Here is a 57671-nt window from a genome sequence, read left to right as displayed (position 1 = left end):
TCCGGTCGTGAGGGGGAGGTGAGGACGGGGGGCTGTGACGTCATGTACGGGATTTGACCGGTTAGAAGTGGGGGGAACTGCTAGTGAAAACAGGGTGGCCTCACGCGCTGGTCCCTGCGAATGCGCCCTGACTTCTCGTAGCACCCCTCGCGCGATCAGGTTGGATCTGATTGCGGCAGCACGGTCGATATGGACGTTGAGCCACATCGCCAGGCACCGGACGCTTATCGGGCGATTCTCGAGGCCGTGGCCGTCTGTGAACCGGTGTTTGAGTACAGCGAGTACGCCTACGGCGAGGTCCGGGGAGTCAGACCACGTTGCGATCTCTTCGCGCACCTGGGTAACGACGTCCTGCTCAGCAACGGTCAACACGGGGCGGTGGGATCGCGCTCTGGCCACGAGAGACTGCCAGTGTTTCTGGCACTCACTAGGGCCTGGTTGGTCGGACGGGCGGCGAATATCGCGTGCGGCGAACTTCGTGAAGACAGGGCAGTTCGTGTACCACCATTTGGCCTGTGCCCAGGAACGGACGCCGTTGCGCCACAGCACCCACCCAGCCTTTAGAGCCTGGTCAGAACGGTGTGGCGCGACTGGCGTAGACATCATTAATCGCCACTCTTGGTCTGACAGCCGTTTGCGCCGACGCCATGCGCGCGGCGCTTCCTCGGCTGGCTCAAACGATTCGGTCAGCGTGGGGTCTACGACAACGCGGCCAGAAGCCGGAGCTGCAACGGGTTGAGCTACTGGTTGCGGTGACACGGCCGATGGTGTGGTCGACAGGGCGAGTGCCGCTCGACGCACTGCCTCCACGGCTGTGATCTGCCGACCCGCCTCGTCGACCGGCCGGCAGAAGTGACCACCCTTCAAACTGATGGAGCCAGGTAAACGCAGCACCCGACGATCACTCAGTACGTCCACTGCCTGATGGGTCTCTAGCCTGGCCCAGCGCCGAATGTTCTCCACGCACGCCCGCAAGAACACGCGGGCGGCCGAGCTGGGGCACACAAACGAAAGGTGCCGAGAGTTTGGCGTGCCAGACGCTGCGAGGTGCACTATCGCCGCGCCGACTTCTTCACCAGCTTCCAAAATCAGCGGAAGAACCTGGTCAGCGCACTGATCTATGTCGATGGTCAGAAAGTCGGGACGCAGCGGGGCAACAACAGCCCAGATCGCTTTACCCGCTCCCGCGTGCTCGGCCTCAGCGATCAATGCCACCGGATTGCCGATACGAACCGAGGCCGCTTCGTTAGCTGCGTCAGTCGGTTCCAGGGCGCGGCCGTGCGCGGTCGGGTCAACAATCAACCGGTACAACTCAGCCCACCGTGTAGGCGGCGATTGTTCGGACAAACCCGTGTCCGACACGTGATGTGCAGGGATTGCAGACACCAAAGGGTGCGCTGTACCCTGAGACCTGTCAGCCAAGACAGTCCCTTCGGGGAGTTGGTGCGGTGAGCGCCTCGGATCGAGCTGGTAACTCGGTCCTAAAACTTTAAGAAGATCCCTCGGTGCCAGCCGGGGGATTCTTCGTTTCTAGGGCTCTCCGCTTATGAAATTGCTGGCTCACGCCGTTTTTCGGAGCGGTAGCACCTCCTGGAGCATGTCGAGCTGCACCGGATCGAGCTGCAGCTGTTCGAGCAAGGCGATGGCCTTCTCAGAGTCGCACTTTTGCAGGGCCATCAGCTCAGCGAGTTCGGGATTGTCGGCAAGGATGAGACCCAGCACGTACTCCGTGAGGTTCGTTCCCTTCGCCTTGGCCTTTCGCTTCGCGACCTCCTTGATGAGAACGGGAGATCTCATCCGGAAAGGAACGAGGTCTTGACCTGAGGGGTCTTTACGTGGGCGTCCGGCCATGGGTCCATTTTGTGGGTACGCAATGCGAATCGTGGGGAGCGACACGCTAAGCAGCGTATCAGTGCAGGTGTACGTAAACTATCCAGCGACTATCCAAATTGTTTACAACGCTGGCACGGCTGTCCGAAGTGGGCGGGTGAGCCGAAAATTTCATCGGCTAGCGTTACGGGCGACAAGCGAAGAGCAGGGGGTGCTCGTGGTACTGCGAGCGATAGGGCGTCAGGTGTCCAGCTTGGCCGGGGGCGGCCGTTTGGAGCCGAAGCTTGCTGCCATTTTGAAAGACGTCCCACTCAACCCGCCGTGGACTACTCAAGAATTCTTGCGGTGGCTGGAAGACTACAAAAACGTGGAGATTCGGCTCCAGCCTTGGGGGAACCTTATTGACCACGCAGCCTCGGGGTGCGGCACGTTGGCGATCCGCAACAAAAACCGTGAGATGTTCATCTTCTACGACGCGCAGCGCAGTCTGTTCCACCAGCGTCAACAGATCTTTCACGAGTGCGGGCATGTGCTGTGTGATCACGTAGGCGAAGAAGGCTACCGCCTCGAACCTTCGGCTCTGACGTACGGGCTAGACCCGGCAAGCATCCAGTCGATTCTGCGCAGACGTGACGGATTCACCAACGCTAGTGAGCGAGACGCAGAACTTCTGGGAACCATGCTCGCGATGCAGAGCTGTGGCGAGGCGCTCGACGAGAGCGGCGGTAGGTTTCACCGTGCTGCCTCTATCTTCCGAAACTAGATGCCCGCCAGCGATTTCCTCGAGCAGCAAGCCACCACATCGCTGCCTTGGTATGTGACCGCACCGCTATTTGTCTGGGTCATAGGGATTCTCGGCTTGCGCTCCATCGTCCTGGTTGACAAACGATCCGTCGACAAGGCGATCGCGTGGTTTGCATTCTGGTTGATTGTGGTGGCTCTACTGCGCGAACCATGGGTCCATAGTCCGTTATTCAAGCTTGGCTTGGAGCTCAGCGATATCCGGGTGATGACACACACTGCCGCGATCGCAGCGGCGGCAGCGATACTCATGCTCGGTCTGTACTGGCGTGAGGTACGCCGGCCCCCGAAAGGGCTGCTGCCAGCACTCGCTGCAATCACAATCAGCTGTGGCCTAGCGCTCTTCCTCGTCAGTCTGCCAGCTCGGGACCAGGGCGTGGCCGTCGAAGAGTTGGAGAACTGGCGAACCGGCCTCTACATGACGATCTACAGCGTCCCAACGCCTGTCGCGGAGATACTCATACTTGCAATCTCGGCGGGTCTGATCCGTGAACGATCAACGAGCGCACGAGTGTTCTTAGGTGTCGTGGTTTTCCTAGCCGCGGCCACCAGTACCTTCGACCATCTCTCGCGAATGGCCGTCGGGTGGTTCCTGTCGTTCGGCGTCCACAACGGCTTAACGGATGCACGCGCCGAATCCAACGACCTGTTCTTTCTGCCGGTAATGGCAGCTCTCGCAGTCCTCGCATTCCCTTCAATCTTCACGTCTATACGAATCCACCGTGGTCGTGACTCGGCCGCGGTCGCCGTTAAGGTGCTGGGCCCGATGTGGTCTGCGCTCACTAACACGCTGCCCCAGTATCGGCTCCCACAGACCCACGGCCTCGGAGCCGCGTCAGGACTCGAGCACAGGATGCGCGTTGAGATCGAAGACTGCATCGGAGTCCTCAATTACCACCTGCCCCCGGACACGGAATGGCCTGGCGACCCTCAGGGTCGCGCGAAGATGCTCATGACAGCGCTGGCGGAGTACGAGAAAGGCACTCCGCCCATCTCGACCCGTCCGCCAAGTTGGCTCAGCTCCTCAGACCAGGTGCTAGCTCTCGCGGCTGCATGGAGCGACATCAACACTGCTGCTACAACGGGCAGTCATCACACAGTGAAAATGGAGAAGTGAGTTCAATTGTCCACGAACGTTATTCCGCACCCGCCTAAACGAGTTCCCCTACTTGGCGACATCCTAGGTATGGACCGTGAACGGCCAAACCAGAAGACACTATGGCAGTTTTCGCAACTGGGTCCCATCTACCGACGATCGATCATCGGTGGGATCGATCTCACCTTCGTTGGTTCGGCCAACCTCATGGAACAAGCGTTAGACGAGGCTAAGTGGGAACGGTTCATCGGGCGTCCTATCGCCGCCTTGCGCTCGGTTGCCGGCGATGGGCTCTTCACCGCACCAAATGACTCAAGTGCATGGATCAACGGTCATGCAGCCCTTGTCAGCGGGTTCTCGAAAGACTCCATGCGGTCGTATCACCCCGCCATGGTCGAGGTGTCCCAAAGTTTGCGTGAGGAACTCTTGCGCGTTCCAGACCAAGCGTCATTCGCGGAGACCTCGAGCAGCGTCGCCCTCGAAGTGATTGGGCGATGCGGCTTTGGGCACAGCTTCGGGTTCGGCAGTGCTGACGGCGATGCCCGCCGAAAAGCGTTCATTGACGCGCTGACCCGGACGCTGGCGTTTACTCAGGAGTCAACGATCCCCGTCATCGGTTCGATCACCGGCCGCAAGCGCCGGCAACAGGCCAAAGCCGACACCGATTTGATTCTTGGAACAGTCAACCAAGTCCTTGAAGATCGGCGGCGATCTGGACTTCGCACCGACGATCTACTCGATCTGATGCTTCACCCCACCTCAGAGGAGACCAAGCTCGACGACGAAAACATTCGCCACCAGATGTTGACCTTCCTCGTTGCCGGTCACGAGACCACCGGCAATCTGTTGGCTTTCGCTACGCACTTCCTGGCAACCTATCCCGACGCTGCCCGCCGGATGCGGGAGGAGCGACAATCAATCACCGGCGGCAGAGAGTTGGCCTTTGACGAGGTACCGAAACTCCGTTTCACTCGCGCTGTGATCTCAGAGTCGCTGCGCCTCTGGCCCACCGCGCCGGGCTTCTTCCGTGCCGCCCGAACCGACACGACGCTAGGGGACTACACCTTCACGAAAGGGGAGTGGATCTTCATCCTGCTGCTCGCAGTGCACCGGGACCGAGACGTCTGGGGAGCAGACGCAGACGAGTTCCGTCCTGAGCGCTTTCTGCACGACCGGGTACCCACGTCGTACAAACCCTTCGGCACCGGCCCTCGCGCCTGCATCGGCCGGCAGTTTGCGCTTCATGAGGCAACAGTCGTGCTCTCAGACCTCGTGCAAGCGTTCGACCTCAAGGCCGACACCCGCACACTGGATGTCGAGGAGAATCTCACTCTTCGACCCAACAACCTGCGCCTGACCTTCGCACCCCGGTAACACCCGGGGGTGAACGGGGACATATGGATTCAGCCCCCTGTGTTGGTCTGAAACGCCTGAACTGTAGCGACGAAGTCAGCACGCTTGTCGACGGAGATAGCTAGTCGTCGCGTGTATGCGCCAGCCATCGGTACGGGGTCATTGAACTCGATGGACACGGTGCCCTCGCCGTGACACAGTCTGCCCACGCTGGTGTGCGTATCTATGATCAAGCCGGACCGGCCGGTGTTGTGCGTGGTGGCGATCCTGGCTCGGCTTACCTGATCAAGGGGCAGCCAGTACTCGGCGAAGATGCTGTCCCGCAACACGATGAAGCGCGCATTCACTTCGTGGGGAAGAGTACTGAGCGAGGCGCGGATCCCCAGAATCCAGCACAGTGCGTACAGGTGAACTGCGGCCAGAACCCAGAGCCACCAGCCGTGGCCGAACACGGCGGCCACCACAAGCTCGATGACTATCCCTTCGAGGACGAGCAGCCCGATGACCATGGCGAGCAGCGGGCGAAGATCGTGGCCGTAGGAGAACTCACCGCGGCCCGGGCGGCGATGCCGCAGCCAGCGAGCTAACGCCCACCATGCTCTGGCTTCAATCCCAATCGCCTGTGCGGCACGCCGGGGGAGCACTGATCGCAGCGCAGACTGAGCTGCTTCCCACCGACTGCCGGTCCCTGTGCTTGCAGCGCTCCGATAGTGGTGCACGGCTGCCACAATCACAGTCAGCCCAACGACCGCGATTGCCGCTTCCGCGAGCACGAACAGCAAGACCGCCCGCGCCGGACTCAACACTCCACCAGCCACCAAAGACAGTTCGACAACCACCACTGCGGGGGTCACCCATGCAAGCGCTCTGCGCATCCTGCTGTCGCCACCGTTAGATACACAGCGGGCGTGCGCTGGCTGAGACAACACCACCGGTGGTGATTGACCCTGTGACGCACAAGCGGTCGGTGGGGTCAATACGCACGATCAGGGTAGTGAAGGCTGAGTGGGCGTTGGGGAAGGTTCTCCTGAACCGGCCCGGCTTCACCGCTACTGGGCGGCATTTAGCGGTTACGGAGCTCCGCCAGCAAGGTGGCGACCTCTTGGTCTCCGGTAGTTTCTCCCCGGACAACGCGGCGCACAGCGGCTTCATCAGCAGCAGTTAGGGGCATGCCGGCCATCTCGTGCCCAGCAGCAACCGCAGCAACAATTTGCTCTTCGGTTCGGGTCGTAGTTGTGGCCATCGCGAGTGCTCCTCGGGTCGTTAGAGCAATTCTACGGGTTAGAACAAGGTGTGTTGGGCCTGAGCCGCCGCAGAGTCGGTGAGTTGTTCGTAGGCGGCGGCCATCCGCTCGACGGCGGCGAGGGGTTCCTCGAGCTCGGCGGCGATCTGTTCCCAGCTCATGCCTTCGTCGTGGTGCATGTGCCAGGCCATCTTGTGTAGATCCTCGGCCCGCAACACCGGACCCCCGCTTATGTAGTCGGTGCTCATGCGATGCCCTGGTGCAGGCGGGCGAGCTGGTCACGTTTGGTCAGCCACAGTTCTTCGGCACGCTGCTGGTGGCCGGTGAGGCTTTCCCAATGCCCGGCGAGTTCCTCGACGCTGACGGTTTCGCGGATCTGCGACATGCGGGCCAGCAGGCCTGCGTAGCCGCAGCGGTACCACTGGTCGATCACTTTGGCGGCCAGGTGCGGCAGTTCCACACCACCGATCAGCGGGCCCTGGGCGGGGGACAGGATGGCCAGGAGGTGCTGCTCGACGCGGGCCAGGAGGCCGGTCTCGTACAGGCGGGCCTGGACCAGGACCGGAGTTGCCAGGCCACCCTCGTCCAGGACACTGCTCACGGCGTCGAAGATTTCGACATGCGCGGGGCTCCAGAACGGGTTCCATCGGTCGGGTCCGGTCATGATCTGACGGACTTGCTGGGCCACCTCTTTTGGTGCCCACATCAGTGCGGTGAGGAACGCGGCCTCGACGTTGGTGGTGATGGCGTCTTCGGTGGTGACGTCGGCGCCGAGGTGGCTGGGGAACTGATCGACGGTCAGGACGACCTCGTCGTCTGCGGGCATCTCGCCGGCGGTCGCCGCTGGGTCGGTAACCATGTCACTGGCGGTGATGGTCATGGGGTCCTCCTCGTCAGTCATTGGTTCGCGCGGGTCAGGCGGTGGCGTGGGCGGCGTCGGCATAGACGCAGCCAGGGCCGTGGGGGTCGCTGATGTGTTCGGTGCATTCGATGCAGCATTCGTCGTGGTCGTAGATCAGTCCCTCGGCGTGCCCCCACGCGCGGTCCTCGTGGGCTTTGTGCGCCCGTTGGGCCATTGCCTCGAGGTGAGCGGCCTGATCGGTGTCGCCGGCGGCGTGCGCGGTGATAGCCAGGGCCTCGAAGTGGGCTGCTCGGTCGGCGTAGGTGCTTCGACGCTCTGTGGTCATGGCGTGGGCTCCGTTCAAAGAAGGCTTAGGAGAAGGGGAGTGGGTGCCGGTCAGGCTGTGGAGCTCGCTGGCACCCAGCACTCCCTTCCGGGGTTATGACGTTGTAACTGCTCACTGGGTTTCAGCTCTTCATGCCGCTGTGCGGGCGGCTGGCGGACGGTCAATATTGGAACCATCATTATTCGACGAACCCTTCTTCAGTGCCATCCCCATTATCTCGAGTATAGCGTTAAATACATTGTCCTGCAATAGTTTTCACTTTCTATTCTCACCGTCTCGTGTGATTGAGCCAAGGTTAATCGAGGGCTTCACGCCCGCAGTGGATTTTGCGTAAGGAGCACTGAAACAAATGGCTCAATTTTCGGCATTCGCAGCCGAACACGTTGTTATGAAGTGATTTTGGGCGTAAAGAGCCCCGGGCGCCGAACGGGTTCGACCACGGGGTTAGCAAAGAACGCCCGGGGACTGGAGGGTGCGCACCCGGTGAGTGGGCGGGCGCCTTACGGCGAGATCACGTTTTCCGTACCCATAGGGAACGGGGTGTTACTTCCTGCGCCAGGCCCGCAGCGGCACGGCGAGCGCCTTGAGCAAGGCCTCGACGCGGCGTGCAGTGTCTCGCGGTCGCCGAGAACCACGAAATAGACCAGCGAAGAAGACCCACTCCGAGCAGATGAGAGCGATCAGTCCCAGTGCGCAGAACGCAGAGACGTCTCCGAACATCCGATACCGGCGATGCGATCGAGGTCCGCTCCGCCGAAGCGCCCCCGCCGACAGCATCAATTCCGATGCCGCGCAAGCCTCGATGTGGTGATCACCATGGGCTGCGGTGACAGCTGCCCCCATCTTTTCCGGCAAGAGCTACCGGATTGGGTCCTTGACGACCCGGTTGGCCAGGCGCCGAAGCGGTTCGGCCCGATCCGCGACGAGATCAAGAACCGCGTCGAAGCGCTGGTCGCCGAGTTGACGCCCCAGCCCGCCGACTCGGGCGGGTGCTGAAGCAGAGATCAGTGCGGGGTCACGGTCAGCGCGCGTGCGCGGAGCGTGCAGCGAGGAAGTCGTCGACGAGTTGCTGGCGTTCAGCCGGGCCGATCGGTGGGAGTGCGGTGAGTCGGGTGAAGACGATGGGTCCGACGAGTTGGGTCAGGGCGAGATTGGTGTCGAAGCGACCGAGTTCTTGCTGGGCTTCGGGGCTGCCCAGGATCCGGTCGAACGGTTCGCGGTATTGGTTGACCACCCGTGCGCGAAGAGAATTGACTGGGTTCCGGTCCTCTTCGGGATGCGATGCCGTCCCGGCCGTGCCAGGTTGGGCGGACCCGAGGGCGAGCCAACCGAGCATCGTCAGTTGGGCGGGGGCTTCCTCGATGAGCTTGGCCTGACGGTCCAGCAGTTCGATCAACTGTTCACGGATCGTTCCGGACGCCGGCGGCGCGGTGACCGGGGGCAGCAGACGCTCGAACGCCGCGGCCAGGAGCTGGGTGCTGTCAGTGAAGTGCCGGTAGAGAGTGGTCCGCGCGACTTTGGACGCCTTGGTGACCGCGTCGACCGTGACGGCCTCGATGCCGCCGGTCGAGAGCAGGGACGTCGCCGCATCGAGCAGTCGTGCGCGTGAGCGTGCCTTGCGGGGATCGACGAGCCAGTCCTCGTCGTCGGTGTTCTGGTTGATCATCTTTTCGCCCACCTCGTAATTGTGCACTCGTAATTGTGCCCTCGGATCAGTGCAGGCACTATCTCCTCACCCCACATTGTGCTACTCATAGTAGTGAACCGCTACCAACTGTAGCGTTACGTGGAGGTGGGTGCATGACCGCCGAGAATCGAGTGCTGCTGTCGCGGGCGCAGAAGTGGACGTTGGTTGTCTCGTGCCTGTCGGTGGCCCTGGTGGTCGCCTCAATGGCGGCCCTGTACACCGCGCTGCCGAACATTGCGGTAGCCACCGGGGCGACGCAAACACAGCTCACCTGGGTGGTCGACGGGTACACGCTGGTGTTGGCGTGTCTGGTGTTGCCCGCCGGGGCCCTGGGTGACCGCTACGGCCGGCGGGCGGTGCTGATCGTGGGGTTGGCGCTGTTTTCGCTGGCCTCGGTGGTGCCACTGTTGGTATCGACCCCGTGGTGGTTGATCGCGGCGCGGGCCGCGGCCGGGGTGGGTGCGGCGTTCATGATGCCGTCCACGCTGTCGATCCTGACTGCGGGATTCCCCGAGCAGCAGCGGGGACGCGCGGTCGGGATCTGGGCGGGGGTCGCCGGGTCCGGGGGTCTGCTGGGGATTCTCGGGTCGGGGCTGCTGCTCGACTACTGGTCGTGGCAGTCGATCTTCGTCGGCCTGACCGCGGTGGGGGTGTTTCTGCTGTTGTGTGCCTTCACCATTCCTGAATCCCGCCAGGAAAATCCGCCGTTGATGGATGTGATGGGATCGGTCGCGGTGGTGTTCGCGGTCGGACTAGTGGTGCTCGCCATCATCGAAGCCCCAGTACGCGGCTGGTCGGATCCCGTGGTGGTCGCCGGGTTCGGGCTGGGGGTGGTGGCCACAGTGGTGTTCGTAGTGTGGGAGTTGCGGGCGGATCATCCGCTGCTCGATGTGCGGTTCTTCGCCCGTCGGGGCTTCGGGAGCGGATCGTTCTCCATCACCATCCAGTTCCTGGTGACGTTCGGTGTCTTCCTGGTCCTCGTCCAATACCTGCAGTTGATCTTTGGATACAGCCCGTTGGGTTCAGCGCTGGCCTTGGCGCCGATGATGGTGCCGTTGGTGCTCTTGTCGGCGGTCGCACCGTGGATGACGACCCGGCTGGGGTTGCGGTTGATGACGGTGACCGGTCTGCTCGCCATCGCCGCGGGGTTCTACTTCATCAGCCGGCTGGATTTGGACTCCACCTACGTCGACGTGATGTGGCCGACGCTGATCATGAGCACGGGTCTGGGCCTGACCGCGGCGCCGGCGACGGCGGCTATCGTCGCGGACACCGCGGTCGAAAAGCACGGGGTCGCCGCGGCGGTCAACGACGCCACTCGCGAGATCGGCGCGGCGATCGGCATCGCGGTCGCCGGCAGTGTCTTGGCCGCCGGGTACAGCCACAACATCGCCCCGGCGATCGCGCGGCTCCCACCGGAGGCGCGGGGCCCGGTCGCCGACTCACTCGCCGGTGCCCTCGAGGTCGCCGATCGGGCGGGACCGGCCGGCCAGCAACTCGCCGACTTCGCCAAGTCCGCGTTCCTGCACGGCGTCGAGCAGTCCGCGATCGTCCTCGCACTCATCGCGGCGGCGGGTGCCGCGATCCTGCTGGTCTGGGCGCCCGGCCGCGCTTCCCCGGACGCAGGCGCATCGAGGAGCCCGGCTGAACCGGCCCAGCGCAGTCGGATCCCGCGCCCGCCGCTAGCCAGCACCGTCGAGAAGGAACGCCCGTGACCCAGCTACCGCTGCCGCCGCACTCGCCGACCTGCATGGGGTGCGGGCCAGACAATCTCGCCGGCCTGCAACTGGTGGTGTTCCGCTCCGGCGACGAGGTCTACACCGATGTGACGTTCGACGAACGCCACATCGGTGCGCCCGGCCTCGCGCACGGCGGGGCAGTGGCCGCCGCCTGCGACGACCTGTTCGGCTTCGGCCTCTGGATCGCCCGCACCCCGGCAGTGACCCGGAGCCTCACCGTCGACTACCTCGCCCCCGTCCCGCTGCACCGGCCCCTGCGCATCAGCGCCCACGTCCGGGAGATCGACGGCCGCAAACTGCACCTTAAGGCGACCGCCACCGCCGATGACGGCACCGCATTGTTCACCGCCCACGCGGTGTTCATCGCCGTGTCGATCGAGCACTTCGCCCAACATGGCGCCCCCGGCGCCGTCCAGGACCTACTCGACCGCCTCACCTCCGCGCTCGACCATGACGGGCCGGACAGACCGTCACCGCACCCGCCGGACCGCTGACACGACCGAAAGAAGATGCATCGGTAATGCGGCACACCAGTGCCCGTCCTCACCCCGGGCGGCCACACCCACCAGAAGCCCACAATGCGGCCCAGCCAGTTCCGGTGCTGTTACGCACGAAGTGGGGTCTACCACTGCTGACCGTGGGCTCGAGCGTGGGCGGGGCCGTCGTCGTCGCGCTGCTGATCGTTCTGGGCGGCGCACCGCACCGATTCGGTGCCCAGCTCGGAACGCTTCTGCAGATCCTGGCGGTCTATGTGGTCGTGGCTCTGCTCGTCGCAGTTCGCGGCGTCCTCGCCCTGCGTCGACGCAGCCTCGGGTGGCTGGACACCTCCTCTGCGCCGACACCCGACCACGCCCGCCACACCCTGCGATTGCCCACCGAGTCCACCGTCCTCATCGGATCTCTGTGGGCCGGGGGCATCCTCGCGATGTCCGGCTCGGCCTTCGCGCTCCTGCCCGTCTGGGAGGCCCTCGGCGGAACCCTACTCATGACATTGGGCGGACTTGCCACCGTCGGATACAACTACCTCTTCGTCGAACGTGCACTCCGTCCAGTGATGGCCACGATCCTGGCCGTCGACACCCCACACGCGCCACCACGAACGTCAGTCATCTCCCGGCTGATCTTGACCTGGGTGCTGACCTCCGCGCTGCCATTGGCCGCGGCCATCGCGCTCCTGCACTATCCCGATGCGGCACCGCCCGACCGCATCCGCGCCGCGACCTACCTCGCCGCCCTCGGACTCGTATCCGGGGCCCTCGCGGAAACACTGCTGGCCCGCGCCGTCGCACAACCGATCCACCAGATGCGCGGTGCACTCCGCCGCATCGGGCAGGGCCGGCTCGACGTGCGCGTGCCCGTCGACGACAGCAGCGAAATCGGGGTACTGCAATCCACCGTGAACGACATGGTCCGCGGACTCCAGGAGCAGGACCGACTGCGCGACCTGTTCGGACGGCACGTCGGAAGAGACGTCGCGCAACGCGCACTCGACCGAGGAGCCGACCTGACCGGCGAAATCCGGGAGATAACAGCACTGTTCGTCGACGTAACCAACTCGACGGCACTCGCCCACCAGATCTCACCGCAAGAATTCGTCGACAAGCTCAACCGCCTCCTCGCAGAAGTGATCGCGGCAACCGAGAGCCACCACGGGCTGGTCAACAAATTCGAGGGAGACGCCGCACTCTGCATCTTCGGGGCGCCCGTCGCCCGAGCCGATGCCGCTGACTCCGCACTCCACGCCGCACGGCAGATCCGCGACCGCGTCCTGGCCGACGGGGAACTCGACATCGGGATCGGACTCGCCACCGGCCCCGTCTTCGCCGGAAACCTCGGCACCGACCAACGCCTGGAATACACCGTCATAGGCGACGCGGTCAACGAGGCATCACGCCTCACCGACCTCGCCAAACACACGCCGGGACGGATCCTCGCCAGCGACGCCGTCATCAGAGCCGCCAGCGAACCCGAACGCGAATACTGGACACCACACGGCGACTGCTCCCTCAAAGGACGAACCCTGCCGACACAAACCTGGGAAGCATCGCGCCGGCCTACTGCACCGCCCGCGGCTTGGGTTTGACCCGTCTAGCTAGGGTGACTGCCATGAGCGATGTGACATACCGGGACTATGCGTAGACCAAGAAGGTGCCGGAGCTGAACAACGCATTCTGTGTGACGGTCATCAGCAACGCGACGCTGCCTGAGCGGATCGACGCTCTGCCTACGGTCAGCCAACCCGCCCAGTGCGACCTCGCAACGCTCCTGTTGCGCTCGTTGGAGTCGTGGGAGGAGATCGGTTCAGACAATCTCCTGGCCGGTCTCGTCCAGCACTGCGACTGGACAATTATGTACGAAAGCAACGGCTATATCGGGGCGACTCCGGAACTGATGCAACCACTTTCGGCAGGCCGGAAATCGTTGTTCATCACGGCAGCGAGAACTCGTACTTCTTTCGGTAGGTCGACGGCGAGAGCCGAACATGGTTCGACACGCTATTCGCCGCTGAGCGGAACGGCTCGACACCCGATGAGCTCATGCCGCTGATGCGTCAGATCGGCGGGTTCGAACTCGAGCCCGATGGGTCGGCCAAGCGCACTGAGTTTCACTGCCACGAGGCGACGTTCGCTCTCTGCGACACCGTGACCGGTCTGCGCCTGACCCCGCAGCTGTTGCGGGACACCATCTTCACGGTCGTTATAGCTCGGCGGACATTGGTGTGACACGTTCGCGATCAGTTTCTGATGGTGCGGCGACCAGGAGTGCGATTACCTCGCCACCACTCGATCAATCACCCGTGGCTCTACGCAGGTCCTTGCGGAGGATCTTGCCTGCCGCGCTCTTCGGGATGGCGTCGATGAACTCGACCTCGCGGACCTTCTTGTGCGGAGCAACCTGAGAGGCGACGAACTCGATCACCTGCTCACCGGTGAGATCGGAGCCTTCACGCTTGACCACAAACGCCTTCGGGATCTCCTCGCCGGTGTCGGCCTCGATCACGCCGATGACCGCAACGTCCGCGACATCGTCGTGGGTGAGCAGCAACGCCTCGAGTTCGGCGGGCGGCACCTGGTAGCCCTTGTACTTGATGAGTTCTTTGAGCCGGTCGACGATGTAGACGCAGCCGTTCGCATCGACCCGCGCCATGTCGCCGGTGTGCAGGAACCCGTCGTCGTCGATGGTCTCCTTGGTGGCCTTGTCGTTGTTCAGGTAGCCCGCCATGACGTTCGGGCCCGCCACCCACAGCTCACCCGGCTCGCTGAGTCCTTCGGCCGGGATGTCGATCTCGTCGCCGGTGGCCGGATCGACGATCTTGTTGACCGTGTTCGGGATGGGCCAACCGCACGACGACAGCGGCGCCTCCGGGCCGTCGCCGGGTTTGCTGGGCATGGCGTGGCTGACCGGGCTCAGCTCGCTCATGCCGTAGCCCTGGATGACCCGGGTGTTCAGGCGCTTGGCGACAGCATTGCCCAGCACCTCGTCCAGTGGCGCGGCACCCGACATGATGGTGTTGACCGACGACAGGTCGTAGTCGTCGATCAGCGGGTGCTTGGCCAGCGCGACCGCCACGGGCGGCGCGATGAACACATAGCTGCACTTGTAGTTCTGGATGGATTCGAGGAACTGCACCAGATCGAAACGCGGCATCACCACGAGCCTCGCCCGGTTGTACAGCGCGAGGTTGAGCAGCACCGTCATCCCGTAGATGTGGAAGAACGGCAGCACCGCGAGGACCGAGTCGTCGTGGGACATGTTCAGCAGCGGCTGGCTCTGCGCCACGTTGGCGACCAGGTTGCGATGGGTCAACATCACACCCTTGGGGTTGCCGGTGGTGCCCGAGCTGTACGGCAGGACCGCAAGATGGGTGGCCGGGTCGAAGCTGACGTCCGGTGCCGCAAGGCCGGCACCCAGCAGATCGAGCGCGTTCGGGTGAGGGCTCTCGGCCTCTCCGGGCCCGTTCAGCAAGATCACCGCGCTCTCGGGCAGACCGACCTGCGCTGCTGCCGCCTTGGCCTGGTCACCGAGCTGGGTGATCGTGATGAGCATCTTGGCACCCGAGTCGGTGAGCTGCTTGGCGATCTCGGGCGCGGTGAACAGCGCGTTGACGGTGGTTGCAGTGGCGCCCGCACGCAGGATGCCGTGGAACACGAACGCGAACGCCGAGGTGTTCGGCGACAGCAGTGCAACCTTGTCGCCCACCTCGATGCCACGCGCCGCCAGGGCTCCGGCGAAGGCGTTGATCCGGCCGATCAGCTCGCGGTAGGTGGTGCCCTCGGTGGCGCCGGCGTCGATCAGCGCGGTCCGATCCAGGTCCTCCTCGCTGATCGACCCGAACAACGTCTCGTAGATCGAATCCTCGGAGATCTCCACAGGGGGAAAGGGACTCTTGAAACTCATGATTCTTCGGCCTCCGGCATTGTTGACACAACAAGTGCCGATACTGTTTATCGGCGTCTGCGACTTAGGGGCATATCTAACGGGGACTGTTTTCTTATCGGTTCTATTTGGCCAAGAATCGGCGGACGAAGCGGTGAGAATTATGACGATGGGTAATGTTGGCCTCCGGCTTGGCAGCTGCATCGCCAACTTCGCCTACTTCTTACCGGCTCGTTCGCCCAGTTTGGCCTGTTTTTCCGCAGCCGCTTTGCTCAGCGACGCGGTGCGTTCAGTAGCGACCTCGGCGAGCTCGCCGGCGCGTTCTGTGACGACCTCGGCGATGTGCGACGCACGACCGGCCAGGACACCGGCCGTTGTCGCACTGGCGGCGGTCGACGGCAGCACCGCGGTGACCTTGTCACTCGCGATGGCTGCTGCCTTGCGTCCGCGCCATGCCAGCGAAGGCTTCCCTTCGGTGTCGACGGTTGTGATCAGCAGCCCGCCCAAGAGTCCCACGTTCTTGATGAAATGGGCCTGCTGCTCGGCCCGCTCGTCCAGATCGGTCTCGTTCCAGAAACCGTTTCCGGCCAGCGTAGTCGGAATGATGACGCCTGCGAGGGTCAGAGAGGCGAGCCGCGGGAACTTGCCGGTGGCCAGCGCCAGACCACCGATGATGTGAATCGCGCCGTTGATCCGGACCAGCACCTGCGCGTCGGACGGGATCAGATCCGCGGCCTGCAGGGGCAGTTGGGTTTTTGCTTTGTCGACAAACGGCTGGGTGGTTTCGGCTAGCTGTTCCGGGCGGCGGATCGCATTAATCCCGGTGGCGATGAACGCGGTCGCGAGCATGGGACGGGCAATGCGGCGGATGAGCATGAAACGGCCTCCTCAGGACACTGGTTACAGGGACGTGTTCCGCGAATGTCATGCGCGAAACCTTGTCCCAAATAATTAACTTTCGCTGCGCACAGATGGCCAGCTCTGCGTGATAGGTGGCCATCTTGTGGGTAGTGCCCCCGTGCCAAACTGGGCAGTCGGTTAGGCGACTTACTAGTGGCTGCCGGTATTGCCACGAAAATCGGGGGCCAACCGCGGAGTAGCGCCATTGGCGTCAAAGTCACCCTCGTTGATCGCATCAGGACTATGGTATCAGGTACTCGAAACCCTGAGTATCAGATACCTACAGTATCTGGTCCTCCACTCGATTTTGTCAACCATCTAGTGAGGAGGAGTGTCGAGCACTGCAAGTAGTGTCCAGGCTGTCGATGGGCTGGACTCGATTGGGCAGGCCAGTGAGATGGTCGCGCGGCGCGCTGATGGGGGGCTGCTCGGCGGTGTGGTGACGTTCATTGACACGACATCACGATCGGAGACCCATCATCGAGGGGAACAGCGGTGTGCAGCTCACCGAGATCTATGCCCGATCGCCGCTCGCACCATGCTGTTCCAAAACCCGAGGACTACACCAGCGTGCTGCGGGTCCTTGACGCCTGACCATGAACGATTGCAGTGATTTGGCTAGCGGATTGTCCTTCCGAGGATCGACAGCTTCGCCGGTAGACACGCGATGATGAGGTGCTGATTCCTGCCGTCACAGTAAGGGAGAGCGTTGCGGTGCGGGTTCGCTTCGCGACCTCGCTGAATGGGCGGCTCGGCTGGGGACAGAAGACACGGTGAGGGATTGGGCCGGCGTGCCGACGATGAAGAGCCCAACCTCTGACGCGACGCGCGTGGCCGGGCGTCGCCTCTCGCAGTTCGGGGCGACTTCGAGGGCTTTGACGAGACGCGGTCTCAAGCCTCCGGGTCGAGGGCGTACTGCGTCCCGAAGGCGGTACTGCTGACTGCCGCAGCTCGTGGGCAAAGATGTCGGTTGCGAACGCCTGCTGCGATCAGTAACAACTGATGTGCGTGTTTGCTCTCGGTGTGAGATCGACTAACTTGAGTCGAAACGAGTCAAAGTGCTCGGATTCGCCCGTTTGATGACCGTGGCGCGCTCTGGCGGGACGTCAAAAACAAGCTGCGTGTTGATTTTCAGGAGGCATCGTCATCGACAGTCCAACCGATGAGCAGCTAACGGTCCACTGGTGGAACGCATTCCAGAACCGCGGCGACGTAGTCGACGGTGCAGAACTGGAGGCGCACCACCCATGGTGTCTTGGGTGCGGTACCGACAATCCGCACGGATACCGCTTGCAGGCCCGACGGCGTGGAGATGGCGTGGTTGCCGTGCATGTATTCGATGGTAGACATCGCGGCGCCCCCGGAATAGCACACGGTGGCGCCGTGGTCACCGTCCTCGATGACATGGTGGGGATGCTGCTCTACGTCGTGGGCGAGATGGCGGTAACTCGCAAACTCGACACCGAGTTCTTCGCCCCCGTGTTGCTGGGCACCCGGTACGAGGTCAGTGCCGATCTCGTGTCCCGGACGGGCCGCAAACTCAAAGTCCGGGCCGAACTGCGAGAGGCGACAACCGGCCAGCGCGTCGCGTCGGCGGTTGGGCTCTTCATCGTCGTCACGCTGGAGCACTTCACGAGCACGTTGGGTAAGAGTTCTCCGAACCACGTTGTAGAGACGGCTATTCCGCAGCAGGTAAGTGACCACGACGATACGCCGACGACGCACTAATCTCCCGCGTCGCGCGCCGGGCGGCGACCTGTAGCGGAAGGAATGCTGTGAGTACATATGGTCTCTCGATCCTCGGCACCGGATTCCACACGGTGTGGGCTTCAGAGTTCTACTTCCGCTTGGTTTGGGGTCGAGCCCATTAGTGCTGTCCTGCGCTCAGCAGGGGTGCCGGTGGGCCCCGAGTACGTACTACGTGACCAAGGCCCGCGCGCCGTCGGCGCGGACGCGACGTGACGCGGGTGATGGGTCCGGCTCTTGAACAGCTGGGGGAGGACAACTACCGGGTCTACGGTGACCGCAAGCTGTGGACGGCCGCGCGCCGGGCGCGGTCACGCCGTCGGCCGCGACCAGGTCGCCCAGTTGATGCGGCTCGCCGGCATCGAAGGGGTCCGCCGGGGAAAGCAGGTGCGCACCACGAAAGCCGATCCAGATACGCCACGGCATCCGGATCTGGTCAAACGCAACTTCACCGCGACCGCACCCAATCATCTGTGGGTGCCGATCTGACGTACGTGCCGACCTGGTGCGGGGTGGGGTATGTGTGCTTCATTACCGACGTCTACTCCCGGATGATCGTCGGGTGGCGCGTGGCGTCGCATATGTCGTGCCGACACGTTGGCCGAGATCGCAGGTCCGGGGCACCACCCCGACAGCCCGGCGGCGGGACCAGGCTAAGTGGACCGTCGTGCAGCAGAGCCTCGGGCCGATCGCACCGACGAGTCAGGTATCCCCGTGTCGCACATCGGCCCTCCTCGCCGAGTTGATCACCTCGCCGTGGGCCACCATCTGGGGCACACGTCAGGGCGCATTACGTTCCACAAGCCGGTCCGCGACTCTCGACGAGGCCGCGCCCACTCGTCGGAGAAGCCGTGCCACTCGCGGCATGACCTCCAGATCGCGATACACAGCCGCGTGCACGAGCCAGTCCGCAGCCTCGACCGCGGTGAGCGCGGGAATTTGGTGGTATTCGTTGGTGGGCTCGATCATCGGTGTCCGCACGAGCGGGAAGAAGACGGTCGTCACAGAGACCCCTGTGCCACGCAACTCCGACGCTATGCTGCGTCCGAAGGCGGTAATCGCGGCCTTCGATCCCGCGTATGCCGAGAACTTGGGCATAGCGCCCATTGGGATCCCCCAGGTGGAGACGTTGATGAAGTGGCCGCTGCCGCGCTCCTTCATGGCAGGTAGGAACCCTAACGTCAGCTGCACGGGACCGAAGTAGTTGACCGCCATGGTGCGCTGATAGTCGTGCAGCCGATCCGTCGAGTCGAGGACCTCGCGGCGAATCGACCGCCCGGCGTTGTTCACGACGATGTCTGGGCAGCCGTACTCGGCGAGCACGTGCTGGATCAGGCGAGCCGTGTCGTCGGTGTCGGAGAGATCCGCCGGACAGGCGTCGGCATAGCCGCCCGCGGCCCGGATACGCGTGACGAGCTCGTCTAGGCTGTGCGCACGACGCGCCACCATCAAGACGTGGGCTCCACGACGGGCGAACTCTTCAGCTGCCGCAGCGCCGATGCCCGACGAAGAGCCAGTGACGAGGACGGTTGAATACCGTAGCCGCCTGGCCGGCGACCCGGTGCGAAGTGTATTGACGAGCTCGCCCGGCGTACGTGGTCGTTGTAAAGCAGTATGCGCGACTCGGGCCGGCACGTATCTCACAGCTGCTGCCACCATGCATAGACCGTAGATCACGAGGCGCAGCACTATTGACCCCCATCCGCTGCGAGGATGCGGCCGATGGTCGTCTTGCCCGTCGTCCCAGTGGGCCGGAGAACACGAAATATGTGGGCCGCCGTGCCAGAGCGAGAGCCCCTCGCTGCCGCCTTCGTGCACCAACAAAAGCCAGACTTGGTGCTTGACGGCCGGTGGTTGGCCGATTGGCGATCTAGCTCGGCCAGGACGGCGTCGTAGCCGGTTGAGCGGCCCCTACGATCACCTGGTCACCATCAGCCGTCAAGATCAGCTGTCAGCGGTAAGAACTGTCCTGAGGGAGGTGTCGGTTCCGGTTGAAAAACGAGCCCGCCGAAGCGACACGGGGGCAACCGGCGCACGACGACACCGCCCGCCCGCTCTGTTCTGACATGTGCACAATTCGATGATTTCAACACCGTCCGACCCTCCGCGTGTACATATACGTTCCATTCCTGTACACACGCGCCTGTAGCGACCGCGCGGCCCAGGCCGTCATGCCGTCTTTGCGTCTCGCTGGTTAGCCGTCTTGCCAGCCACCGCTCCCTATCGCGCGGCCCTGGATCGGGGCGGTTTCGGTCATCGCACGACCGGGGCATTTCCGATATCCGATACTTGCGGTATCGTGTACGTATAAAAGCCGTAGAAACATCAACCTCAGGGGAGGCTTCTTATGGCTAGAACCGGCATCATCAAACGTTGGCGTAGCAACATGGATGTGCTCGACGACACCGTGTACACCGACATGCTCAACACACTGTCTGAGGGGTCAGTGCGACGGCATTTCAACCCCTATATCGATATCGATTGGGATGCACCCGAGTTCGCGGTGACACCCAATGACGAGCGGTGGATCCTTCCTGGGACCGATCCGCTCGGACGTCACCCGTGGTATCAAGCGCAAGCGGTCGAGCGCCAGATCGAGATCGGTATGTGGCGTCAGGCCAACGTTGCCAAGGTCGGCCTGCACTTCGAGTTGGTCCTGATCCGCGGCCTGATGGACTACGCGTTCTGGACGCCCAACGGGTCGCCCGAGTACCGCTACTGCCTGCACGAGGCCGCCGAAGAGTGCAACCACACCATGATGTTCCAGGAGATGGTGAACCGCATCGGCGTCGACGTGCCCGGGATGCCAAGATTGCTGAGGTGGTCCCAACCGGTCGTCCCGTTGATGGCCGGGCCGCTGCCGATCCCGTTCTGGTTCGGCATTCTCGCCGGTGAAGAACCCATCGATCACACGCAGAAGAACGTTCTGCGCGAGGGTAAACAGCTGCACCCGATCATGGAGCGGGTGATGGCGATCCACGTGGCCGAAGAGGCGCGGCACATCTCGTTCGCGCATGAGTACCTGCGTAAGCGGGTGCCGCATTTGTCGCGAGGGAAGCGGTTCTTGCTGTCGATGTTTGTGCCGGTGATGATGCGCGTGCTGTGTTCGGCCATCATGGTTCCGCCGCGGGAGTTCTGGAAGGAGTTCGATATTCCACGCTCGGTGCGCAAGGAGGTCTTCTTCAATTCGCCGGAGTCGCGGCAAACGCTACGTGACATGTTCGGTGACGTCCGGATGCTGTGCCACGACACGGGACTGATCAATCCGCTCGCCAAGATCGTTTGGCGGATCTGCAAGATCGACGGCAAGCCGAGTCGCTACCGTAGCGAGCCGCAGCGCCAGCACGTGTCCGCCGTAGCGTAGGGCGGCGTACATGCCCCATGTGATCACCCAGTCGTGCTGTAGCGACGCCTCCTGTGTGTACGCCTGCCCGGTCAACTGTATTCATCCGTCGCCAGACGAACCCGGGTTCGCCACCGCTGAGATGTTGTACATCGATCCGGTCTCGTGTGTCGACTGCGGCGCATGTGTATCTGCCTGCCCGGTCGGGGCGATAGTGCCGCAGGCAAAGCTGCGGCCTGAACAATTGCCGTTTGTCTCCCTCAACGCGGCGTTCTACCCGGATCGGCCCGCAGGCGAGAGGGTTCCGCCGACGTCTAAGCTGGCGCCGGTCATCGCCGCGCCGAAAGTCGATGCACGCGAGTCTGATCCATTGACGGTAGCGATCGTTGGCTCTGGTCCGGCGGCGATGTATGCCGCCGACGAACTGTTAACCCAGTCAGGCGTACGGGTCAACGTCTTCGAACGTCTCCCGACGCCCTATGGGCTGGTGCGGGCCGGCGTCGCACCCGACCATCAGAACACCAAGCGGGTCACGCGGCTTTTCGACGAAGTGAGCCGATCGCCTGGATTCACCTTCTACCTCAACGTCGAGGTGGGATCGGATGTGTCCCACTCCGAACTCTTGGCCCACCATCACGCGGTGGTGTATGCCGTCGGAGCGCCGAACGATCGCAGACTCGACGTCGACGGCATGGGACTGCCCGGCACCGGCACGGCCACCGAAATGGTCGCGTGGATCAACGGACATCCCGAATACACAGATCTCCCTGTCACGCTGGAACATGAACGAGTGGTGCTGGTCGGCAACGGCAACGTCGCGCTCGACGTAGCCCGCATTTTGACGACTGATCCGGACGCATTGGCGCGCACGGACATCGCCGATCACGCGCTGGCCGCACTGCGGCAGTCGAAGGTCAACGAAGTGGTGATCGCAGCCCGCCGCGGGCCGGCGCAGTCCGCTTTCACCCTGCCGGAATTGATCGGGCTAACATCGACGTGCGACGTGGTTCTCGATGCGACCGACCAAGCTCTCGTGCAGGCCGACCTCGCCACGGCGGAGGACCCGCTGATCCGAAACAAACTGGAGGTACTGAGCAAGCTCGGAGACGCGTCAGTGCCCGCGACGCGCCCGCAGATCCGGTTAGCATACCGGTTGACGCCCGCGCGCATCCTCGGCACTGCCCTCGTGAGCGGCATCGACTTCACAGTGACGGGTTCGGATCGAATCTGTCATCTCGACGCCGGCCTGGTGCTGACATCGATCGGATACCGCGGGAAGGCCATTCGCGATCTACCGTTCGATGACGTCGCCGCCGTGATACCCAACGACGGGGGCCGGGTCATCGATCCGCAAACGGCACAGCCGGTGCCAGGCAGCTACGTGGCGGGCTGGATCAAGCGCGGCCCCAACGGTTTCATCGGCACCAACAAGTCGTGCGCGGCGGAGACGGTACAAAGCGTCGTCGATGATTACAACGCCGGTCTGTTGACCGCGCCGCGCACAAGGCCCCACGCGTTGGCGAAACTGGTGCGCAGCCGCAGACCAGATGTGGTGAACGCGGCCGGATGGAGGGCCATCGACGAAGCCGAAATCAAGCGTGGCGGAGGGCGCCGCCCGCGCGACAAGTTCACCTCGGTCGCCGACATGTTGGCAGTTGCGGCCGCCGCACCTACTCCGCCGTTCACGCAGCGGATGCTGGCCGGTTTCTGTCACTGACGACGAGCCCGCTGTCATGCTGAGACACGAGGTGGCGGATGGTTACCCGGCTACCCGGATGGGGGCCGATGTTGCTTACCGTCGTGCTGGTCTCGTCTTCGTCGGCGGATCGATCTTCACGAGGGGTGCACCTTCACGATCCCTACACGCTTCGCTCCCACGGCGAATCCACCACCGCATTGCAAGGGCGATGACTCCATCGCCCGCGAAGCGACGCTCCTGCTGCAGACGGGCCTGGGACAAGTGGTGATGCTCTCACCCGGAGGACCGCGGCGAACTGATGGTGAAGGTGTCCGGGGTCAAGGCGTTGGCGACCACTGCCGCGCTCAACCTCAACAGCGGGATCTTCGAGGTGATCGGTACGGCGCGGGATCAATCCCAAGTACGGCTTCGACCGTTTCTGCGCAACGTGCGTACCCACACCCGGCACGCCCCAGAGGCATACAAGATCGCCGACGTAGGCCAGCACAGCCTCAACGGGCAGTACCCGATCCCCGGCTTCACCTCGTAGGTGGTGGGTCGGGGACGTACAGATCCAATCGTGATCTCCCACCGCCCCGCCGGGCATCGACCCGGCGGCGGTGGCCCGTCAGAACTCCCGGTGGACCGAAATCAGTCCAGCACCGGGTGAGTGTCACCGTCTCGCGAGAACTATCCGCGAACCGAGGAACGCAACGTAGGCGCCCAGTGCGACCAGCCCCGCCTTCCGCGTCGCCGGAATCGCGATCGCGGTGCCCACGACGGCCTCGGTGACCCCGTTCCGCTTGGTCCACGTGGTGGTGTCCTTCGGGAACGCCGACGCGGTGATGGCATGAAACGCCTGCGGCACCACCAAGTGTGCTAAGCCGGTCGCGGCCAAGACGGCTCCGGCAGCGGCGGGAACGGACGTGGTCTGGTTGGGCATTGGGTGTCCTTCTGTGAGGTGGATTCGATAGCTCATCAGAGCCAAGCGCACCGGCGGTCGTGAGACAAGACCACATGCCGGAGGTGGGGCGGGCGAAATGATCGCGGTTCACGGGTTAGTTCTCTCAAGTACCCTGAAGCACCCAGGTCCAGTTCCCGATCCCGGACAAACTGCTTGCTGGCCAGGCGCACCAGCTGCGCGCGGCCGCAGCTGGTCGGCCGAGCGTTGTACGTAGCGCAAGTTGGCGATGTCAGCCTATGCCGGCTGGGGTCCTTCGGCGCGGCCCCACAGGGCGTCTACTTCGGCCTGGGCAGGTGCCATCAAGTGTGCGTTCGCCGACCGCGGCACCCCCATCGGGGCCTTATCGACCATTGACAACACTGTCTCTGCGGACTGATAGTTGGGAATCGAGCTGTGGCTGCTGACACACATATTCTGGTGTGGCGGAACGGGACCGGAGGACAGCATGGACGCGGAGCAACCCGCCATCAGCTCTACCGACGACGCCGGTGTGGTCGACTTCAAGGCAGCGCCCATCCGTGCAAGGCGGATCAAGTTCTCCTATCCGCAGGGCTCCATGAACCGACACTATGTCTCCGACGACCTGATCATGAGTCACGTCGTGTCCATGCTGTCATCGGTCTTCCCGGAGGGCGAGGACTTCTTCATCCGGTCGGTGAAGTACTACAAGGATGAGATCGCCCACGCGACATTGAGGGCGCAGGTCGACGGGTTCATCGGCCAAGAGGCTACACACGGACGCGAGCACCGCGAGATCAACGAGCATCTCCAGGAAATGGGTTACCCCACTCGGATCAATGACCGCCTCACCAAGCGAGCGCTGGCGATGATCTACCGTCACGCGCCGCACAAATTCTCCTTGGCCATGACCGCCGGCCTCGAGCACTACACGGCGACCCTGGCCTCTCTGCTCCTCACGAATACCGAGGCACGCGCGCTACTCACCTCCGACGAGGTGCGGGGACTCCTGCTGTGGCACGCCTACGAGGAGGTCGAACACAAAGCGGTGGCGTTCGACGTCTACCGGACCATCGGTGGCAGCGAAGCTCTGCGTATCGGCACGATGCGCGGGATCCACATCACGTTTCTGGGACTTGTCACCGTGTCCACGCTGGCGTCAATGCTCACCGATCGCGCCACGTACAACCCGGTTCGTCTTCTGCGAAGCGTGGCGGCTATGCGCACCAACCCGTGGATCAACCGAGATGTATTGCGCGAGTTAGGAACCTACACGCGTCGCGGGTTCCATCCCAGCGACAACCCCACAGACTATCTGCTCAAGACCTGGCGCTCGGAGTTGTTCGGCGACCAAGGTATTTTGACGGACAACCTCGTGGGTGGACGTCAGCGCCGCTCGGACCGCTGCTGAACGAGGGCCGCGTCGGTGGGTACCTGTGACCCCCGTCGTCGCACCACGATGGTCCTCGATGTCATCGAGATGGCGCGGTGGGCACTCACCCTGATCATTCCTATAACGAGCAGCACGCGGCGCCGACCACCTCTACACCCTCAACTGCGAAGAGCCAAAAACGTTCGGTTCCATCCGCTGCTGGTATTGGACCGCCCCGAGATCCGGCGGGGAAGCCCTGGCCGGGCTGCTCGATGTCTCCGAGAGCTTCGGTAAATGCGGCGACGGACGACTTCACCGATTCGCTGTCCGACGTTGACCCGGCCAGTGCGCTAACTCCGGCAGGAATCTCCGAATCATGTATTGAAGTACTCGAAGTACCTGATACTGTGATGCACACCATTGAAGGGCTGTGCAGCCATATGAAGGAGAGCAGTATCGCTACGGGAGTCACTGGTCGTGCGACGGATAGTCTTGCGACCTTCGGGAACACGACCATGCTCGCCGGCCAGGCACTGCGGTGGACCGTGTATGACATTGTCACCGGACGATTTCCGTTTCGGGAGGCTGTCACCCAGACCTGGTTCGTCATCACCGTAACGACGTTGCCGGCGATCCTGGTGGCGATCCCGTTCGGCGTCATCGTCTCGGTGCAGGTGGGAAGCCTGACCCAGCAGGTCGGGGCCACGTCCATCGCCGGCGCCGCTGGTGGACTCGGGATCATCCAGCAGGGGGCCCCGATCGTGACAGCGCTGCTGCTCGGTGGTGCGGCAGGGTCGGCCATCGCCTCTGACCTTGGCGCACGCACCGTCCGTGAAGAGATCGATGCCATGGAGACGCTAGGACTCAATCCGGCCCGTCGAGTCGTCGCCCCGCGGTTCGTCGCGGTTCTCATCGTCGCTCCGCTGTTGTGCATGCTCATCGTGTTTACCGGTCTCGTGGCCGGCTACATCCTGAGCGTCAACGTCCAGGGCATCACGCCGGGAAGTTACGTCTCCTCGTTTGCATCCTTTGCCTCGTCGGCGGACATCGTGGTGGCACTGATCAAGTCAGTGGTGTTCGGTCTCGTGGTCGTGGCAATCGCATGTCACCGGGGTCTGTCCACGAAAGGCGGCCCGAAGGGTGTGGCCGAATCTGTCAACGCCACCGTGGTCCTGGGGGTGGTGGCGTGCTTCGTCATCAACGTGGTCATCACCCAGCTGACAATTATGTTCGTCCCGCAGACCATCGGATGACGGAGAACACGTGACCGCCATACCATCCACCCGGTTCACTTCTGTCACTCGTCCGATCGTGCGTGCTGTGACGCCCCTCGCCGAAGTCCCTGCACAACTCGGGCACATCACCACGTTCACCATCGACACCGTCGCAGGAATTCGCCACGTCGCGACCACCTATCGACGACAGACGCTTTTGTACATACATGAGTTTGCTTGGGGACGAGGCGCTGTTCTGGTCGGCGGGGGTACCGCGGTCGTGCTTGTCATTCTCGGAATGGCTGTGGGGGCATCCATCGGCATTCAGGGCTACGCCTCGCTGGACCTGGTGGGGATGGGGTCTCTTACCGGGTTCATCTCGTCATACGCCAACACTCGGGAGTTGGCACCTATTATCGCCGCGATCGGCTTCGCAGCCCAGGCCGGCTGTCGCCTCACTGCGGAGATCGGTTCTATGCGCATCGCCGAAGAGATCGACGCACTCGAGTCGATGGCGGTGCGGCCGATTCCGTACGTCGTCAGCACGCGCGTGGTCGCAGCGATCACCACTATCATTCCCCTCTACATCGTGACGCTGATACTCAGTTTCGTCGCGGCCAAACTGGTCGTCATCCTTATGCACGGTCAGTCCGGTGGCACCTACGACTTCTATTTCAATGCGTTCCTCAAACCGCAGGATCTGGTGTTCTCAGTCATCAAGGTCCTAATTTTCGTGGTATCGGTCGTCATCGTCCACAGCTACCAGGGCTACTACGCCACCGGTGGAGCAGAAGGCGTCGGCCGCGCGTCTGGTCGAGCGATCCGCAGCAGTCTCATCATCATCGTCGTGGAGGACATGATCTTGACCCTGCTGATGTGGGGCTTCGATTCGGGCGTCAGGATTTCGGGCTAGGAGTTTAAGTGGCTGTATTTCAAGATCCGTCAGGGCGCGCGCCGTCACGAACGAACTTGACCCTGCGTGGGATCGGGGTTCTCGTCGTCGTGGTGGTTGCCGCCTATCTTCTGGTGGGCAACGCGAACGGAAAATATGACGACAACAAGACAGTGACGATTACCACCGACGCGATTGGTGACGGATTGAAGAGCGGATCGGAGGTGAAGTATCGGGGCTTCACGGTGGGCAAGGTGTCCTCGGTGTCGGTGCGCGACCAAAGCACAAATGTGAAAATCGAGCTCACCGGAGCGAACGACGACATCCGGTTGAGTCAGGGCATGGCGGTGAATTACACGTCCGCCAGCGCGCTGGGGCCGACGGCACTCGAGGTTGTCGACCCTGGGCGGGGAGCGCTCATCCGTGATGGTGGCAGTGTCTATGTGAGCAAGCAGCAGTCCGAACAAACTTCGGTATCGACCCTGATTCGAAAACTTTCCAAGCTGGTCAATGCTCTCGATCAGCCAGCGTTCAATTCTGTGGTGAAGTTTGTGGTCGACGATTCCCAAACGTTTGCCGACACCGGCAAACTCATGTTCCAGATCGCGCAGCTCACTCGGGACGTCCAACAGCGGCCAGTGGGCCAGGATTTGGCGATCGCGGCAGACCTGTCCGAGGGTGTTGCCGACTTCATGAAGCCGTTCATTCCGGGCATCCTCATGAACGTCGACATCGCGGACTTCTTCGCCACCGACGAGGCCATCAAACAGACCAAAGGCAACCTCAACGACACCGGCGAGGTCCTGTTCGGCGGACTCGGAGGACTGTTGAGCAAAAACTACCCGGCGTTGAGTTCACTACTGGACGTCGGCCTCGATTTGGCGAGGCCGGTCGCCAGATCGGCATCGGGGCTCGCGCGGACCGTTTACACCATCCCGCAGATCCTGGACAGCATCGACAAGGCCACGCCACAGGTCGGGGAGCGAGTGCAACTTCAGGTCGCCCTGATAGTGCAGACCTCACCTGCGCTGCAGAGCGCGCTTGCAGCAGGAGGACCGAGGTAGATGAAGCTCAAGTCGTTAACTCCCACCATCATCAAGATCGTCGCGTTCACCGCAGTCATCGGCGTTCTCACCTACGTGATCATCGCCATCCTCGAACCCAGCTCGGACGGAGCGAGTTCTGAACGATCTGCGGTCTTCTCCGATGCATCCGGGCTCAAGCCTCGCGACGGTGTGCGGTCGGCAGGGGTCAAGGTCGGTTATGTGACGGCGATCGACCTGAAAGGGGCCACGGCGGTCGTTCATTTCCAACTGAACGACGACGTCACGATCACATCGAACACCACCGCCGCCGTGCGTTATCAGAATCTTCTGGGACAGCGATATGTCGAATTGATCGGTGCGGAACAGGGAAAAACACAGGGGGCACTCACACAGGTGGCGCTCGACAAGACTGTTCCCTCATTTGATGTGTCCACCTTGTTCAACGGGTTCAAGCCGGTGTTCGACACGCTTAACGCCAACGAGATCAATGAACTGCAGGCCAACTTGTTGCGCGTTGCTCAAGGTGATGGAAGGGGTATATCGCCTGTTCTCAAGCAGGTCGCCAACATCACCGCCTACGGGAACCAGCGGTCTGAGATCATCACCAATATTGTGACGAGTCTTGGCCAGGTCTCCGACCAACTCGAAGGCCGCTCAGCGGAGATGGTCGAACTCGTCGACAAGCTGGGATCGATCGTCGACGCCTTCAGCCGCGTGAGTGACCGGCTGCGAGAGTCGCTACGCGAGGTCAACCGGTCCATGTCGAAGACGGTCATCACCGGCGAGCAACTTGAGTCAACGTACGACCAGAGTTTCGCGACGATCTATCAGCGTCTGGCGCGAGAACCCGGGGAGTTAGAGGGTCTACTCAACGGTGCGGTACTGCTCAAGCCCCTTATGGACTCGCTGACCGCTGCGACGAACTCCACGCCGAGCGAGGCACAATGTTCGAAAGGTCTTCTGCCCCTGCCGGATACAGCGAAGATTGCGCTTATGGGGCAACGATTGGTGGTGTGTCAGTGAGGTTGTTCAATCGAAATCGATCGCATCACCAGCCCGAACGCAGACGCGACCTCATCGTCGCCGGTGTGGTGGTGGTGACGGTGGTGGTCGGTCTGGTGATCGCCGGGGCCGTGTATATCTCACCGCCCGGTCAAAAGGTGTACTCGGCCCAACTGGTCAACACCGGCGGGCTGGAGTCGGGTGATCAGGTGCGTATAGCGGGGATAAGACAAGGGAAGGTGTCGTCGGTGGACCTCACGGGAACGGTTATCACAGTCAAGTTCCGACTCGACGACTCGGTGTCTGTCCGTTCGGATGCTACCGCAGCGGTTCGCCTGATCACGCCGATCGGCGGGCGAGTTCTCGATCTGGACCCAGGGTCAGGACCGACCGCGCTGTCAGGGGCAATCCCCCTTGTTCAGACATCGAGTACCTACGACATCTCGAACACACTCGAGACGACGACGCCGGTGTTCCGTGATGTGAACGGCGTCGATCTCCGTCAAACTGCGTCGCTGCTGCAGAATGCGTTCTCCGACGGCAACACAAACATTCCCGACGCACTGAGGAACACCAGCAGTTTGATGGACCTTCTAGAGCGACAGTACGGTCAGCTCGACAAAACGGTCGCTCTATCCGATGAATACGTCAAAGCTTTCGCCGACCAAAAACAGGTGCTGGTCGACTTTCTCCGTCAACTCAGCTTCCTGGCCAGTACGCTGGGACCTGATATTCAAAACGTCCGCGACGGGTTCGACTATCTCAGGCGTCTGTTCAAACTTCTGACGAGGCCGCTCGTGGCGTACCGCGATGGGATCGAACCGTCCGTGCAACAGTTCAAGACGCTCCTGGACAAGGTGTCGACAGAGCTGCCGGGCTACTCCAACGCCCTGACACAGGTCGATCAGATCACTCAGCGCCTCGGCGTCCTCCTCCAGGCGCCGGTCGGTGCGCCGGCCACCCCAGAACCAGAGGTTCGTGTGTGCATTCCGAGTGGTGACGACAAATGCTGACCACCTGGGTCCGAAGACTGCTGCTCCTGATCGCCGTGGTGGTTGTGGTGGTCGCTGGTATCGGGATAGGGCGGACGGCGTCCGACGACACGCGCGCCCTGTGCGCAGAGTTCACCGATGCATCGGGCGTCTTCAAAGGCAACGCAGTCGCCATGCTCGGCAAGAAGGTGGGCAGCGTCGTCGGGGTGCACCAGAATGAAGGTCAGTCCGGTGTAAGGATCGACATGCGGATCGACAAGAGCGTGCCGCTGTCTGCCGACGTCGGCGCGACTCTGGTGTCGACGTCCATCGTGACCGAACGTCAGATCGAGTTCAGCAAGCCGTACTCCGGTGGAGCCCGATATGAGACGAATCAGTGCATTCCGTTGAGTAAGACGAGAACCCCGCTGGGCGTCAGTCAGACGCTCGATTCGATCAGCAACTTGTCCGAGGACCTGGTCAAGGACAACGGCAGGAACACCGACGCCGTCCTGCAGTCCCTCAAGCTCGTCGCCCGCAATCTGGAAGGGACACAGGGTGACGTGGCCGGGATCATCAAGGACTCTGCCACGCTCATCAACGACCCGGCCAAGCGGGATGGACAGATTCGCAGGATCGTCGGGAACCTCGCAACACTGACGGGGGTGGCAACCGAGAACGACAAAGAGCTGACCGCCCTCTTCGACAACTTCGTGGGTGCCATCAATGTCATCGTCGCGTTCGGTCAGACGTTCGGCGCGGCAGTCGAGTACGCGGGGACGTTCGTACCGATCCTCTCGCGGTTCGCATCGGATTTCGGGCCCCCAATATTCGCGATCGGTGATGCTGCCGTTCCGCTCATCGCCGGCATGGGAGAGCAGCCGGACATGGTGGCAGCGGTCGCAGCCCGCACGGCAGACCTCATCGTGAAACACCCCGATGCCAAGTCGATCGTGCGGGCATTCGCAGTGTCGCTGCCTTTGCGAAGCCTCGTCAGTGGCTGCGCCGCGTCGGCGGCAAACGGCGTCTGCGGGCCCGGCGATGCGTCAAGGACGATCGCCGGGATGATGGGGGGAGGGGCCTGATGATCTCGGTCAACCGCTCACGCTTCGGACCCATGATGGTCGTACTGATGGCAGCGATGGTGTTCGTGACGTCGTGTGGGATCAACGCCGACAATCCGCCGACCATAGGGACCTCCGACGGCAACGGCTACGACATCGAGATGGAGTTCACCAGCGCACTCAACCTGCCGGCCCTCGCAAAAGTCCTCTCAGAGGGGCTCAGCGTCGGAGCCGTCGAGGATGTCACGTACGAGAACGGGCATGCGGTCGTCAAAGCTCGCATCAAGAACAACACTCAGCTGCCGGGCGAATCGCGAGCTGAGCTGCGTCAAGACACTCTCCTTGGTGAGATCTACGTTGCCATCCTTCCCCCAGTCGAGCCGTCGACGGGTGCGTTGCTGCGGTCGGGTTCGGTGATCCCGCTGGCACGGACCGAGCCGGCAGCAAATGTCGAGGACGTCATGCGCGGGATGGCGAATGTCCTCGGCGGCGGTGAGCTCGACAAAATCCACACCGCAATCTCGACATTGAACACCACGTTCCCCAAGGATCCGCAGGAATTCGACGCCCTGTATCGGACAACGCTGGAGACCGTCTCGGAGGTCTCCTCGAACACCGACCAGCTCGACGTAGTGTTGAGGTCGGCTGATGAGACTCTGAAAGTGATCTTGGACGACCCGTCGGGAATCGACCGGATGCTGACCAAGGGCGGACGCAACTTCTATGGCCTCGGCTACTCCTTGATCGACGTCGCGCTACTCATCGCCAACTTGCGTGATTTCGCTACGGCCGCGGGCAGGATCGTGGATCCGGAGTACTCACGCATCAAGGAGTCGGTGGCCGCGATCGCCCCGGTGATCGCTTCGATCGCCAACTCCGACATCTACTCGAAGTCCGTCACGGAGCAGGCAACGCGCGTCATCCGCGACAAACTCATTCCATTCGTGGGGTCGCCGGACATTAACCTCTCGGACATCTCCATCGATGGTCGGGACCTGGCGCGGCGTGACGCCGAATCGTTCATAACCGTGTTGAAATCGATCGGAATGATGCCGTGAACCGCAGCAGCAGCACGCTCATATCGATGGTGGCTCTCGCCGTCGTGTTCGTCGTAGGGCTCGGCTACCTCGTCGTCGGCGTGGCACGCGTCAACCCCACCCGCTCCGAGTACTCGTTAACCGCCTTCATCGACAACTCCGGCGGTCTACTGGACACGTCGCCGGTGATGGTGCGGGGAGTACCCGTCGGAAAAGTGGCCTCCATCAACGTCGTGGATTCGGCACTTAAGGTCGAGATGACGATCGATTCGGACCACAAGATCCCCCAGGACAGCGGGATGTCTATCCAGAATCTGTCGCTCGCGGGGGAACAGTACATCAACTTCGTGCCCACGGGCACGGCCACCGGCGGGTACTTCCACAACGGAGATGTGGTGCCCGCGGACGCGGTGCACGTGTCGCAATCGGTGCCCCAGGTGTTGCCGAAGATGGCTGCAGTGGCAGATGGACTCGACCCGGCATCGATCGAGTCCATCAACAAGACCGTCGCCGAGGCCGTCGCCGGACGGCAGGAAGACCTCGACACGATCGGCGACATGATGCACCGTTTAGTCAATTTCGTCGGCAAAGATGGGTCCGTCCGGGTGACCGCGGACAACGCCGAGTTCCTGCTCGGCCTCATGTCCAATACCGGGGACGTCCTCAGTACGGCAGCTGTGCGCACCCCTGACGCCGTAAACGGACTGGCGCGCATTCAACGGGCGTTCATCGAGTTTACAACTACTTCGTACGACAAGTGGCCTCCGGTGTTGAAGCTTGTGGAAAAGCTCAGCGGCTATATCCAGATCCTGCAGCCGGATCTGCTGACGATCACCCGGGCGGTGAAACCGGCGACCGCGAAGGTCGCGGACACCTACGTCGACTTCGGGTCGATCGGCGACCTCCTCGCCCGAACCTTCCCGGCGTCGGGACCAGGTCGCGCGGAGGTCCCCCTCACCGTGTCGCCGTCACCACGGTGACAACCATGTCCCACGCGGACTGTCACCACAAGTACACAGAAGGCCCCAGATGACAAATGACGAGACCGAACCGCACACCGAGCCCACTGAGGTCGAGGACGCCGCGGCAGCAGCGGCGACGGATAGCGATCTGCTGGTGGACGACAACGCCAAAACCGCTTCCGTAGCCACGGCGGAACCGGGAGACGGCGACGTCGATCCCCCCTCGCCAGGCGGGCGTCGCTGGTCAGCAGCGCCGCGATTACGTGCCTTGGTCGTTTCGGCCGTGATCGTGGTGCTCGCAGTGCTGGCCGGCGTGTTTGCCTACCTCTACGCCGAGGCCGACGACGCGAAGTCGGTATTGGAAAACGACGCCGCGCAACGGGCCGCGGCGGCAAAGGCCGCCTCGGATTACACGACCAAGTCCCTGACCTACAGTTACGAGAACACCGACGCCTTTTTCGCGGCGGTCAAAGAGAACGCGGGTGAGGCGCTCATCAAGCGTTACGACGAGGTCCGGCCGACGCTGACCCAGATCATGCAGCAGGCCCAGGTGCAGGCGTCGGGACGCGTTCTGGCCACCAGCGTCACCGGTGACACCGGTGACACCGGTGACACCGACGGGGAATACACGGTGATGGTCTTCGCGAGCCAGAAGACGCAGAACGTGCAGAACCCACAACCGAGTGAACTGCCGACGTTGTTGAAGGTGGTCGTGTCGAAAACGGCCCAGGGCTGGCAGATCCAGGACTATGGCCCAGCGGAATAAGGTAGCTGCAGAAGGAGTTCTTCATGAAGAGCGCGATGCAGGATGCACCTTTGACGGTGGCGTCGATCCTCCGCCACGTCGCGACGAATCACGCTGCAAGGCAGGTCATCACCTACGGCGGAAACGAGCCGGCTCGGACCATGACCTACGGGTCCCTTGAGAAACGATGCGGTCAGCTGGCCAATGCTCAGCGTCGTGCCGGTGTTGGCGACGATGACCGTGTCGCTACTTTGCTGTGGAACAACCAGGAACATCTGGAGGCGTACGCAGCGATTCCCGCCATGGGTGCCGACTTGCACACCCTGAATCTGCGGCCGTGCCATCTGTGGCGTCGAGATGCGTCTCACCGACGAGGCCGGGATGCCGGTTCCGCGTGATGACAAGTCGATTGGGGAATTGGAAGCAAGGGGCCGTGGATCACCGGTGCCTATTACCGTCTCGACGAGGACAGCGACAAATTCCGGGACGGCTGGCTGCGCACCGGCGATGTGGCCACATCAGCCCGGACGGTTATCTCACCACGCTCACCGATAGATCGATCGAAGGACGTAGTCAAGTCCGGCGGCGAGTGGATCTCATCGGTGGAGCTTGAGAACACCATCATGGGCCATCCGCAGGTGGTCGAGGCCGCAGTGATTGCCATCCCCACGATCGATGGCAGGAGACCGCCCTAGCTGTGGTCGTCCGGGCGCACGACAGTGACGTGACCGCCGATCAGCTCAGGGAATGGTTCCTCGCCAATTGCCCCGACGAGAGATCCCTCGTTGGTGGATCCCCCCAGCACTGGCGTTCGTGGATCAGGTGCCACGCACCAGCGTGGGCAAGTTCGACGAGAAGGTCTTGCGTGCCCAACATGCCGACGGGGATTTCGTCGTCGTGTCGAACTGAACACATCTCTTTGCAAACGGCGGCGGTGCAATGCACCGCCGCCGTCTGGTGTTCACCTCTCTTGGCCGATGCATCTAGAAGCCATCCCAGGCCGCCGTCGGCAGCGATGCCTAACTTTGCGCTAAGCGGCCACGGCACGGGCGAAACCGTCGCGCGAATGCGCAATCGACACCGGTCGTGGTATCGCTTCCCCAGCGAGAACCGAGACCTGTCCGCCCCTGCCACGCTGACGCCGGATTGAATCCGCCGTCAGCGATTAGACACCGTCAGATCGTCCTCGGGCAGGGGACCATCCGCCTCGGTGGAATCCGGCTCACCGTCCGCACGGTGCACCCTCCCTGGCCACCAGCTCGCCTCACCGAGCAATGCTGCTAACGCCGGGACGACAATCGTGCGGACGAGAAAGGTGTCCAAGAGTAACCCGATACCGATGATGAAGCCGATCTGCACCATCACGTCGATCGATCCCAGCATGAGTCCGAACATGCTCGCCGCGAAGATCAAACCGGCTGAGGTGATGACCGAGCCGGTGTACGCGACCGTGCGCAGAACTCCGAGCCGGATATTGGCCGTCGATTCCTCTCGGAGCCGGGAAACCAACAGCATGTTGTAGTCGGCCCCCACTGCAACCAGAACGATGAAGGACACCAGTGGGACCGGCCACGCTATTTCGTTGCCGAAAATGTGTTGCAGGACTAGGACACCGATGCCCAGCGAAGCTGCGTAGTTGAGAATGACAGTGGCCAGTAGATAGATCGGCGCGACGAGCGCCCGAAGCAGGAGCATCAGGATCACGCCGACTATCAGGAGCGTCCCGAATCCGAGTAACTTGAAATCGTATGCCAGAAGTCGTTGGACGTCGGCGTTGATCGCCGGGAATCCCGCTACAGATGCACGCCCACCCTGCAGTGTGGTGTTCGGCATGGCGTCTTCGGCCACCTTCGACAGGCTGTTAGCCAACGTCATGGCATCCGCGGTATACGGATCGTAGGCGGTCTGCACTACATAGCGAACAGTCTTGCCATCCGGCGAGATGAACTGGCGCGCCACCTGGCTGAACTGTTGATCCTTGAACGCGTCGGCGGGTAGGTAGAACCCCGTTGCCGAGTCGGTGTTGCCGATGTCCCGAGCGGGCGCACGTAGTTGGGCGGCCACCTGAGACAGGCCCGCCAGCAGCTGTAGGTTGCTGTCCACCAATGCGCTCACACCGCCGGACAGCTGGCGGGCCCCGTCGGCGAGCGCTCCGACGCCCGTCTGGAGCTGCGACAACCCACTGCCGAGGTCCTGGCCGTTGATCGTCTGCAGAGCGGAGTCGAGGACGTTCAACGAGCTCTGCAACTGCGCGAGGTCCGCCGTTCCCGGGCCGTTGACTCCACCGAGCTGGGTAGCGAAGTCCGCGAAGCGACCGAGGGACTGGTTGTCGGCCAGTGCGCGGATGTCCGAGGTCTGTGCCTGCAAGGCCGAACACTGCGGGATCTGGACGCACCAGGGAGCATCGAGTGCACTCAACACTGGTGCGACGGCGTCGGCAGCCGACTGTGCCTGTCGTGCCACTCGAGACAGCTCGGGAGCTTGTCGGGAGAACTCATCGAGTGCGGGCGCCGCAGCAGCCAGCTGATCGACGAGCGGACGATACTGGCTGAGCTGCTCGCCGGCCGATGAGGCCTGCTCGAGCAACCCCGACAGCGGGGCGAGGTTGGTGGTGATCTGCTCGTTCAGCAGAGCAAGACCGTCGGCGAGTTGTACGGACCCGGTCTTCAGTAGGTCCAGGTCGCCCTTGCGTGACTGTGCGTCATCGGTCTGCTCGGTGATACGACTGCCGATTTGGTCGTTCTGCCATGGCAACTGGGCCTGCTCAAGTTTCTCGCCCGTTGGGCGGGTCACCCCGATGACGCGGGTGACGCCGGGAGTCTGTGCTATGCGCGACGCCATCTGATCGAGATCTGCGAGTCCTTGGCCGGTACGCATGTCTGTGTTCGACTCCACCAGAAGGAATTCGGAGATGATGGTGTCTTTGGGAAAGTGCCGGTTCAGCAGTGCGTATCCCTCGTTGCTTCCGGTGTCCGACGGCTGACCTTCCCGATCGTCGTAGGTGATCGTCATGGTGGTCGCGATGAGGCCGAGAGCGATCAGTGCCACCACACTCACCGCGAGCAGCGGGACCGGCCGCCGGATCACCCCCGTTCCCACCCGATGCCAGTACCGCCTGGTGAGGTCACGCCGAGGTAGACCCGTGCCACGCTTTGCCGCGAATGACAGCACGGGGGGCAGCAAAGTGACGGTGGCCAGGAAGCCGAAGGCGATGGAGACCGCGCACGCCGGGCCGAGCGTGCTGAACACGCTGAGTTTGGCGAACGCCATCGCTAAGAAGGCAAGGGCAACCGTCGCTGCGGACGCGAGCACCACGCGACCGATCGTTGCTGTGGCGTTCGCAATGGCCACGTCAGGGGTGTAGCCCGCCCGGATGCCCTCGTGATACCGGCTTATGAGGAACACGGAGTAGTCGACTCCGGCACCGAAGATGATTACCGTCATGAACATCGAGGTGAACTGTGATACAGGCATGCCCACTTCGCCCAGACCCGAGAGCACCCCGCGGCCCACTGCCAGGCTCATGCCGACCACCAGCAGCGGCATGAGAGCGGTGAAGACCGATCGGTAGACGATCAGTAGGATCCCGGCGATCAACAGCACCGTGGCGATCGTGATCACGATCAGATCGGACTCGCCGACCGCGAGCTGGTCGGTGAACGTGGCAGGTGGACCGGTCACCCGAACAGTTGTGCCGGTACCACTGAAGATCTCGTTCGTGGTGTCACGGACCGCTTCCACCGCGTCGGCAGCGTCCGGCCCGCCCAACGTCCCGGTGACACCGATAGGCAGATACCACGCCTTCTTGTCCTCGCTCAGCGCCTGACTCTCCGTGAGCGGGTCGCCGAGCAGGTCGCGGACCGCGATGACGTGTTCTGTGTCCGCACGTAGTGTGGTCACCAATTCGTCATATAGGGCGCGGGTGGTGTCCGAAAAGCCCTCGTCGTTCTCCATGGCGACGAAGACGGTGGTCTTGGCCCCCTTCTCATCGAACGCCTCACCCATCCGGTCGAGCGTCTGGAATGACGGTACGCTCGCGGGTATCGGGTCCACCGACTGCTGCCGGATCACCGACTCCAGCTGCGGGAACAGCACTGCGAGGCCGACCGCGACCACGACCCAGACCGACGCCACGACCCCCTTGCGCCGCAGCGTGAACCAGGCGACTTTTTCCAGTACAGCGCTGTATTCACCGATTCTGGCAGAACGCCTCGATGGACGGTTCCGGATGATCGACGGCCTGGCCACGTACAAATTTCCTCTCGGACTGGATTGTTGGGGGACGCCCCCAGGGCGGCTGCGCAGATCGGTCAGCTGTGATGTTCGCTCTCTGCTATCGCCTCCACTTCCTCCAGGGTGGTGGGGATGTGGTACGGCGGCCTGCTCGTGCCCGAGATGCGATAGCGATCCCAGAAATCAGGATCGCCCACGACGCACTCGGCGCGTCCCTGTGGTGTCACAAAGACAGCAACCGTGCGCCTGCCCCCGAGGAGGGCGTCTAGCGCATCGTTCTTGTCGATCCTGCCGTACCAGGTGTAAAAGCCGTTCAGGGGCTGAAAATAGCCCTTGATCTCCACCTCGACAGCAATCTCCTTGCCACGGCACACCAGGGTGCCCTCGCCGGAGTAGTCGAGATCGTGGTTGTCAGACACGCAAGGCCCACTTTCTTCACATCGAACGTTGACAAAAGAACCTGCTAACGGAGACACTAGCAGTATCGGGTACCCAGAGTATCGGGTATGAAGTCGAGACTCAGCTCGACCCGGAACACAACGGAGGTGTCACATGACCGTTCAAAATGTGGAGATCAAGCCCGACGTCTCGACGGAAGGCGTTGCGCGCGTCAGCGCCCGCAAGCCCGTCGACATGCAGAGGTCTGCCGGTCGACTGCTGCGTGCGGCGGCCGAGAAATTTTATGACGCGGAGATCGACATCGATTGGGACTCGCCTTGGGAGGAAGGAAAGTACTTCCTGCCAGAGCATCGGGTCTCGCTCTACGGCACCAAGCTGTGGGAGAAGATGAGCGACGAGCAGAAGGTGGAACTCGGGCGCCACGAGATCGTCAGCATTCTCAGCTTCGGTATGTACGCAGAGAATCTGCTCAGTTCGGCGCTGCTCCGAATGTCTGCCAAAGGCGCCCTGACAGATCAAAGGTCCCTCTACGCCCTCAACGAGATCGGCGACGAGGCACGCCATTCGACGATGTTCGCCCGGCTGATCAACAAGACGGGGGTGGCACCGTACAAGTTACCGAAGGGGTTCTTGAGCTTCGCGAAGATCTTGCACTTCGTGCCTCTCGGCCCGTCCGTGTCCGGTGCGACACTGCTCATCGAGGAGATCCTCGACCGCGCTCAGCGTGAGGCGATGAATGACCCGAAGATGCAGCCGCACCTGCGCCAGCTCATGAAGATCCACGTTCTCGAAGAGGCCCGCCACATTACGTTCGCGCGGCTGGAAATGGTGGAGGGCATGCAACGCCGCGGGCGAATCTCCCGCGCTTGGCATCGAGGCACGTTGGCGGCCATTGCGAACTTTGCGTACCCGTTGCTCATCAATCCGAAGGTATACCCGGCTAACGGAATCAACCGGCTGCGTGGCCTGTGGGCGCAGCAGACGAGCCCCAACTATCGCGTCAACTTGCAGTTCATGTCCGAGCCGATGATCCGGTTCTTCCACGAGGCCGGGATGATGGAGGGGAAGTTCACAATGGCGATGTGGCGCGCAACGCGCAGCCTCCCCGACGACCTGCGCTGACCCGTCCCGGCCGGGTCCACGCGGCCGCTAATCCGTCTCTCGACCCTACGCCCGGATCTCTCTGGGCTCAGACGAATGCCTCACATCTGCCTGCCACGCGTCCCGCGCCGAGCAGGTCCGTTCGCTCTACTCTTTGATCAGGAGACCTTCACTCAATGCCGTCTTCCAACACCAAGCGCGCGCCGCGCGCCGCCACGGCGACAGACTCGGGAACGACCGAACCCATCACTACCAAGGTGCTCATCATCGGTAGCGGCTTCTCCGGCCTCGGTATGGCCGTGCAGCTCCGCCGACGCGGGTATAACGATTTCATTGTGCTGGAAAAGGCCGACTCCGTCGGTGGGACGTGGCGCGACAACACCTATCCGGGATGTGCGTGCGACGTACCGTCCCTGATGTACTCCTACTCGTTCGAGAGCCGCGGTAGCTGGTCGAAGGTGTGGTCCTCACAGCCTGAGATCGAGCAGTACTTGAAGGAGATCTCCAACAAGCGTGGGATCACCCAGAAGATCCACTTCGGACAGAAACTGGTCTCCGGATACTGGAGCGAGTCCGAATCCCGGTGGCACCTGCGTACCGAGTCGGGCCGGGAGTACGTCACGCAGTACGTCGTGTCCGGTGTCGGCGCTCTGCACATCCCGAACTTCCCGAACATCCCCGGAATCGACGAATTCGCCGGCCAGGCGTTCCATTCGGCAAAGTGGGACCACACGGTGGATCTGCAGGGCAAGCGGGTGGCCGTCATTGGCACCGGTGCCAGCGCGATTCAGTTCGTGCCGTTCGTGCAGAAGGAGGCCGGCACACTCACGGTGTTCCAGCGCACCCCGGCTTGGGTACTTCCGCGCAAGAACTTCGCGGTGCCGGGACCACTTCGTACCCTGCTCAGCAAGATCTCGATTACTCGCCGCCTCGCTCGGTGGTCGGTCTACTGGGGCGCAGAGAGCCTGGCCTTCGGGCTCAACGGCCACTCCAACCTTATGCGGCCAATCGAAAAGGTGGCCAAGTGGAACATCGAACGTTCCATCACCGACCCCGAGCTACGCCGGAAGCTGATGCCGTCGTACCGCATCGGATGTAAGCGCATCCTGGGATCGAACGACTATTACCCTGCGCTCGCCGCGCCCAACACGACAGTGATCAGCGATCGGATCGAGAAGGTTACCGCGGATTCGATCGTCACCGCTGACGGCGTGTCGCATCCGGTAGATGTGATCATCTACGCCACAGGGTTCCATGTCACGGACGGGTTCGATCAACTCGCCCTCAAAGGCGCGCGGGGCGAGGACCTGCCGTCGCACTGGCACCAGACGGGTATCAACACCCACCTCGGCATCACCACCGAGGGCTTCCCGAACCTGTTCTTCCTGCTCGGACCCAACACAGGTCTTGGGCACAACTCTGTCGTGTTCATGATCGAGCAGCAGATCAAGTACATCTTGAAGGCCATCGACGCCGTCGACAGTCGAGGTGCGCAGCGCGTTGATGTACGGCCCGAGGTTCAAGAACACTTCAACAAGGACATCCAGCGCAAGCTCGCCAAGGGCGTGTGGACCAACGGCGGATGTACGAGCTGGTATCTGGACTCGCAGGGTGTCAACCGTACGGTGTGGCCGGGGTTCACCTGGCAGTACTGGCGAGCGACGAAAGACTTCGAGCCCGCCGAGTACGAGATCGCCTGACAGTCCAGCCGTAGGTCATCGGAGAAGTGAGTACACAACAGTGAGTAGTTCGACAGCAGGCCATAACGCGACCCCGGTCGCGGTCGTCACGGGAGCCGCCTCGGGGATCGGCCGGTCCCTTGCCCTCCAATTGGCCGGACGCGGGGCCAGCCTTGCCTTGTCCGACGTCGACGAGATGCATCTCAAAGAGACGGCGGACATGTGCCGTACCGCGCATCGGGCGACGGTCGAGACCGCCGTGTTGGACGTGGCAGATCGGGCTGCCTTCCAGGATTACGCAGATAGCGTCCAGTCGACATTCGGGCGCGTCAATATGGTGTTCAACAATGCCGGCGTCGCCCTCGGCGTCGACGTCGTCGACATGTCCTGGGAGGACTTCGATTGGCTGATGGGTATCAACTTCGGTGGTGTTGTCAACGGGACGAAGGCGTTCCTGCCTTATCTGATCGCCTCGGGTGATGGTCATCTGGTGAACACCTCCAGTGTCTTCGGTCTGGTCGGAATCCCCAGTCAGAGTGCCTACAACGCCGCGAAGTTCGGTGTGCGTGGCTTCACCGAAGCACTTCGCCAAGAGATGAAAATCAGCCGGTATCCGGTCACGGTGACATGCGTTCACCCCGGTGGCGTCAAGACCAATATCGTCAACAACGCTCGCGGTGTATCCGAAATGGGGGCAGATACCGCCACCATTGCCTCGATGTTCAACAACATCGCCAGGACCACCCCGGAAAAAGCGGCGGCCACCATCCTCAAAGGAATGGACAAGAAGAAGCCCCGCGTGTTGATCGGCGCAGACGCACGGGGCTTCGACTTTGTCGCACGCGTGGTGGGTCCGCGCTACCAGGACATGGCTGCGCCCATCACACGCGCGGGCTACGCCTTGGCTCGCAAGCGGGGGATCATCAAATGACCGTCGAGCAGGAGACTCGGCCGGGCACCACCGCCCGCTCACGGACGCTGACCGTGTCGGAGGTCGTGCAAGAGACCAAGGACTCTGTGAGCATCGCCTTCGAGGTGCCTGACGAGATCGTCGACGATTTCAAACACCTTCCCGGGCAGTTCATCACGCTGAAGATCCCGTCTGACCAGACGGGCCACGTCGCACGATGTTATTCGCTGAGCAGTTCGCCTCATGTCGATGACTTCCGCCTCGAGATCGGGGTCAAGCGCACCGATGGGGGATATGCGTCGAACTGGTTGTGCGACAACGTCTTCGCCGGCATGGAGCTGACCGTCCTCACGCCGTCAGGGAAGTTTACCGCGAAGAGCCTCGACGTCGACATGCTTTTCTTCGCTGGCGGAAGCGGCATCACGCCGGTCCTGTCGCTGGTGAAGTCGGCACTGGTGTCGGGCGGTGGGGACGTCGTCCTGTTCTACGCGAACCGTGACGCCGACTCGATCATGTACGAGCGCCAGCTTCAGCAAATCAGCTCTGAGTTCGCCGAGCGGTTCACTTTGGTCGGCTGGCTTGAGTCCGAGAACGGGATCCCCACATCCGAGGCTGTCGAGAAAATTATCCGTGACCACAAAGGGGCGGAGATTTTCACCTGCGGCCCTGCCCCCTTCATGGACCTGGTGGAAAGGTCCGCCGCCGCGTGTGGAGTGGACCATTCGGGTGTGCATCGCGAGGTGTTCCAGTCCCTGGCGGGTGACCCGTTCGACACCGCCACACTGCGTCGACTCAGTGACGACGAGGGTGTGGCGACGGCCACGGTTTATCTCAACGGAGAGTGCATCACCACGGCATGGCCACGTAACACGCCGCTGCTCGACGTGCTTCTCTCGCAAGGACACAACGCCCCATACTCGTGTCGAGAGGGCGCATGCAGCGCGTGTGTCTGCAAACTCATCGAAGGCGATGTCGACATGGTGCAAAACAACATCCTCGTCGATGACGACATCGAGGACGGTGAGCGACTCGCGTGCCAGGCACTTCCGCTCACCGACGCTGTGACGGTGAGTTTCGATGACCTCTGACTCTTCGGGAGCCGGCCTACTGTCGCGGCGGTCGCGCGAGGTTCTCTCCACTGACGGCACGAGGCTGTTCGTCGAGGAGTACGGGCTGGGTGATGATGCGCCGCTGGTGGTGTTCAGTCACGGGTGGGCGTGCCAGGGCCGATTCTGGAGACCTCAGATCGAACACTTCGCCAGCACACACCGTGTGGTGGTGTATGACCAACGAGGGCACGGCTGGAGTGACCGGGGTCATACCCCTTTCTCTGCGTCGGTCCTCGGCGACGACCTCGAGGCTGTCCTGCGGGCTGTCGTCACGTCGAGTCGTAAGGCATTGGTGACCGGTCACAGTATGGGCGGGATGTCGGTCATGGGTTGGGCTGCCGAGCACCCGGAGTCGGTGCCCCTCCTGTCCCGCGGTGCCGTCTTGGCGAGCACTGGCCCCTCCCAGTTGGTAAGTAGATCGACGCTGATTAGGTCGCCGCGCCGATTCCGCGCCTCATTGGAGCGGGCCTTCGCAGCCGGGCTCGCCATGGCGGGGCCGGAGATGCTCGACACGCGCTTCAACCAGCGGTTGGTGAAGTACGGGACGATGGGTCCACACGCGTCGGCCGACGTTGTGGCTGAGTGTTCTGAGATAGTACTGCGTTGCCCCCCTGCGGTTCGGGGAATGTGGGGCAGGGTCCTGGCCACTATCGATGTCAGCAAAGGAGTCGACTCACTTGCGGTTCCGACGACAGTGATCGTGGGCTCTGCCGACAGGTTGACACCCGAGGTTCATTCCACCGATCTCGCCGAACGGCTGCAGCAGCGCGGCCAGCTGCACGATTTCGTGGTGTTGCCGCAGATCGGTCACATGATCAACATGGAGGCACCGAACGATTTCAACGAAGCGGTGGCGCGATTGGACGCAGCCACGGAGAAAGGCTAACTCTTGATGCCTATGACCGGACGCACATAGCTGATGATCGCGGGGGGAGGGCCCTTCCGGTATCGTTGCTTCCACAATGTCAGTCGTCCGTCGCGTTTCCTCCGCACCATCTCAGGTACAGCGTCGGGTGCGTGATGCCCGTAGCACGCGGTGGGATGAACATCGGGTCGCGGTACGCGCACAGCTGGTCGAGGCGGCCATACGGGCCATCGAACGCTGTGGCGTAGGCGTCAGCATGGACGACATCGCTGCGGAGGCCGAGGTATCTAAACCGAAGCTGTACCGCTATTTCGGCGACAAAGCGGGCTTGAACGGGGCGGTGGCGGCGAAGCTCGGGGCGTTGATGTGGGAGTCGGCGCAAGTCACAATTTTTGCCGAGCAAGAACATGCTTCGGTCGACGACATGGTTCGCTCGTCTATCCAGTCGTACGTCGCGCTCGTCGGGCAACATCCCGTGGTCGTCAGATTTCTCATGGCGAATCATTTGTTTGAGTACTCCGGATCGGGAAGCGGCGGAGTTGCGGAGCAATTGAGGTCGGTGATGGAGGTCATCGCCGGTCGGTTTACTGAATCTCTGCAGCGTATTCATGCAGATACCTCGATTATTCCCATGGCCGTGGCGTCCATTCTGGGTTCTGGTCTATCTGCGACGCAGTGGTGGACCGACGGCGGTCGTGAGCAAGGGGTGGACGACAAGTTCTTCGCCGCACACCTGTTGGAAACGACGTGGGGAATCATCGATGGCGCGGGCGCGACCATAGGCGTCGCCTTCTCACGTGGTCTGCCATTCAGTCATCCCGGGTTCGCGTCCCGCCGCTAAGTGGACTGACCATGTTTGGCAGCGAGCCATTCGCCGAACTTGTTTTGCCAGTGGCGGCGCGATTCGACCGATTCTTTGCGTTGCGGTCGGGTTGATCGTGCGTTCCGGTTGAGGGGTGTGTGTGCGTTGGTGGGCGGCGAGGAAGTCGTCAACGATGTGCGCGCAGTCGTGCCGGTCGATGTTTCGTAGCCCGGTTCTTCGTGCGAAATACCAGCGGTCCGAGAAGTTGGCACATTGCGAGTTCGATGTCGAAGTCGTCTAGTTCCTCGCGGGCATGAGAGCTTTGCAGAATGGCTTCAAATGGTTGGCGGTACTGGTCGATTACCCGCTGCTCAGCCGACAAGCTTCCCTCTTTGCCGCAGCGCCCCTGCATGTCACGACTCTCGGCGATGGCGCACGGCGGCGCGATCGCCGCGGCGTGGGACGACCTGCCGGGCTCACCTTGTGGTTGCTGCAACCCCGGCTGTCACCCGCCGCCTCACAGTCGAGTACCTGTTGCCGGTCCCGCTGCGCCGCCCGCACCGCATCAGCGGCCCGCCGCGCGGGAGAGCTGGCGCACTCGGGCGGTCTCGGTGGAGGGACATCGACAACCGATTCCCCTGCTCGAGCAGCCACAGCGACAGGATGGCCGAGGCCTTTGCTGTTCTCCACCGCCCATATGTTCAGGCAGCCTGCCGGCCCACTCGAGTTCACTGATCGAAGCGAACCTGGTGATGGTCCTGATCATGGCGTCGGTGTCGGTTCGTTGCTCGGCGTCGTTGTCCTGGTCGAACTACTCACATCAGTTCGATGAGCTGGTCGCGCAGCGACCCCGTCGAGTGTGCCGGCGGGATGCGTCCATGGTGTATTTGTCACTAGCGTTCTCTTTTGAGAGATATATCAAAGTTCCACCGCAACAAAACGTGTTCCCCGTGTAACGCCGTTCTCTACAACAACTTCGTCTTACATAATGGGCTCCTGATCTTATTTCCACGAGACGACGGTTAGTGGTCTGCAGTCGCCAACGAGCTGGACGCAAGTTCCAAAGCCTCGACAAGATCAGTCTCCTCCTTTGGCAGTCGACCGGCGGCCTCGGCCACCGCATCTAGGCGAGCTCGCACATCAGCACCGCGCTGGATCCCGGCGCGCGCGGTCTCGGTCCAGGCCCGCGCACAGCAGTCGGCGGCTTGCGCCAGGTCTGCTGTGGCGAGGTCGCCAGTCAGTCTTGCGACCTCAGCGCACCCCTCGGCGAGTAAGCGTCGGAACAACCCGCCGCCGGTGCCTGCCTTCTCGATGAACGCGCCGAGGCCGAACAGTAAGATTTCAAGTTCGTCATCTGGAAGGTCGGCCCAGGCGTGGACGTCGGCGGCCAGCGCTGCCGCAGCGGCCAAGCCCTCGGCACCGCTGGCTGCGGTGAGATCGGCGATGCTTGCCCCCGATGCCTGACGCAAGTTGTCAGCAGACTGCCGAAACGCTGCCGCTGCAGTGTCGCCGATAGTGGGGAGCTCGCTCGGCCAGGTAATGCGATACGTGCAGTGGCGCGTCGGCTGTGGGAACGACGTCGAAGACCTGGCCCGAGCCAGCGAGTGGAAGGGGACCGCCTGCACCTCGGCCCGGTCGTTGTCTACGACGAACGCTACGCCCGCGTCCTCGTCGTAGCCGATTACGACGATGTCGTGGCGGCTCATCTGCATCTGGACCCTCAGATACGGTAGCTCGGCGATGTCGCCCCACACCAGGCTTGGTCGACCGGAGTCGATTTCGTCGCGTACCCACGACCATCCCTCCTCTGGATCATCGGTGGTGAGGACCTGGACCTGCCCGCCGAGCCGGCGGGGTAGGTCGACTTCGAAGTCGGCACCTCGTCCCACCAGATACAGCGGTGGAACGAGGGCATTCGATCGAAGATAGGACAACCCCAAGGCGCCCCCGAGGGTAAATACGAGCCCTTCGCTGGGCGGTCCGTCCCACCCGAGATCGTGCCAGTGCAGCAGATCTCGCATCGCGCCTGAACCACAGTGGCCCCCGATCTGATGGGGGTAACCCTGGATGTAGGTCTTGCGGAGCATATGCCGTCCTTTCCGAGTCGCGGGGCGTTGGTGTCGAAGACCAGTCAATTGCCAGGATGCGTTCCAGGTTGGGGCATGCATAGCCCATGGGTCGATGTCGAGCTCGGCGGGAAAGGCCGATTCGCGAGCCAGGCTATCGAAGCCGCGACTTTTCGTCAGTGGACGCGCCGAATGAGGTTTGGACCTGTTCGTCCTTTCGAATTGCGTATCGCTCGCCGACTCACATCGATCGCCCTCAAGGCAGAGTCGCCTCACACTGCACCGGCGGGTGACAGTTCGGCGCGGCCGATGGGGAGCTGCTGGGTGATGACCCGCTTACTGAACATGAAATCGCGGGGACGATTGATGCAGTCCGCCGCAATCAGCTCCGCACTGCGTAGGTAGTAGCAGGTGAAGTCGCAGTCACGGGTCGGGTTTCCACTGAGGACGACTTCGTCGTATCCAGTGTTGAGCCCGGCGATCTGGAGCTTGAGATCGTATTGATCCGACCAGAACCAGGGGAGCGCCTTTATCTCCTTAGGCTTTCCGCAGATGGTCGCGGCAGCGACCTTGGCCCACTCGGCGGCGCTCGGCACGGACTCCAGGCGAATGCGACGTCCGTAGCGGGCCATGTCGTGGCTGGCGCAATCCCCGGCGGCCACGACGTCGGGATCACTGGTCCAAGCGTGGCCGTCGATGACGACGCCATGTCAACGGCAAGGTCTGCGGCGGCGAGGTCGAAGGTCTGCGGCGGCGGCGAGGTCGACGTTGGGCTCCACGCCGATTCCGATAATGAGGAGGAACGCATTCGAGATGCACGCCGCCTGAGAATGCAGCCACGTCGAACGATGGCTGTAGACAACGCCAGGGTCGTGACACTCGAGCACCAGCTCGCTAATCCGACAGGCCATCAGGCGCTTCCTACCCTTCTACTGGAACTCAACCGACCAGCCTCAGGAGCAGACTCCCAGCAAGTGAATCGGTCGGAATCGTATCGAGCGAGACTGCGCGGTAGCGAGCGCTTTTCGCTATACCAGCGGGTTGTCAAGCTACCACTTGACATAAGATATCTTATCGGCGTTAAGTCGTTGCAGCACAGTTAGATTCGTCACCAGTGACGAAACGTAGCCCGAGCTCCCAGTACGCAAGCGACAACCAGGCCACAGGTCGTCTTGCGAAAACATCATGCAGTCAGCCCATTCGTGTTGGCTGCAACTGCTCGGCGACCGCATCCGCGTCATCGCCTATGCCGCTTCGGGGCTGGTAGGTATCGGCATGTTCGCCGGCATGTACGTGCTCACCGCGCTTCTTCATACCATCCTGGGTCTGTCGCCGACCCAGATCGGCCTGGCCTTCCTCCCGTTCACCGTGGGTGCTGTGGTCACCACCTGCGCGCTCCCACACGTTCGAGCACGACTGCCTGTAGTAGTGGTGCTTGCCGCAGGCTTAATGCTGACCGCGGCCGCGGTCGCCACGTTCGTCGCTCTCGAGCCCAACAGCCGCTACAGCACCCACGTCTTGCCGGCGATGCTGTTACTCGGTGCCGGGGGCACGGTCGTCATGATCACCGCCGGTGAGGTCGCCACCGCCGGAGCCGGACCAAACAGTGGTGTAGCCGGCTCATTGGTCAACGCAGCACAGCAAATCGGTGCCGCCACTGGTACCGCCCTGCTGGCCACAGCGATGACGATGACCACCCGCAATGAACTGGCCCAGGGAACCGAACCGGTCGAGGCCGCGGCCGCCGGCTACGCACGCGCCGGCCTCATCGCAGCCCTGCTCCTGCTCATCCCAGCCATCGGCGTCGCCCTCATGGCCACACAGCCGTCGAAGAACCGCCGCACCATCCCACTCCCGACCGCTGCCCACGGGCTCTGTCGTTCGCGATGGCGCCCGCACACGGCATCGGCGCGATCGCGCCGTTCACACGGCAGGTATTCAGCACAAGGGCAGTCTCTGCCTGCAAAACCACACACTCCACTACCAGCGAACCAAGAATGACCAAGGAGGAGCCATGACCGTCACGCAGACACAAGCCACACCCCTGTTGATGCACAACACCATGCGCATCACCCCCGGGCACCTTGAGGAGTTCAAACAAGCTGTGCGCCGCGCGGTGGAGTTTGTGCAGCAGCACGGACCGCAGCTCACCGTGCAGGTGTTCATCGACGACTCTGAGCTGATCGCGCACAGCTTCCAGCTATATCCGAACTCGGCAGCGGTACTGCGTCACTGGAGCCTGTCAGACCCGTACATCAGCGACGTCATGCAGCACTGCACCGTCGAGAGTCTGCAGGTCTACGGCGAGCCCGACAAAGAGGTGACCGAAGGCCTGTCGACAATGCTCGCCGACGGCGTCGCCCGCCTCACCGGTTCACACCACGTCGGCTTCGTCCGAAGGCAAAAAGCGCTCCCCGAAACTCAGCCCTGGTGAGCTGTCGTGTGCTCTCACACTCGATCGAGCGAGCGGGGGAAAGTGAGAGCGGCATTCGCCGGAGCAGCGCCGCGATGTGTCCGGGCCTGCCGGTTGCCGGTCGACCTGGTGTCCGGTCTGCTGTTGCGCGATGAACGTGTGACCCAAGCAGCGTAGATGTCGCGCTGCTTCCGGGGTTACCTGCCAGTCTTGGGCGGGTCGTCCCCTAACGCCGGGTTGATGATGGGGGGTCTGTCCCCGATGCCCCGGGCAGGTGCGGTCTCTAGTGTGCTTGAGGTACCGCGGCCCAGGCGCGAAGGCCGCATGACCAGGCAGGAACGTACGTGGGCGCCCAAGCAGACGATCAGGCCGCTACACCCGTGTCCCCGGGATTCGGCGGCCCATGGCATCGCGGCGACTCCTTTCCCCTGTTGCTGGCCCACCTCACCGACGCTGTTGTGGTTCACCAGCAGGGGTGGGTGGTGTACGTCAACCCCGCCGGCACCCGGCTGCTGGGAGCCGGCAACGCCGACGACATCGTGGGACGGCACGTGTCTGATCTGTCCCCGGCCCTAGCCGCCCTGACCCCAACCGACAGCGCCATGTCCGAGCCGTCGTCGAGCTCCGGTCTTCGAACTTCGTTAAAGATCCGCCTGCTCACCGGGGAGATGGCCGACACCACAGCGCTTGCCCTCGATGTCCAGTGGACCTCATCGCCGGCAGTAGCGGTGTTGCTGCTTGAGTACATCCGGGACCACCATGAGCAGACAGCCGCGTGCGCCGGCGACGACCGATTCCACGCGGCCCTCTCAGCACTACCCGAGGCGATCGTGGTCGTCGACCACCACGGGCAGGTCCAGTTCAGCAACCCCGCCGCCAACCACCTGTTCCGCAGGCACCTGACCACCACAATCAACCTGACGGACCCCGCGCTGTCTCAGCGCTATCCCCTGTACGACGTGGACGGAGAACAACTCCCACGCTGGCGTCGGCCCCTGACCCGAGCGCTGCAGACCGGGACAGCCACCCACGACATCATCGGCGCCGACCGCGCCAACGGGCAACGAGTGTGGATGGCCGTCACCTGCACACCAGTGACACCGGAATCCGACCACTCCCCGTTCGTGATCTCCCTGACCGATGTCACCGAACACCTCACAACCGCCAACGAACTGAGCTACCAGGCCACCCACGACCAGTTGACCGGCCTGCCCAACCGGGCACACACCATCGCCACCCTCGACTACTACCTACGCGCCCGACATCGTCGCGACCCACTCGCGGTCATGTTCATCGACCTCGACGACCTCAAAACCACCAACGACACCTTCGGCCATAGCGTCGGAGATCTCGTCTTGCGCACCAGCGCACATCGACTACGCCAAGCCCTACCGGCCACCGCGACCCTCGGACGCCTCGGCGGCGACGAATTCGTGGCCATACAACTCGACGACATAAACGCACTCCCCCACATCACCAACACACTCCATACCGCACTCGCCCGATCGATTCCCATCGCCGGACACAACCTGCACATCCGGGCCAGCATCGGCGTCGTCCTGGTCCCACCCCGCGACACCCGCACCACCGACCACATCCTGCGGCGCGCCGACCACGCCATGTACCGAGCCAAAACCCGCGGCGGCGCCCGCACCCACTACCTCACCACCCCGCCACAGCCCTTCAGCGGATATGTGCCGCACTACTTTCCACGTCTTGACGACCAACCCACCCAACCCATACCCCGCCACGGTGCCCCCACAACGTAACCTGCGTGGCCGTGACGTCGGCATTAAGGGCCGGCAGGTTGCTACTAGGTGTATGCACCCTCGACAGTGCGAAGTGAAGGCGACCTCGACCGCGTCGCTGGCGCAAACGAAGACCTCCCCAACAACCACCACCGATACACCGGCTGCTCCCGCGTCGCGGTCGCCGCGGCTGACCATCACCCCGCGCCACAACGATCGCAACATCGACCGTTCCCCGAAGCGGCACTATCGACCGGGTTCCTTCCACCTCTCCGGCACGTGGGCCCGGCGGCACGCCCACACAGGACCAGCGTCGGACAACGCCCGCCATGCGGCAGCTTCTCGCCAGGCCGCACCCGATGCGACCGTACTGATCTCAGCCTGCTCGGCCGACACCATCATCGGCCACATCTGCCCCACGCGAACGCGCTCTGGTGATTAGGAACGCCCTACCCGGCCCGCACTGATCACTGAGTTAGCAGCAACCAAGTACAGTTTTCGCAGCCGAGGATTGTGGCTGAGCGTGACGGTCAGTTGCGGCAAACGACGCGCTACCAGGCCGGCGCGCCCGTATTCTCAGCAAGTGTGAGGCGTTGGCCCATCGCATTTTCTATTGCCGCCATCGTTGCGAGCGGATGTTCCCAGAACGCCGACTCGCCCAGCAGCACTGCCGAAGCAACCCCACCCATCGTCGCCGCCGGCCAGACCGTCCCCAACGTTCCTGCGGTCACCGACCCACCCCTCTATATGAGCACCTGCACCCTGCTGCGACAGACACAGGCAGTGACCGGCGTGCACCCCGGGTCACCCGACCAGGACCTCAGAACCGTCATCGCATCGTGGGAACAATCGTCGTGGTGGACGACATCAGATCCCGGTCGCCAAGACACCTACGTGCGTGCACTCCGCGACTTCGCCGCCGGCAAATGCTGAAGAACCAGCGCGGGGGCGGCACACCAGACCCCACCGGAACGGCCACCTGCGCCCATACAAACCCAGAAAGGCACCCGATGGGTTATTGCCTCGACGAGCACGAGATCCACAGCATGCTGCTCAAACGTCAGTCGATTGACTTTGCCACCGGCATGCGGATGATTCTCAACCGCCTCTCGGCTGACGAGGCAGCGTGGCACCTACGACACATGGCCAAGGCGTCCGAAATCGAGGTGTTCGACATGGCCACCGTTATCATCGAGGCCTTCACCACCAGCCGAAGCCAGCGGTGAAAACCCTCGACGCGCAGGCACACTGCTTGACCCGAGCGAGGAAGTCGAATGCGCCAGAAATCAGCACCAGCCTGCCCACGGTGGGTGCCCAACGCCAACAACGGCAAACATCCACCGCCAACGCCCCCACCGAGTCCGGTCCACGCGGGCGCGATACGCCACTCAAGGCCAGCTCTGCACACTTACCCAGTAGGGCACAATCAACCCATGAGCGTTGAGGATGATGTGGTAGCCGCCGCACGCATAATCGAGCTACCAGGCGGCCACTTACTGTCCATGCAGCCGCTCACCGTCGAGGGCCGCACGGTAGCCCGAGTCACCGACATCACCGGCGAGCACGGCGACCTCACCATGGTCGAGGTCGCCGACCTTATGCACCAGCTGGCGACGGCGGACTGCGACCCGCGGGGAGACCACGAACGTGCACGCAAACTACGGGCGCTCGCCGACCGCATCCTCAATTCCCGCGACTGACCGCCCATAACGCCGACTACGTTCCGGCGACCTCCACATAGACGCTCGGCATGGTCGCTCTCACCAGCTGCAATCACCGGTTTTTGCCACTTACCAGGCCACGCCAATCTCCCGCCGTCGGGTCAGCGAGACGGGCCCGACACCTAGCTCACCGGCATCGCGTCACGCACTTGACGTAATCTACGTTATCGGCGTAACCCATTGTGACTCAATCATTTTGGTCACCAGTGTCGAAACGCAACGCGAACGAGTGAGGCCACGGTGGGAAGTCGCGTCCTGACGTCCCTCACCAGAGACGAAACATGGCGTGAATTGCGTTATGAACGAGCGTATTCAGACGAAGCGAACAGCTCGTCATTTGGACCTCAGCGGACCACTCCCTGCACAGCCCGGCCCTGGGACGAGTACTGGGCTGAGCTGACGAGCACTAGCGGATCGCAGTCACCGGCGCGATGGACGGATCAAGAGCAGCAGTCAGCTCATCGATCAAGAAATCGATGTGTTCAGGAGCAACCGATCGGCAAGCCAGGTGGTTGAGGCCGAGGTCTCGAGCAATCGTCCAGAGCCGAAGCGTTTGGTCTATCGCGTGTACCTCATGGTCTGGACCACGGAAGTAATCACGGTGAGCGCCAACCTGATCGCAGATGGCATCAGCTATGTCTAAAGGCAGGTCGCGTTTGCCTTGGCGAACGTCGACCAATAGTTTCGGATCGACCTGATAGTGATCGGGGTACTCGTCGCGGTGCGACAAGGCCTGGCCGACAATCGTGGCCATGGCTTGCTCAGTCAGCTCTGGTTCGAGCCTCGCATGGTAGTACGCGAACAGCCGATTGAGTCGGTCAGCGTGAGTGAGTGCCACTGTTCGAGCCCTTCCATCCAGGTTTTGCCTTACTTGCCCCCGGCCACCGACTCCCATCGGGCAGCGAAACCGGACTCCTGCTCTTCCGAGATCTTAACCGCCATGCCCAACAGCCACCTCAGGTAGAGCAAGTCATCGGTGTCACGGGGATCATCTGCTGGTGGTTCGCGATTGAGATAGTCGCCAAGCATTCGCGTGAATATCGGGTCAGCACTAGGCGAATCCCCACGCAGGCGGAGCATTTCGGCCTGCCCAATGATCCAGGCACGCAACACCCGGTCGCCAAAAAGCTGCAAACCTGTCACTGCGCCTTGGAGATCTTGATCATCGTTGAAGCGCTTGGCGATTCGCTCCAGTGCACTGACCTTCTCGATCAGCTCGGCAACGACTTCGGTGCGAAGCGTGACAGTGGTGTCCGTAGCTGTGATCGGTAAATCCACTGTCGGCTTACGCCGCCTCTGGTCGAGTGGGTCAGGTTCCCCGCCGTCGAAAGTCCTCGCAGCCGAGCCTGGGCGCCACTTCAAGACCTTGTCGAGTTTGGCGAATGTTTTAAGACCAGGTTGAGGAGTCGTACCAGCTTCCAGCTTCCGCAGCGTGACACGCGTGGGCCCGCCCGCGTCACTCAGTTCTTCGCTGGTCAATCCGAGCTCCCGACGACGCGCAGCCACAATGCGGCCAAAGCGCACTGCATTAGGGCTCGTCGTCACGCGTAGAAGCCTATGCGGTCGGAACCTCAAGTAACGGAACCAGGGCGCGACAGGTCGCCCAAACCTTGGCCGCTTACCCAAATCGTGCCACATTCAGTTGCGACAATATCCCCAAATTAACCATTCAGTGATTGAACCTAACCTCAAAATATGCATAGACTGCTCCCATGGAGTCCGGGGTTGGGGGAGAAATGACAGACCAAGGCGTCGATCGCATCGACAAGCAGACAGTGGCCACAGTCATAGCTAACGGCGCCGCAGTGCCCCTTGGCGGCTGCCCAGCGCAACCGGTCGGGTTTGTCTGCATGTCGCTGACCGATGCGACCGGGCCGACCTGCCCCTTGGGCCATTCATTGCGAGCGCGACCGAACGTCGGCGCAGATTTCGCACCTACAGCTTCCCGGCGGCAACCCAGTGAGAAAAGGCGAACCCCCGGACGTACGCGGAGATTGTGGTCTGACGCGCACGACCCGGGGGTTCGCTGAGTGCTCAGCAATCGTTCCTCAATCACGCCGAGGGCGCGACCGAGGTCTCTGCAACCAAAGTGAGCCATTCCAGCGTAGGCGGTCCGGTGGTGGTTGAAAAGCAGCCACCGGCGCCCGCCCAACCTGAGGCTGGCCGCCACCTGCCCTTCACACCACAACCCCAATGCTGAAAGGACCGACAAGTGAAACGCCTGGCGGCACAACGCACCCATTCACGCTCGTACCCGAGAGCGATCGCAGCAACCGTGGCAACGGCTGTCGTCGCAGCTACGGCGCTGGTCTCTGGCACTGGCGTTGCATCGGCTGAATCCTCGTGCCCAGGCTTGATGGTCTATGGCATTCAGGGCACCGGGCAGTCGAGCCCGGATGCGGACCCCGAGCAGGACGCGGGGTTCTTGTCGCGGGTGCTGGCCCCCGCTATGCGCGAGGCCGGCGAGTATATGGACCGCGCGTACGTGCCCTACGACGCCGGTTTCGGCGGTGCAGTTCCGGGTGGAACCAAGCCGTATGCCGAGTCAGTCGATGGTGCGGTCACCACCGCGAAGAACTGGATCAAAGACAAGGCAGCTGATTGCCCTGCAACGAAGTTCGGGCTTGTCGGCTACTCGCAGGGCGCGCACGCGGTACGCGTCGTCCTCAACGACATCGTCAATGGACAAACAGCCATCGACGCCGACCAGCTCGCTTTGGTCGCGAACTTCGGCGACCCGGGACGACCCGAAGGCGCCCCGCTATTCCCAGGCCGTCCAGGCCAGTCCTCACCGTCACCGGTGCCGGGAACCGTTGGTGAAGCCGTGTCACAGGTCATCGCAGCCGTGCCGAGTACTCCGCAGGGCGGTGGCATCGCACCCGAGGCAGATGTTGATGACACCGCCTACCACGCCATCGCCGGCCGCTACTTGTCCTCCTGCACCGATGGCGATCTGGCCTGCGACGCACCAGCAAATGCCCCTTTGGCCCACCTGGTCACCAACATCGCTGGGCAAAGCGAACTCAATCCCGGCGACCCGCTCGGATCGTTGTCGACCATCGCCGAAGCACTGGCGATGACCACCGTCAAAACGGCAGTTCCGCTGATCAATGAAGACATCCAGGCTCCCGAGAACAACCTCGAGTCACTGTCTTATGAGCCGTCACAGACGCTGTCGCAGCGGCTGGCCACAGCATCGGATCCGCGTACACCGCTGCCATCGATCTCAGACGCACTGTCGGCGGTCATCAAGGTCGGCACCATCGGACTCAACGCAGTCAAGACTGTCGTGCAGACCGTCGCTACCCCCGAAACAATCGGTGCGCTCGCCGTTGCCGGGGCCACCAACCCGCTGGCGGTCGTCGGGATCCTCGGCGCCAAACTCGGCGAAGCCGCGGTCGCTCTAGCGCCGCCGGCGACCCAAAAACGCTGGGTCTCCAACGCTTTCGATGCATTCAAAGCCGAACTGGGCGCGAACAAAGACCTGTTCGAGATCAGCTCACTCCTGAAGTATCGCGACGCCGCCAAACAGCACAGCTCCTACAGCGACGTCGCCGCCACACCGACGGGTGCACCGCCCACCACCTTGGTTGCGGACTGGATCACCGCGGCTGCCAAAGACATTGCGGGTGAGGAGACGACCACCAGCACCACCACCCGGACCTCCGGTCAGCTGCTCAGCAGCTACCCGAGCGTGCCGTCGTCATCGCCGGCACCGTCCACCACCTCCAGCAGCACCACGACCACCGCCTCGACCACTGCTCCGGCCAGCAGCGTCTCTGAGCCCCCGAGCACCAGTGCGACTCCAACGGTGAGCGGTGATCTTCCGCCGTTCATGACCGGAGAAGAGAGCAGCCAATGACCGCCCACACGTCGCACTGTGTGCGGCTTTGTGCCCGGCGGTGGCGATTACTTCACCACCGCTCCCGAGATCACCACAGCTTGCCCATTGAAGGTGTCTGATGACTGACCGAGAATCCGAGCAGGGCTGGGCGAGCGACCCCCAGGTAGCCCATTGGCTGGGCGAACACACCGACCCCTCACCCGACACGATCACCTCGGCCGACCCACCGGTCAAGGCAGAGCCAGGCTCCACACAGTCCGGATGGTCCCCCGACACGACCGTGTGGGCCCAGAACGCAGCGGTCAATGGCTGGCTCGCTTCTGAACCCCCTGCCCACATCGAACTCGCCGATGACCCGGTTCACCCCGACGGGGCACACGCTCCCGTCGAAGCTGGCTACGACACGCAGATCACCGCACCGATGAGCCCGATCACCGCCACCGGGCCACAGCCGACTCGGTCGTCGCCGATGACAGCTCCAGCAGCGATACGCCCCACGGTCACTGCCGCACCGGATGTGGCCTTCCAGTCTCCCCGCCGCCGGCCAAGTCGGCGCACGGTGGCGATGGGGGCG

General features: G+C 62.6%; 53 protein-coding genes and 6 pseudogenes (1 of these 59 only partly in view). 41 read left to right on the top strand and 18 right to left on the bottom strand.

From position 1 onward, the window contains the following. Positions 1-1560: 1560 nt before the first annotated feature. Entirely contained in the window at positions 1561-1851 is a 291-nt protein-coding gene (locus ACVWY6_RS24105) for a hypothetical protein (protein ID WP_156045777.1), read from the bottom strand. A gap of 223 nt (positions 1852-2074) precedes the next feature. Between ACVWY6_RS24105 and ACVWY6_RS24100 the strand changes: the two genes are divergently transcribed. Genes ACVWY6_RS24100 through ACVWY6_RS24090 form a run of 3 tightly spaced genes read left to right on the top strand, consistent with a single transcriptional unit; the run spans position 2075 to position 5101 of the window. Next, entirely contained in the window at positions 2075-2593 is a 519-nt protein-coding gene (locus ACVWY6_RS24100) for an ImmA/IrrE family metallo-endopeptidase (protein WP_156045776.1), read from the top strand. Beyond that, a complete protein-coding gene (locus tag ACVWY6_RS24095) occupies positions 2594-3748 on the top strand; it encodes a DUF6545 domain-containing protein (RefSeq protein ID WP_030175359.1) in 1155 nt (384 codons plus the stop codon). 6 nt (positions 3749-3754) lie between these two features. Beyond that, positions 3755-5101, top strand: a complete 1347-nt coding sequence (locus ACVWY6_RS24090; RefSeq protein ID WP_030175358.1) for a cytochrome P450 — start codon at positions 3755-3757, stop codon at positions 5099-5101. A 29-nt stretch (positions 5102-5130) separates the two neighbouring features. Here the strand turns inward: ACVWY6_RS24090 and ACVWY6_RS24085 are convergent, their stop codons facing one another. The 4 genes from ACVWY6_RS24085 to ACVWY6_RS24070 all read right to left on the bottom strand — a co-directional run bounded on the left by ACVWY6_RS24085 (position 5131) and on the right by ACVWY6_RS24070 (position 7510). Further along, on the bottom strand, positions 5131-5589 hold the full coding sequence (locus ACVWY6_RS24085) for a hypothetical protein (RefSeq protein WP_156045774.1): 459 nt from the start codon (positions 5587-5589) through the stop codon (positions 5131-5133). 772 nt (positions 5590-6361) lie between these two features. Continuing rightward, positions 6362-6571, bottom strand: a complete 210-nt coding sequence (locus tag ACVWY6_RS24080) for a hypothetical protein (RefSeq protein WP_009678403.1) — start codon at positions 6569-6571, stop codon at positions 6362-6364. Next, positions 6568-7203 (bottom strand): DnaB-like helicase N-terminal domain-containing protein, encoded by a 636-nt coding sequence (locus ACVWY6_RS24075; RefSeq protein WP_009678402.1) that lies wholly within the window; start codon positions 7201-7203, stop codon positions 6568-6570. Before ACVWY6_RS24075 ends, ACVWY6_RS24080 begins: the two co-directional genes overlap by 4 nt. A gap of 34 nt (positions 7204-7237) precedes the next feature. Then, positions 7238-7510, bottom strand: coding sequence for a hypothetical protein (locus tag ACVWY6_RS24070; RefSeq protein WP_009678401.1), 273 nt, complete (start codon positions 7508-7510; stop codon positions 7238-7240). A gap of 728 nt (positions 7511-8238) precedes the next feature. Here ACVWY6_RS24070 and ACVWY6_RS24065 point away from each other — a divergent pair. Beyond that, positions 8239-8506, top strand: a pseudogene (locus ACVWY6_RS24065) (heat-shock protein HtpX); the annotation flags it as partial. Positions 8507-8531: 25 nt separating this feature from the next. Here ACVWY6_RS24065 and ACVWY6_RS24060 read toward each other — a convergent pair. Then, the gene (locus ACVWY6_RS24060; RefSeq protein ID WP_030175337.1) at positions 8532-9176 is read right to left on the bottom strand and encodes a TetR/AcrR family transcriptional regulator; all 645 of its coding nucleotides are present in this window, start codon (positions 9174-9176) and stop codon (positions 8532-8534) included. Between the two features lie 134 nt (positions 9177-9310). Between ACVWY6_RS24060 and ACVWY6_RS24055 the strand changes: the two genes are divergently transcribed. From ACVWY6_RS24055 to ACVWY6_RS24035, 5 genes and pseudogenes are all read left to right on the top strand, one after another. Then, entirely contained in the window at positions 9311-10912 is a 1602-nt protein-coding gene (locus ACVWY6_RS24055) for an MFS transporter (RefSeq protein ID WP_009678398.1), read from the top strand. Next, positions 10909-11430: a PaaI family thioesterase gene (locus ACVWY6_RS24050; protein WP_008382209.1), complete on the top strand. Its 522-nt coding sequence runs from the start codon at positions 10909-10911 to the stop codon at positions 11428-11430. The genes ACVWY6_RS24055 and ACVWY6_RS24050 overlap by 4 nt, the downstream gene beginning before the upstream one ends. Positions 11431-11534: 104 nt before the next feature. Then, positions 11535-13019, top strand: coding sequence for an adenylate/guanylate cyclase domain-containing protein (locus ACVWY6_RS24045; RefSeq protein ID WP_008382210.1), 1485 nt, complete (start codon positions 11535-11537; stop codon positions 13017-13019). 65 nt (positions 13020-13084) lie between these two features. Beyond that, positions 13085-13483: a DUF6461 domain-containing protein gene (locus tag ACVWY6_RS24040; RefSeq protein ID WP_008382211.1), complete on the top strand. Its 399-nt coding sequence runs from the start codon at positions 13085-13087 to the stop codon at positions 13481-13483. Next, positions 13414-13659 (top strand): annotated as a pseudogene (locus tag ACVWY6_RS24035) (DUF6461 domain-containing protein); the annotation flags it as partial. The gene ACVWY6_RS24040 and the pseudogene ACVWY6_RS24035, both read left to right, overlap by 70 nt. Positions 13660-13723: 64 nt before the next feature. Here the strand turns inward: ACVWY6_RS24035 and ACVWY6_RS24030 are convergent. The 3 genes from ACVWY6_RS24030 to ACVWY6_RS24020 all read right to left on the bottom strand — a co-directional run bounded on the left by ACVWY6_RS24030 (position 13724) and on the right by ACVWY6_RS24020 (position 17563). Continuing rightward, positions 13724-15334: an AMP-binding protein gene (locus ACVWY6_RS24030; RefSeq protein WP_008382214.1), complete on the bottom strand. Its 1611-nt coding sequence runs from the start codon at positions 15332-15334 to the stop codon at positions 13724-13726. A 195-nt stretch (positions 15335-15529) separates the two neighbouring features. Next, complete coding sequence (locus ACVWY6_RS24025) at positions 15530-16189, bottom strand: DoxX family protein (RefSeq protein ID WP_008382215.1); 660 nt, start codon at positions 16187-16189, stop codon at positions 15530-15532. A gap of 1194 nt (positions 16190-17383) precedes the next feature. Next, complete coding sequence (locus ACVWY6_RS24020) at positions 17384-17563, bottom strand: hypothetical protein (protein ID WP_197038146.1); 180 nt, start codon at positions 17561-17563, stop codon at positions 17384-17386. On the opposite strand from ACVWY6_RS24020, the gene ACVWY6_RS24015 reads away from it, so the two are divergent. After that, entirely contained in the window at positions 17531-17941 is a 411-nt protein-coding gene (locus ACVWY6_RS24015; RefSeq protein WP_008382404.1) for a PaaI family thioesterase, read from the top strand. The genes ACVWY6_RS24020 and ACVWY6_RS24015 overlap by 33 nt on opposite strands. A gap of 175 nt (positions 17942-18116) precedes the next feature. Further along, positions 18117-18543: pseudogene (locus ACVWY6_RS24010) on the top strand (IS3 family transposase); the annotation flags it as partial. A gap of 196 nt (positions 18544-18739) precedes the next feature. Here ACVWY6_RS24010 and ACVWY6_RS24005 read toward each other — a convergent pair. Further along, positions 18740-19618 carry an SDR family NAD(P)-dependent oxidoreductase gene (locus ACVWY6_RS24005; RefSeq protein WP_030175686.1) on the bottom strand — a complete coding sequence of 293 codons (879 nt, stop codon included), beginning with the start codon at positions 19616-19618 and terminating at the stop codon, positions 18740-18742. A 688-nt stretch (positions 19619-20306) separates the two neighbouring features. Here ACVWY6_RS24005 and ACVWY6_RS24000 point away from each other — a divergent pair. The 3 genes from ACVWY6_RS24000 (at position 20307) to ACVWY6_RS23990 (ending at position 23530) form a co-directional block, all read left to right on the top strand. After that, positions 20307-21323 (top strand): AurF N-oxygenase family protein, encoded by a 1017-nt coding sequence (locus ACVWY6_RS24000; protein ID WP_009678392.1) that lies wholly within the window; start codon positions 20307-20309, stop codon positions 21321-21323. Between the two features lie 10 nt (positions 21324-21333). Continuing rightward, the gene (locus ACVWY6_RS23995; protein WP_030175684.1) at positions 21334-23019 is read left to right on the top strand and encodes an FAD-dependent oxidoreductase; all 1686 of its coding nucleotides are present in this window, start codon (positions 21334-21336) and stop codon (positions 23017-23019) included. Between the two features lie 280 nt (positions 23020-23299). Next, entirely contained in the window at positions 23300-23530 is a 231-nt protein-coding gene (locus ACVWY6_RS23990) for a hypothetical protein (RefSeq protein WP_008382249.1), read from the top strand. A 123-nt stretch (positions 23531-23653) separates the two neighbouring features. Here the strand turns inward: ACVWY6_RS23990 and ACVWY6_RS23985 are convergent, their stop codons facing one another. After that, the gene (locus ACVWY6_RS23985) at positions 23654-23923 is read right to left on the bottom strand and encodes a hypothetical protein (protein WP_009678390.1); all 270 of its coding nucleotides are present in this window, start codon (positions 23921-23923) and stop codon (positions 23654-23656) included. A 466-nt stretch (positions 23924-24389) separates the two neighbouring features. Between ACVWY6_RS23985 and ACVWY6_RS23980 the strand changes: the two genes are divergently transcribed. From ACVWY6_RS23980 to ACVWY6_RS23925, 12 genes are all read left to right on the top strand, one after another. After that, entirely contained in the window at positions 24390-25313 is a 924-nt protein-coding gene (locus ACVWY6_RS23980) for a metal-dependent hydrolase (RefSeq protein ID WP_009678389.1), read from the top strand. A gap of 476 nt (positions 25314-25789) precedes the next feature. Next, positions 25790-26527: an MlaE family ABC transporter permease gene (locus tag ACVWY6_RS23975; RefSeq protein ID WP_030175681.1), complete on the top strand. Its 738-nt coding sequence runs from the start codon at positions 25790-25792 to the stop codon at positions 26525-26527. Between the two features lie 10 nt (positions 26528-26537). Further along, positions 26538-27401, top strand: coding sequence for an ABC transporter permease (locus ACVWY6_RS23970; RefSeq protein ID WP_030175680.1), 864 nt, complete (start codon positions 26538-26540; stop codon positions 27399-27401). A gap of 8 nt (positions 27402-27409) precedes the next feature. Next, positions 27410-28444 carry an MlaD family protein gene (locus ACVWY6_RS23965; RefSeq protein ID WP_030175677.1) on the top strand — a complete coding sequence of 345 codons (1035 nt, stop codon included), beginning with the start codon at positions 27410-27412 and terminating at the stop codon, positions 28442-28444. Further along, positions 28445-29449 carry an MlaD family protein gene (locus ACVWY6_RS23960; RefSeq protein ID WP_030175674.1) on the top strand — a complete coding sequence of 335 codons (1005 nt, stop codon included), beginning with the start codon at positions 28445-28447 and terminating at the stop codon, positions 29447-29449. It abuts the gene before it with no gap. Further along, positions 29446-30441, top strand: coding sequence for an MlaD family protein (locus ACVWY6_RS23955; protein WP_030175672.1), 996 nt, complete (start codon positions 29446-29448; stop codon positions 30439-30441). The genes ACVWY6_RS23960 and ACVWY6_RS23955 overlap by 4 nt, the downstream gene beginning before the upstream one ends. After that, complete coding sequence (locus tag ACVWY6_RS23950; RefSeq protein ID WP_009678383.1) at positions 30435-31484, top strand: MlaD family protein; 1050 nt, start codon at positions 30435-30437, stop codon at positions 31482-31484. The genes ACVWY6_RS23955 and ACVWY6_RS23950 overlap by 7 nt, the downstream gene beginning before the upstream one ends. Next, positions 31484-32521, top strand: coding sequence for an MlaD family protein (locus ACVWY6_RS23945; RefSeq protein ID WP_009678382.1), 1038 nt, complete (start codon positions 31484-31486; stop codon positions 32519-32521). The genes ACVWY6_RS23950 and ACVWY6_RS23945 overlap by 1 nt, the downstream gene beginning before the upstream one ends. 26 nt (positions 32522-32547) lie before the next feature. Further along, the gene (locus ACVWY6_RS23940) at positions 32548-33480 is read left to right on the top strand and encodes an MlaD family protein (protein ID WP_030175667.1); all 933 of its coding nucleotides are present in this window, start codon (positions 32548-32550) and stop codon (positions 33478-33480) included. Between the two features lie 49 nt (positions 33481-33529). Beyond that, on the top strand, positions 33530-34228 hold the full coding sequence (locus ACVWY6_RS23935; RefSeq protein ID WP_030175664.1) for a hypothetical protein: 699 nt from the start codon (positions 33530-33532) through the stop codon (positions 34226-34228). A 23-nt stretch (positions 34229-34251) separates the two neighbouring features. Beyond that, on the top strand, positions 34252-34605 hold the full coding sequence (locus ACVWY6_RS23930; RefSeq protein ID WP_232232991.1) for an AMP-binding protein: 354 nt from the start codon (positions 34252-34254) through the stop codon (positions 34603-34605). Positions 34606-34954: 349 nt separating this feature from the next. Further along, entirely contained in the window at positions 34955-35116 is a 162-nt protein-coding gene (locus ACVWY6_RS23925; protein WP_400730837.1) for a hypothetical protein, read from the top strand. A 249-nt stretch (positions 35117-35365) separates the two neighbouring features. On the opposite strand, the gene ACVWY6_RS23920 is transcribed toward ACVWY6_RS23925, so the two are convergent. After that, the gene (locus tag ACVWY6_RS23920) at positions 35366-38455 is read right to left on the bottom strand and encodes an MMPL/RND family transporter (RefSeq protein WP_051722088.1); all 3090 of its coding nucleotides are present in this window, start codon (positions 38453-38455) and stop codon (positions 35366-35368) included. A 62-nt stretch (positions 38456-38517) separates the two neighbouring features. Then, entirely contained in the window at positions 38518-38859 is a 342-nt protein-coding gene (locus ACVWY6_RS23915) for a DUF4873 domain-containing protein (protein ID WP_030175653.1), read from the bottom strand. A gap of 133 nt (positions 38860-38992) precedes the next feature. Here ACVWY6_RS23915 and ACVWY6_RS23910 point away from each other — a divergent pair, with 133 nt between their 5' ends. The 6 genes from ACVWY6_RS23910 to ACVWY6_RS23885 all read left to right on the top strand — a co-directional run bounded on the left by ACVWY6_RS23910 (position 38993) and on the right by ACVWY6_RS23885 (position 45344). Next, entirely contained in the window at positions 38993-39961 is a 969-nt protein-coding gene (locus ACVWY6_RS23910) for an AurF N-oxygenase family protein (protein ID WP_030175650.1), read from the top strand. Positions 39962-40116: 155 nt separating this feature from the next. After that, positions 40117-41640 (top strand): flavin-containing monooxygenase, encoded by a 1524-nt coding sequence (locus ACVWY6_RS23905; RefSeq protein ID WP_030175647.1) that lies wholly within the window; start codon positions 40117-40119, stop codon positions 41638-41640. Positions 41641-41680: 40 nt separating this feature from the next. Then, the gene (locus tag ACVWY6_RS23900; RefSeq protein ID WP_030175643.1) at positions 41681-42550 is read left to right on the top strand and encodes an SDR family NAD(P)-dependent oxidoreductase; all 870 of its coding nucleotides are present in this window, start codon (positions 41681-41683) and stop codon (positions 42548-42550) included. Next, positions 42547-43617 carry a ferredoxin--NADP reductase gene (locus tag ACVWY6_RS23895; protein WP_030175641.1) on the top strand — a complete coding sequence of 357 codons (1071 nt, stop codon included), beginning with the start codon at positions 42547-42549 and terminating at the stop codon, positions 43615-43617. The genes ACVWY6_RS23900 and ACVWY6_RS23895 overlap by 4 nt, the downstream gene beginning before the upstream one ends. Beyond that, complete coding sequence (locus ACVWY6_RS23890; protein WP_030175638.1) at positions 43607-44524, top strand: alpha/beta fold hydrolase; 918 nt, start codon at positions 43607-43609, stop codon at positions 44522-44524. The genes ACVWY6_RS23895 and ACVWY6_RS23890 overlap by 11 nt, the downstream gene beginning before the upstream one ends. 76 nt (positions 44525-44600) lie before the next feature. Next, positions 44601-45344, top strand: coding sequence for a TetR/AcrR family transcriptional regulator (locus ACVWY6_RS23885; protein WP_030175636.1), 744 nt, complete (start codon positions 44601-44603; stop codon positions 45342-45344). A 111-nt stretch (positions 45345-45455) separates the two neighbouring features. Here ACVWY6_RS23885 and ACVWY6_RS23880 read toward each other — a convergent pair. Continuing rightward, positions 45456-45672, bottom strand: a pseudogene (locus ACVWY6_RS23880) (TetR family transcriptional regulator); the annotation flags it as partial. A gap of 61 nt (positions 45673-45733) precedes the next feature. Here ACVWY6_RS23880 and ACVWY6_RS23875 point away from each other — a divergent pair. Further along, positions 45734-45899, top strand: a pseudogene (locus ACVWY6_RS23875) (PaaI family thioesterase); the annotation flags it as partial. Positions 45900-46327: 428 nt separating this feature from the next. On the opposite strand, the gene ACVWY6_RS23870 reads toward ACVWY6_RS23875, so the two are convergent. After that, a complete protein-coding gene (locus tag ACVWY6_RS23870) occupies positions 46328-47392 on the bottom strand; it encodes a BtrH N-terminal domain-containing protein (protein ID WP_009678370.1) in 1065 nt (354 codons plus the stop codon). 251 nt (positions 47393-47643) lie between these two features. Continuing rightward, positions 47644-48177 (bottom strand): annotated as a pseudogene (locus ACVWY6_RS23865) (oxidoreductase C-terminal domain-containing protein); the annotation flags it as partial. 379 nt (positions 48178-48556) lie between these two features. Here ACVWY6_RS23865 and ACVWY6_RS23860 point away from each other — a divergent pair. The 6 genes from ACVWY6_RS23860 (at position 48557) to ACVWY6_RS23835 (ending at position 53232) form a co-directional block, all read left to right on the top strand. Beyond that, positions 48557-49372, top strand: a complete 816-nt coding sequence (locus ACVWY6_RS23860; RefSeq protein ID WP_051722087.1) for an MFS transporter — start codon at positions 48557-48559, stop codon at positions 49370-49372. A 13-nt stretch (positions 49373-49385) separates the two neighbouring features. Then, on the top strand, positions 49386-49805 hold the full coding sequence (locus ACVWY6_RS23855) for a hypothetical protein (RefSeq protein WP_051722086.1): 420 nt from the start codon (positions 49386-49388) through the stop codon (positions 49803-49805). 323 nt (positions 49806-50128) lie between these two features. Then, positions 50129-51553: a diguanylate cyclase domain-containing protein gene (locus ACVWY6_RS23850; protein ID WP_081907125.1), complete on the top strand. Its 1425-nt coding sequence runs from the start codon at positions 50129-50131 to the stop codon at positions 51551-51553. A gap of 564 nt (positions 51554-52117) precedes the next feature. After that, a complete protein-coding gene (locus tag ACVWY6_RS23845) occupies positions 52118-52465 on the top strand; it encodes a hypothetical protein (protein WP_156045822.1) in 348 nt (115 codons plus the stop codon). Positions 52466-52542: 77 nt separating this feature from the next. Beyond that, positions 52543-52758, top strand: a complete 216-nt coding sequence (locus ACVWY6_RS23840) for a hypothetical protein (protein ID WP_030175616.1) — start codon at positions 52543-52545, stop codon at positions 52756-52758. A 207-nt stretch (positions 52759-52965) separates the two neighbouring features. Next, positions 52966-53232, top strand: coding sequence for a hypothetical protein (locus tag ACVWY6_RS23835; protein ID WP_156045818.1), 267 nt, complete (start codon positions 52966-52968; stop codon positions 53230-53232). Between the two features lie 427 nt (positions 53233-53659). Here ACVWY6_RS23835 and ACVWY6_RS23830 read toward each other — a convergent pair whose 3' ends face one another. Together ACVWY6_RS23830 and ACVWY6_RS23825 are read right to left on the bottom strand one after the other, a co-directional pair. Then, a complete protein-coding gene (locus ACVWY6_RS23830) occupies positions 53660-54007 on the bottom strand; it encodes a hypothetical protein (protein ID WP_139025827.1) in 348 nt (115 codons plus the stop codon). A 113-nt stretch (positions 54008-54120) separates the two neighbouring features. Next, the gene (locus ACVWY6_RS23825; RefSeq protein WP_197038140.1) at positions 54121-54798 is read right to left on the bottom strand and encodes a helix-turn-helix domain-containing protein; all 678 of its coding nucleotides are present in this window, start codon (positions 54796-54798) and stop codon (positions 54121-54123) included. Between the two features lie 811 nt (positions 54799-55609). Here ACVWY6_RS23825 and ACVWY6_RS23820 point away from each other — a divergent pair. Both ACVWY6_RS23820 and ACVWY6_RS23815 read left to right on the top strand, forming a co-directional pair. Beyond that, positions 55610-57115 (top strand): cutinase family protein, encoded by a 1506-nt coding sequence (locus ACVWY6_RS23820; protein ID WP_081907124.1) that lies wholly within the window; start codon positions 55610-55612, stop codon positions 57113-57115. Between the two features lie 100 nt (positions 57116-57215). Continuing rightward, a protein-coding gene (locus ACVWY6_RS23815; protein ID WP_051722084.1) for a hypothetical protein crosses the window boundary here: on the top strand, positions 57216-57671 show its 5' portion. Its footprint extends 531 nt past the window's final position; the window shows 456 of its 987 coding nt (coding positions 1-456); its start codon is at positions 57216-57218; its stop codon lies beyond the right edge, outside the window.

This window comes from Williamsia sp. R60 (assembly GCF_054063855.1).
The sequence above is the reverse complement of the archived record's forward strand: the minus strand, read 5'-3'. Positions and strand labels throughout refer to the sequence as shown.

Coding starts and splice junctions, on each gene's coding strand:
- ACVWY6_RS24080 (WP_009678403.1), bottom strand. CDS start 6,571: ATGAGCACCGACTACATAAGCGGGGGTCCGGTGTTGCGGGCCGAGGAT.
- ACVWY6_RS23975 (WP_030175681.1), top strand. CDS start 25,790: ATGCTCGCCGGCCAGGCACTGCGGTGGACCGTGTATGACATTGTCACC.
- ACVWY6_RS23950 (WP_009678383.1), top strand. CDS start 30,435: ATGCTGACCACCTGGGTCCGAAGACTGCTGCTCCTGATCGCCGTGGTG.
- ACVWY6_RS23940 (WP_030175667.1), top strand. CDS start 32,548: ATGGTGGCTCTCGCCGTCGTGTTCGTCGTAGGGCTCGGCTACCTCGTC.
- ACVWY6_RS24060 (WP_030175337.1), bottom strand. CDS start 9,176: ATGATCAACCAGAACACCGACGACGAGGACTGGCTCGTCGATCCCCGC.
- ACVWY6_RS23890 (WP_030175638.1), top strand. CDS start 43,607: ATGACCTCTGACTCTTCGGGAGCCGGCCTACTGTCGCGGCGGTCGCGC.
- ACVWY6_RS23990 (WP_008382249.1), top strand. CDS start 23,300: ATGGTGAAGGTGTCCGGGGTCAAGGCGTTGGCGACCACTGCCGCGCTC.
- ACVWY6_RS23895 (WP_030175641.1), top strand. CDS start 42,547: ATGACCGTCGAGCAGGAGACTCGGCCGGGCACCACCGCCCGCTCACGG.
- ACVWY6_RS23945 (WP_009678382.1), top strand. CDS start 31,484: ATGATCTCGGTCAACCGCTCACGCTTCGGACCCATGATGGTCGTACTG.
- ACVWY6_RS23930 (WP_232232991.1), top strand. CDS start 34,252: ATGAAGAGCGCGATGCAGGATGCACCTTTGACGGTGGCGTCGATCCTC.
- ACVWY6_RS23855 (WP_051722086.1), top strand. CDS start 49,386: ATGACCGTCACGCAGACACAAGCCACACCCCTGTTGATGCACAACACC.
- ACVWY6_RS24075 (WP_009678402.1), bottom strand. CDS start 7,203: ATGACCATCACCGCCAGTGACATGGTTACCGACCCAGCGGCGACCGCC.
- ACVWY6_RS23925 (WP_400730837.1), top strand. CDS start 34,955: ATGGTTCCTCGCCAATTGCCCCGACGAGAGATCCCTCGTTGGTGGATC.
- ACVWY6_RS23905 (WP_030175647.1), top strand. CDS start 40,117: ATGCCGTCTTCCAACACCAAGCGCGCGCCGCGCGCCGCCACGGCGACA.
- ACVWY6_RS23870 (WP_009678370.1), bottom strand. CDS start 47,392: ATGCTCCGCAAGACCTACATCCAGGGTTACCCCCATCAGATCGGGGGC.
- ACVWY6_RS23830 (WP_139025827.1), bottom strand. CDS start 54,007: ATGGCCACGATTGTCGGCCAGGCCTTGTCGCACCGCGACGAGTACCCC.
- ACVWY6_RS24105 (WP_156045777.1), bottom strand. CDS start 1,851: ATGGCCGGACGCCCACGTAAAGACCCCTCAGGTCAAGACCTCGTTCCT.
- ACVWY6_RS24030 (WP_008382214.1), bottom strand. CDS start 15,334: ATGAGTTTCAAGAGTCCCTTTCCCCCTGTGGAGATCTCCGAGGATTCG.
- ACVWY6_RS23885 (WP_030175636.1), top strand. CDS start 44,601: ATGTCAGTCGTCCGTCGCGTTTCCTCCGCACCATCTCAGGTACAGCGT.
- ACVWY6_RS24095 (WP_030175359.1), top strand. CDS start 2,594: ATGCCCGCCAGCGATTTCCTCGAGCAGCAAGCCACCACATCGCTGCCT.
- ACVWY6_RS23960 (WP_030175674.1), top strand. CDS start 28,445: ATGAAGCTCAAGTCGTTAACTCCCACCATCATCAAGATCGTCGCGTTC.
- ACVWY6_RS23860 (WP_051722087.1), top strand. CDS start 48,557: ATGCAGTCAGCCCATTCGTGTTGGCTGCAACTGCTCGGCGACCGCATC.
- ACVWY6_RS24005 (WP_030175686.1), bottom strand. CDS start 19,618: ATGGTGGCAGCAGCTGTGAGATACGTGCCGGCCCGAGTCGCGCATACT.
- ACVWY6_RS23995 (WP_030175684.1), top strand. CDS start 21,334: ATGCCCCATGTGATCACCCAGTCGTGCTGTAGCGACGCCTCCTGTGTG.
- ACVWY6_RS23980 (WP_009678389.1), top strand. CDS start 24,390: ATGGACGCGGAGCAACCCGCCATCAGCTCTACCGACGACGCCGGTGTG.
- ACVWY6_RS24020 (WP_197038146.1), bottom strand. CDS start 17,563: ATGTCTACCATCGAATACATGCACGGCAACCACGCCATCTCCACGCCG.
- ACVWY6_RS23935 (WP_030175664.1), top strand. CDS start 33,530: ATGACAAATGACGAGACCGAACCGCACACCGAGCCCACTGAGGTCGAG.
- ACVWY6_RS23835 (WP_156045818.1), top strand. CDS start 52,966: ATGAGCGTTGAGGATGATGTGGTAGCCGCCGCACGCATAATCGAGCTA.
- ACVWY6_RS24055 (WP_009678398.1), top strand. CDS start 9,311: ATGACCGCCGAGAATCGAGTGCTGCTGTCGCGGGCGCAGAAGTGGACG.
- ACVWY6_RS24025 (WP_008382215.1), bottom strand. CDS start 16,189: ATGCTCATCCGCCGCATTGCCCGTCCCATGCTCGCGACCGCGTTCATC.
- ACVWY6_RS23985 (WP_009678390.1), bottom strand. CDS start 23,923: ATGCCCAACCAGACCACGTCCGTTCCCGCCGCTGCCGGAGCCGTCTTG.
- ACVWY6_RS24085 (WP_156045774.1), bottom strand. CDS start 5,589: ATGGTCATCGGGCTGCTCGTCCTCGAAGGGATAGTCATCGAGCTTGTG.
- ACVWY6_RS24070 (WP_009678401.1), bottom strand. CDS start 7,510: ATGACCACAGAGCGTCGAAGCACCTACGCCGACCGAGCAGCCCACTTC.
- ACVWY6_RS23840 (WP_030175616.1), top strand. CDS start 52,543: ATGGGTTATTGCCTCGACGAGCACGAGATCCACAGCATGCTGCTCAAA.
- ACVWY6_RS24000 (WP_009678392.1), top strand. CDS start 20,307: ATGGCTAGAACCGGCATCATCAAACGTTGGCGTAGCAACATGGATGTG.
- ACVWY6_RS23910 (WP_030175650.1), top strand. CDS start 38,993: ATGACCGTTCAAAATGTGGAGATCAAGCCCGACGTCTCGACGGAAGGC.
- ACVWY6_RS23820 (WP_081907124.1), top strand. CDS start 55,610: ATGGTCTATGGCATTCAGGGCACCGGGCAGTCGAGCCCGGATGCGGAC.